At 45.6% G+C, this 57,671-nt stretch carries 60 protein-coding genes (1 of these 60 running past the window's edge); 53 read left to right on the forward strand and 7 right to left on the reverse strand.

The genetic code is table 11. From position 1 onward, the window contains the following. The first annotated feature begins 77 nt into the window (after nucleotides 1-77). Nucleotides 78-1,376, forward strand: a complete 1,299-nt coding sequence (locus Q5911_RS09035; protein WP_303182441.1) for an ABC transporter permease — start codon at nucleotides 78-80, stop codon at nucleotides 1,374-1,376. 14 nt (nucleotides 1,377-1,390) lie between these two features. Further along, a complete protein-coding gene (locus Q5911_RS09040; protein ID WP_303182442.1) occupies nucleotides 1,391-2,032 on the forward strand; it encodes an ATP-binding cassette domain-containing protein in 642 nt (213 codons plus the stop codon). Nucleotides 2,033-2,142: 110 nt separating this feature from the next. On the opposite strand, the gene Q5911_RS09045 is transcribed toward Q5911_RS09040, so the two are convergent. Together Q5911_RS09045 and Q5911_RS09050 are read right to left on the reverse strand one after the other, a co-directional pair. Continuing rightward, a complete protein-coding gene (locus Q5911_RS09045) occupies nucleotides 2,143-2,400 on the reverse strand; it encodes a hypothetical protein (RefSeq protein ID WP_303182443.1) in 258 nt (85 codons plus the stop codon). Beyond that, nucleotides 2,391-3,068 carry a hypothetical protein gene (locus Q5911_RS09050; protein WP_303182444.1) on the reverse strand — a complete coding sequence of 226 codons (678 nt, stop codon included), beginning with the start codon at nucleotides 3,066-3,068 and terminating at the stop codon, nucleotides 2,391-2,393. Before Q5911_RS09050 ends, Q5911_RS09045 begins: the two co-directional genes overlap by 10 nt. A gap of 182 nt (nucleotides 3,069-3,250) precedes the next feature. Here Q5911_RS09050 and Q5911_RS09055 point away from each other — a divergent pair, with 182 nt between their 5' ends. The 5 genes from Q5911_RS09055 to Q5911_RS09075 all read left to right on the forward strand — a co-directional run bounded on the left by Q5911_RS09055 (nucleotide 3,251) and on the right by Q5911_RS09075 (nucleotide 8,819). Continuing rightward, a complete protein-coding gene (locus Q5911_RS09055; protein WP_303182445.1) occupies nucleotides 3,251-4,291 on the forward strand; it encodes a hypothetical protein in 1,041 nt (346 codons plus the stop codon). Next, on the forward strand, nucleotides 4,236-4,664 hold the full coding sequence (locus tag Q5911_RS09060; RefSeq protein ID WP_303182446.1) for a hypothetical protein: 429 nt from the start codon (nucleotides 4,236-4,238) through the stop codon (nucleotides 4,662-4,664). The genes Q5911_RS09055 and Q5911_RS09060 overlap by 56 nt, the downstream gene beginning before the upstream one ends. A gap of 1,111 nt (nucleotides 4,665-5,775) precedes the next feature. Then, nucleotides 5,776-7,374: a hypothetical protein gene (locus tag Q5911_RS09065; protein WP_303182447.1), complete on the forward strand. Its 1,599-nt coding sequence runs from the start codon at nucleotides 5,776-5,778 to the stop codon at nucleotides 7,372-7,374. Between the two features lie 90 nt (nucleotides 7,375-7,464). Beyond that, nucleotides 7,465-7,923, forward strand: a complete 459-nt coding sequence (locus Q5911_RS09070) for a hypothetical protein (RefSeq protein WP_303182448.1) — start codon at nucleotides 7,465-7,467, stop codon at nucleotides 7,921-7,923. A gap of 212 nt (nucleotides 7,924-8,135) precedes the next feature. Next, on the forward strand, nucleotides 8,136-8,819 hold the full coding sequence (locus Q5911_RS09075) for a hypothetical protein (RefSeq protein WP_303182449.1): 684 nt from the start codon (nucleotides 8,136-8,138) through the stop codon (nucleotides 8,817-8,819). A 53-nt stretch (nucleotides 8,820-8,872) separates the two neighbouring features. Here the strand turns inward: Q5911_RS09075 and Q5911_RS09080 are convergent, their stop codons facing one another. Both Q5911_RS09080 and Q5911_RS09085 read right to left on the reverse strand, forming a co-directional pair. Continuing rightward, complete coding sequence (locus Q5911_RS09080; protein WP_303182450.1) at nucleotides 8,873-9,127, reverse strand: Txe/YoeB family addiction module toxin; 255 nt, start codon at nucleotides 9,125-9,127, stop codon at nucleotides 8,873-8,875. Further along, nucleotides 9,120-9,386, reverse strand: a complete 267-nt coding sequence (locus Q5911_RS09085; protein ID WP_303182451.1) for a type II toxin-antitoxin system Phd/YefM family antitoxin — start codon at nucleotides 9,384-9,386, stop codon at nucleotides 9,120-9,122. Before Q5911_RS09085 ends, Q5911_RS09080 begins: the two co-directional genes overlap by 8 nt. A gap of 216 nt (nucleotides 9,387-9,602) precedes the next feature. Here Q5911_RS09085 and Q5911_RS09090 point away from each other — a divergent pair, with 216 nt between their 5' ends. From Q5911_RS09090 to Q5911_RS09100, 3 genes are all read left to right on the forward strand, one after another. Further along, nucleotides 9,603-14,069, forward strand: a complete 4,467-nt coding sequence (locus Q5911_RS09090) for a VaFE repeat-containing surface-anchored protein (protein WP_303182452.1) — start codon at nucleotides 9,603-9,605, stop codon at nucleotides 14,067-14,069. Nucleotides 14,070-14,234: 165 nt separating this feature from the next. Then, nucleotides 14,235-15,668, forward strand: coding sequence for a sigma-70 family RNA polymerase sigma factor (locus Q5911_RS09095; RefSeq protein WP_303182453.1), 1,434 nt, complete (start codon nucleotides 14,235-14,237; stop codon nucleotides 15,666-15,668). Between the two features lie 368 nt (nucleotides 15,669-16,036). Next, entirely contained in the window at nucleotides 16,037-26,899 is a 10,863-nt protein-coding gene (locus Q5911_RS09100; RefSeq protein WP_303182454.1) for a VaFE repeat-containing surface-anchored protein, read from the forward strand. Nucleotides 26,900-27,176: 277 nt separating this feature from the next. Here the strand turns inward: Q5911_RS09100 and Q5911_RS09105 are convergent, their stop codons facing one another. Continuing rightward, complete coding sequence (locus Q5911_RS09105; protein WP_303182455.1) at nucleotides 27,177-27,311, reverse strand: hypothetical protein; 135 nt, start codon at nucleotides 27,309-27,311, stop codon at nucleotides 27,177-27,179. A gap of 34 nt (nucleotides 27,312-27,345) precedes the next feature. Between Q5911_RS09105 and Q5911_RS09110 the strand changes: the two genes are divergently transcribed. From Q5911_RS09110 to Q5911_RS09190, 17 genes are all read left to right on the forward strand, one after another. Continuing rightward, the gene (locus Q5911_RS09110; protein ID WP_303182456.1) at nucleotides 27,346-28,362 is read left to right on the forward strand and encodes a hypothetical protein; all 1,017 of its coding nucleotides are present in this window, start codon (nucleotides 27,346-27,348) and stop codon (nucleotides 28,360-28,362) included. 14 nt (nucleotides 28,363-28,376) lie between these two features. After that, nucleotides 28,377-29,423, forward strand: coding sequence for a hypothetical protein (locus Q5911_RS09115; protein WP_303182457.1), 1,047 nt, complete (start codon nucleotides 28,377-28,379; stop codon nucleotides 29,421-29,423). Nucleotides 29,424-29,448: 25 nt separating this feature from the next. After that, nucleotides 29,449-29,922 carry a hypothetical protein gene (locus tag Q5911_RS09120; protein ID WP_303182458.1) on the forward strand — a complete coding sequence of 158 codons (474 nt, stop codon included), beginning with the start codon at nucleotides 29,449-29,451 and terminating at the stop codon, nucleotides 29,920-29,922. Further along, nucleotides 29,919-30,656 carry a hypothetical protein gene (locus tag Q5911_RS09125; protein ID WP_303182459.1) on the forward strand — a complete coding sequence of 246 codons (738 nt, stop codon included), beginning with the start codon at nucleotides 29,919-29,921 and terminating at the stop codon, nucleotides 30,654-30,656. The genes Q5911_RS09120 and Q5911_RS09125 overlap by 4 nt, the downstream gene beginning before the upstream one ends. Nucleotides 30,657-30,746: 90 nt before the next feature. Continuing rightward, entirely contained in the window at nucleotides 30,747-30,926 is a 180-nt protein-coding gene (locus Q5911_RS09130; RefSeq protein WP_303182460.1) for a hypothetical protein, read from the forward strand. Between the two features lie 157 nt (nucleotides 30,927-31,083). Then, complete coding sequence (locus Q5911_RS09135) at nucleotides 31,084-31,503, forward strand: hypothetical protein (RefSeq protein ID WP_303182461.1); 420 nt, start codon at nucleotides 31,084-31,086, stop codon at nucleotides 31,501-31,503. Nucleotides 31,504-31,548: 45 nt separating this feature from the next. Next, complete coding sequence (locus tag Q5911_RS09140) at nucleotides 31,549-32,013, forward strand: hypothetical protein (RefSeq protein ID WP_303182462.1); 465 nt, start codon at nucleotides 31,549-31,551, stop codon at nucleotides 32,011-32,013. 12 nt (nucleotides 32,014-32,025) lie between these two features. Beyond that, a complete protein-coding gene (locus tag Q5911_RS09145) occupies nucleotides 32,026-32,202 on the forward strand; it encodes a hypothetical protein (RefSeq protein ID WP_303182463.1) in 177 nt (58 codons plus the stop codon). Continuing rightward, the gene (locus tag Q5911_RS09150) at nucleotides 32,199-32,615 is read left to right on the forward strand and encodes a ribonuclease Z (protein WP_303182464.1); all 417 of its coding nucleotides are present in this window, start codon (nucleotides 32,199-32,201) and stop codon (nucleotides 32,613-32,615) included. Before Q5911_RS09145 ends, Q5911_RS09150 begins: the two co-directional genes overlap by 4 nt. Next, the gene (locus Q5911_RS09155) at nucleotides 32,608-33,597 is read left to right on the forward strand and encodes a DNA/RNA non-specific endonuclease (protein ID WP_303182465.1); all 990 of its coding nucleotides are present in this window, start codon (nucleotides 32,608-32,610) and stop codon (nucleotides 33,595-33,597) included. The genes Q5911_RS09150 and Q5911_RS09155 overlap by 8 nt, the downstream gene beginning before the upstream one ends. Before the next feature lie 14 nt (nucleotides 33,598-33,611). Beyond that, on the forward strand, nucleotides 33,612-33,899 hold the full coding sequence (locus Q5911_RS09160) for a hypothetical protein (protein ID WP_303182466.1): 288 nt from the start codon (nucleotides 33,612-33,614) through the stop codon (nucleotides 33,897-33,899). A 27-nt stretch (nucleotides 33,900-33,926) separates the two neighbouring features. Next, nucleotides 33,927-34,151 (forward strand): hypothetical protein, encoded by a 225-nt coding sequence (locus tag Q5911_RS09165; protein ID WP_303182467.1) that lies wholly within the window; start codon nucleotides 33,927-33,929, stop codon nucleotides 34,149-34,151. A 40-nt stretch (nucleotides 34,152-34,191) separates the two neighbouring features. Beyond that, a complete protein-coding gene (locus Q5911_RS09170) occupies nucleotides 34,192-34,728 on the forward strand; it encodes a hypothetical protein (protein ID WP_303182468.1) in 537 nt (178 codons plus the stop codon). Then, complete coding sequence (locus Q5911_RS09175; RefSeq protein WP_303182469.1) at nucleotides 34,725-35,414, forward strand: hypothetical protein; 690 nt, start codon at nucleotides 34,725-34,727, stop codon at nucleotides 35,412-35,414. Before Q5911_RS09170 ends, Q5911_RS09175 begins: the two co-directional genes overlap by 4 nt. 1 nt (nucleotide 35,415) lies before the next feature. Next, on the forward strand, nucleotides 35,416-35,646 hold the full coding sequence (locus tag Q5911_RS09180) for a hypothetical protein (RefSeq protein WP_303182470.1): 231 nt from the start codon (nucleotides 35,416-35,418) through the stop codon (nucleotides 35,644-35,646). 1 nt (nucleotide 35,647) lies between these two features. Continuing rightward, the gene (locus Q5911_RS09185; RefSeq protein ID WP_303182471.1) at nucleotides 35,648-36,460 is read left to right on the forward strand and encodes a hypothetical protein; all 813 of its coding nucleotides are present in this window, start codon (nucleotides 35,648-35,650) and stop codon (nucleotides 36,458-36,460) included. Between the two features lie 135 nt (nucleotides 36,461-36,595). After that, a complete protein-coding gene (locus Q5911_RS09190) occupies nucleotides 36,596-37,309 on the forward strand; it encodes a hypothetical protein (RefSeq protein WP_303182472.1) in 714 nt (237 codons plus the stop codon). 385 nt (nucleotides 37,310-37,694) lie between these two features. On the opposite strand, the gene Q5911_RS09195 is transcribed toward Q5911_RS09190, so the two are convergent. Further along, complete coding sequence (locus Q5911_RS09195) at nucleotides 37,695-38,429, reverse strand: hypothetical protein (protein ID WP_303182473.1); 735 nt, start codon at nucleotides 38,427-38,429, stop codon at nucleotides 37,695-37,697. A gap of 838 nt (nucleotides 38,430-39,267) precedes the next feature. On the opposite strand from Q5911_RS09195, the gene Q5911_RS09200 reads away from it, so the two are divergent. After that, nucleotides 39,268-39,759, forward strand: a complete 492-nt coding sequence (locus tag Q5911_RS09200; RefSeq protein WP_303182474.1) for a DUF5626 family protein — start codon at nucleotides 39,268-39,270, stop codon at nucleotides 39,757-39,759. On the opposite strand, the gene Q5911_RS09205 is transcribed toward Q5911_RS09200, so the two are convergent. Beyond that, a complete protein-coding gene (locus Q5911_RS09205; RefSeq protein ID WP_303182475.1) occupies nucleotides 39,756-40,277 on the reverse strand; it encodes a helix-turn-helix transcriptional regulator in 522 nt (173 codons plus the stop codon). The two genes, Q5911_RS09200 and Q5911_RS09205, sit on opposite strands and share 4 nt — an antisense overlap. A gap of 365 nt (nucleotides 40,278-40,642) precedes the next feature. On the opposite strand from Q5911_RS09205, the gene Q5911_RS09210 reads away from it, so the two are divergent. The 25 genes from Q5911_RS09210 to Q5911_RS09330 all read left to right on the forward strand — a co-directional run. Further along, entirely contained in the window at nucleotides 40,643-41,200 is a 558-nt protein-coding gene (locus Q5911_RS09210; RefSeq protein WP_303182476.1) for a hypothetical protein, read from the forward strand. A 564-nt stretch (nucleotides 41,201-41,764) separates the two neighbouring features. Further along, entirely contained in the window at nucleotides 41,765-42,574 is an 810-nt protein-coding gene (locus Q5911_RS09215) for a hypothetical protein (protein ID WP_303182477.1), read from the forward strand. Nucleotides 42,575-43,058: 484 nt separating this feature from the next. Further along, on the forward strand, nucleotides 43,059-43,493 hold the full coding sequence (locus tag Q5911_RS09220) for a hypothetical protein (RefSeq protein WP_303182478.1): 435 nt from the start codon (nucleotides 43,059-43,061) through the stop codon (nucleotides 43,491-43,493). Between the two features lie 8 nt (nucleotides 43,494-43,501). Continuing rightward, nucleotides 43,502-43,870, forward strand: coding sequence for a hypothetical protein (locus Q5911_RS09225; protein WP_303182479.1), 369 nt, complete (start codon nucleotides 43,502-43,504; stop codon nucleotides 43,868-43,870). A gap of 19 nt (nucleotides 43,871-43,889) precedes the next feature. Further along, a complete protein-coding gene (locus tag Q5911_RS09230; RefSeq protein WP_303182480.1) occupies nucleotides 43,890-44,918 on the forward strand; it encodes a leucine-rich repeat domain-containing protein in 1,029 nt (342 codons plus the stop codon). Between the two features lie 43 nt (nucleotides 44,919-44,961). Beyond that, nucleotides 44,962-45,534, forward strand: coding sequence for a hypothetical protein (locus Q5911_RS09235; RefSeq protein ID WP_303182481.1), 573 nt, complete (start codon nucleotides 44,962-44,964; stop codon nucleotides 45,532-45,534). 197 nt (nucleotides 45,535-45,731) lie between these two features. Next, nucleotides 45,732-46,073 carry a hypothetical protein gene (locus Q5911_RS09240; RefSeq protein WP_303182482.1) on the forward strand — a complete coding sequence of 114 codons (342 nt, stop codon included), beginning with the start codon at nucleotides 45,732-45,734 and terminating at the stop codon, nucleotides 46,071-46,073. Nucleotides 46,074-46,314: 241 nt separating this feature from the next. Then, on the forward strand, nucleotides 46,315-47,112 hold the full coding sequence (locus Q5911_RS09245; protein WP_303182483.1) for a hypothetical protein: 798 nt from the start codon (nucleotides 46,315-46,317) through the stop codon (nucleotides 47,110-47,112). Nucleotides 47,113-47,127: 15 nt separating this feature from the next. Continuing rightward, nucleotides 47,128-48,018: a DUF7768 domain-containing protein gene (locus Q5911_RS09250; RefSeq protein WP_303182484.1), complete on the forward strand. Its 891-nt coding sequence runs from the start codon at nucleotides 47,128-47,130 to the stop codon at nucleotides 48,016-48,018. 24 nt (nucleotides 48,019-48,042) lie between these two features. After that, nucleotides 48,043-48,198, forward strand: coding sequence for a hypothetical protein (locus tag Q5911_RS09255; RefSeq protein WP_303182485.1), 156 nt, complete (start codon nucleotides 48,043-48,045; stop codon nucleotides 48,196-48,198). Continuing rightward, nucleotides 48,185-48,367 (forward strand): hypothetical protein, encoded by a 183-nt coding sequence (locus Q5911_RS09260; RefSeq protein WP_303182486.1) that lies wholly within the window; start codon nucleotides 48,185-48,187, stop codon nucleotides 48,365-48,367. Before Q5911_RS09255 ends, Q5911_RS09260 begins: the two co-directional genes overlap by 14 nt. Nucleotides 48,368-48,709: 342 nt before the next feature. After that, nucleotides 48,710-49,159, forward strand: a complete 450-nt coding sequence (locus tag Q5911_RS09265) for a hypothetical protein (RefSeq protein ID WP_303182487.1) — start codon at nucleotides 48,710-48,712, stop codon at nucleotides 49,157-49,159. Between the two features lie 170 nt (nucleotides 49,160-49,329). Then, the gene (locus tag Q5911_RS09270) at nucleotides 49,330-50,778 is read left to right on the forward strand and encodes a hypothetical protein (protein ID WP_303182488.1); all 1,449 of its coding nucleotides are present in this window, start codon (nucleotides 49,330-49,332) and stop codon (nucleotides 50,776-50,778) included. A 9-nt stretch (nucleotides 50,779-50,787) separates the two neighbouring features. Then, entirely contained in the window at nucleotides 50,788-51,093 is a 306-nt protein-coding gene (locus Q5911_RS09275) for a hypothetical protein (RefSeq protein WP_303182489.1), read from the forward strand. Nucleotides 51,094-51,114: 21 nt separating this feature from the next. Continuing rightward, nucleotides 51,115-51,303, forward strand: coding sequence for a hypothetical protein (locus tag Q5911_RS09280; protein ID WP_303182490.1), 189 nt, complete (start codon nucleotides 51,115-51,117; stop codon nucleotides 51,301-51,303). 91 nt (nucleotides 51,304-51,394) lie between these two features. Next, on the forward strand, nucleotides 51,395-51,916 hold the full coding sequence (locus Q5911_RS09285) for a hypothetical protein (protein ID WP_303182491.1): 522 nt from the start codon (nucleotides 51,395-51,397) through the stop codon (nucleotides 51,914-51,916). Between the two features lie 133 nt (nucleotides 51,917-52,049). Continuing rightward, on the forward strand, nucleotides 52,050-53,012 hold the full coding sequence (locus tag Q5911_RS09290) for a 3'-5' exoribonuclease YhaM family protein (RefSeq protein WP_303182492.1): 963 nt from the start codon (nucleotides 52,050-52,052) through the stop codon (nucleotides 53,010-53,012). Then, nucleotides 53,009-53,230: a hypothetical protein gene (locus tag Q5911_RS09295; RefSeq protein ID WP_303182493.1), complete on the forward strand. Its 222-nt coding sequence runs from the start codon at nucleotides 53,009-53,011 to the stop codon at nucleotides 53,228-53,230. The genes Q5911_RS09290 and Q5911_RS09295 overlap by 4 nt, the downstream gene beginning before the upstream one ends. A 48-nt stretch (nucleotides 53,231-53,278) precedes the next feature. Next, nucleotides 53,279-53,626 carry a hypothetical protein gene (locus Q5911_RS09300; RefSeq protein ID WP_303182494.1) on the forward strand — a complete coding sequence of 116 codons (348 nt, stop codon included), beginning with the start codon at nucleotides 53,279-53,281 and terminating at the stop codon, nucleotides 53,624-53,626. A 16-nt stretch (nucleotides 53,627-53,642) separates the two neighbouring features. Beyond that, nucleotides 53,643-54,935 carry a hypothetical protein gene (locus Q5911_RS09305; protein ID WP_303182495.1) on the forward strand — a complete coding sequence of 431 codons (1,293 nt, stop codon included), beginning with the start codon at nucleotides 53,643-53,645 and terminating at the stop codon, nucleotides 54,933-54,935. Between the two features lie 210 nt (nucleotides 54,936-55,145). Next, nucleotides 55,146-55,883 carry a phosphoadenosine phosphosulfate reductase gene (locus tag Q5911_RS09310; RefSeq protein WP_303182496.1) on the forward strand — a complete coding sequence of 246 codons (738 nt, stop codon included), beginning with the start codon at nucleotides 55,146-55,148 and terminating at the stop codon, nucleotides 55,881-55,883. 242 nt (nucleotides 55,884-56,125) lie between these two features. Further along, nucleotides 56,126-56,641: a sugar-phospahte nucleotidyltransferase gene (locus tag Q5911_RS09315; RefSeq protein ID WP_303182497.1), complete on the forward strand. Its 516-nt coding sequence runs from the start codon at nucleotides 56,126-56,128 to the stop codon at nucleotides 56,639-56,641. Between the two features lie 205 nt (nucleotides 56,642-56,846). Continuing rightward, complete coding sequence (locus Q5911_RS09320; RefSeq protein WP_303182498.1) at nucleotides 56,847-57,119, forward strand: hypothetical protein; 273 nt, start codon at nucleotides 56,847-56,849, stop codon at nucleotides 57,117-57,119. 9 nt (nucleotides 57,120-57,128) lie between these two features. Beyond that, the gene (locus tag Q5911_RS09325) at nucleotides 57,129-57,602 is read left to right on the forward strand and encodes a JAB domain-containing protein (protein WP_303182499.1); all 474 of its coding nucleotides are present in this window, start codon (nucleotides 57,129-57,131) and stop codon (nucleotides 57,600-57,602) included. A 13-nt stretch (nucleotides 57,603-57,615) separates the two neighbouring features. After that, a protein-coding gene (locus tag Q5911_RS09330; protein WP_303182500.1) for a hypothetical protein crosses the window boundary here: on the forward strand, nucleotides 57,616-57,671 show its start. Its footprint extends 556 nt past the window's final position; the window shows 56 of its 612 coding nt (coding positions 1-56); its start codon is at nucleotides 57,616-57,618; its stop codon lies beyond the right edge, outside the window.

The following is a 57,671-nucleotide window of genomic DNA, read 5'->3' on the forward strand; positions in this document are numbered from 1 at the left end:
CAAGGTAAAACGTAACTTTAACCAATAAAAAGCATGGTAGTTTTGGACACTACCGTTAGAAGTAGGGAGGACGGATTATGAAAAATGTTGGGAAAAGCAATAATAACAATCACAACATAGGCATAATGCAAAGAGCAACTCTATACTTAAAAAGGTTGAAGAAAAAATCCTTTTTACTATTCTTTATTATGTATTTACTAATGTTTTTATTTTTAGGTGGGATAGCAGTAAATAGCGGCATTCAAAAAAACATAGAAGAAATATATAAAGGGATGGAAGGATATTTCAGTGTTTATTCAGTTGATGCTGCATATAGGATAGATGATAACTATATTGAACAGATTATGGAAGATAATAATATCATAAGATTTAATGCCATAATTGAATTATATTTAAGTGTACCGAATACGTCATTGATCCCAGGAAGATTTTCGGGAACAGGAAATACCGAAGAATATATGAGCCGCTTTATAAGCAACACTCAGAGTAAAGACTATGAGGATTTCCAAAATAAAAACAGGGAACTCATAGAAGGGGAACATATAAAAGAAACAGACACTATGGTAGCACTCATATCTGATACACTGGCCACTCTTAATAATTATACTATAGGCGATACAATAACTGCAAATATAGTTGAAAGCAGACTTTCCTTATTTGATAGTGAAGCCGAAGGAAAAACGTATACCTTCACAATCAAAGGTATCTACAAAAGCAACCATAAGCAAGAAGTAAAGGCAGACACTGCTGAATGTAATATTGAAGATAATTATATCTTTATCGATAACAATACCGGTAAGGAGATTGCTTCCTATTTAGAGGGTAATAAGAGAAATACATATACAGGTGGGGTACAATTTTTCCTTGACTCTCCACAGAAAGTAAACCAAACTATTCAAAAACTTTCTGAGGAAGCTGCCTTCGAAAATAGAGAAGTTAACACCATGAACTATAGATACGAACAATCAGAAGAGCAACTACAGAGTATGGCGAGACTAATACGCATATATCTATGGATTTTAGGATTAGCTGGTATGTTAATATTGTTCGGAGTAATGCAGATCCATTTAAGGGATAGGAGATCAGAAATAGCTATTTTTATGTCATTAGGCGTAAAAAAAACGCACATTATTCTACAGCACTTTATAGAAAGTTTAATTTTGTATTCTTTATCCTGGATTGCAGCCTCAATTTCTATAATTATTTTGTGTATAGTAATAAACATCATTTTACCAAATATCCAGTTTTATCTGACTCCAGCAGGAGTATGGTTTTCTGGTGCAGTTGGACTGTTTATTATATTAATGGCAATGCTAACATCACACATTTGCATAGTACGATTTAGCCCTAAGCAGATTTTAAGCAAGGATTCTTAACGGAGGACACGAACATGAATAATGAAAAAATATTGGAACTCCAAAATGTAAGCTACTGGTATAATAGCTCAAAGCGTATCTTAGATAATATTAACTTAAATTTTTGTACAGGAAAAATATATGCTATTACCGGAGCCTCGGGATCAGGGAAGACCACATTAATGTCTTTGTTAGGTGGACTTGATATGCCCAGGGAAGGATCTATACTTTATAGGGGAAGCAATATAAATAAAATAGGATATGAAAAATACAGGAAAGAATGTGTGTCTTTTGTATTTCAAAATTATAACTTAATTAATTATATGACTTCGCTGGAAAATGTCATGCTTACAGCCAAATCTTCTCCATTACCTTTTTTACAAGAAGTAGGGATTTCAGAAGATGAAGCGAAAAGAAACGTATTAAAATTGTCAGGGGGGCAACAACAAAGAGTAGCAATCGCAAGAGCAATCGCTGCTGAAACTCCCATTATTTTGGCTGATGAGCCGACAGGAAACCTTGACGAAAAAACATCGAACGAAATAGTTCATTTATTGTGCGAACAAGCACATAAAAAGTCAAAATGCGTTATTGTAGTAACTCATTCAAATAGCATTGCAGCTACTGCCGACCAAACATATGAAATAATAGATGGGGCAATCAAATCTGTAGAATAATACGCGAAAAGCGAAACCAGGTTCCGCTTCAGACTGAAGACAAAGGTGGTACTGGAGCTAGGGCTCCAGCACCACCTTTGTCTTCAGTCTGAAAGAGCCGTATGGCTCTCTTACTCTGTTTCGTTATTTGTTTGGGTGAGGGATGCAAAGCTGTTCATGACGTTGGCAAGTGCTTTCGGGTCAAATTCATCCAGGAGTTTCTGAGTCATAACATGGGTGACTACCAGCAGAGTAAAGTAATAGGTCGGACGTCGGTGTTTGTCTGTCCACCTCTTCATATCCATAAAGAACTTGGACATGATCCGCTTGCACGCTCTTACTTCTCCTATAGGCAGTCTTAATTCCTCTCCATTGATCTTTATCCGCACGCTTTCTCCCTCCTTGCCTTTTTGGTGTCTTCGAATACGGTCTTGAAGCGATAGTACCGGTATAAGAGTTCTTCCTGCTGCTCAGTAGGTAATGAGTCGTGTAAGAAATCTATAGGATATTCATAGATTTCCCTGCATGCGTTATACAGCTTATGCTCATGGAGAAATTTGGAACATTTCGATTTATCTGAGAAATATGCATACAAGTCTTCAATTGACTCCAGCTGCAAGTCAGTGTTGATCGCGTACTGTAGGCAGATGCATGCGTTTATATCACCGTCCTTATTCAGGAAAAAGTTTTTGGGGTACTTAGAAAGTTTTCCTGCTAGAAGTTTTTGGTAGACACGAAGGACCAGATCCCTCTTTGATACACCAAGCTTGTCCGGATACATGAGTACGGGCAAATAAAAAAGGTCCTTCTCGGGATCAATTTCCGGAGGGAATTCTAGGCGCCTGATAATCCGAGTTAAATGGAGCTGATCAAGCAGTTCTTTTGTCGTAAAGTCCATAATCATAGAAGGCGTCCAGTGTAGCAGATCCTCGAACACATACTTCAGAAGATCGATGCAGTCCCTCTGGAGCGTCTGCCTATTGACGTAGGCACTGGAAAAGTCACGGCGGTTCCCAAGCATAATGTCTTCATACTCTACGATTAATCCAATTTTCAATTTTTACACCTCGCTGCTTCTTTTTTGATATTAGTAGAATGACAGAATTCGTGTGATTTGTATTTGATCCTGAAAATCCTACGACTTTAGTATGAGACAAGGGCTTCTTTTTTTGGATTTATTACGCAACAGTTATCAACGACAAAAAAAATCATTCTAATATACGAAAGGAGGAACTTATCATGAGGTACAATAAAATACTTTGCTTTTTAGGGATATCTTTGTGCCTTGCAACCTATCCATCCACAGTGCAGGCAGAGGAGACAATGAGTGAATTAGAGAACAAGAGCGATGAAGCCAAAAAAGAGGGACAGGAGGTGACTGTCAGAGATGACAGATCAGAGGAAAATACTTCCGAGAAGGATGTAGTTTCGAAAGAGGAGCCCTTAAATCTCCTTGGAGCTGACTTGGATATCTTATTTTCAAACATGCGAGACAAACTGGAGTCCGGCGAAACTTTCACATTTTCTGAGCTCCTCAGCGAGAGCGGAGGAAAAGAGCTTTCGGAAGACCCTGCTTTTGAAATCTCGGCTATGGAAGGACGATCTGACGATATATTAGATATGGGACTCCTTAACATGCAGTACGCTTGTCTCGCGGCTGATATGGAAGAACAATATATTGGTGCGGATCTGTCTGGCATGGGACAAGGGTGTATGTCTCTATTTAATGAAGAGTACGGGAATATTGTGCAGGATGTTCAATTGAAAGAGCCGACTATCCCGGAGGGGTTCTCTGTAAGCTCTATGCTTTCAGCCGGCCAGGACGCGATAAACCAGGCGTACAGTTCTGTTATGTCGGGAAGTGCTTTTTCAACAGCAAAGACCAATATCAGCATTGGAGATATTTTCGAGAAAGCAAACAGCGGGCTTAGTACGCCGTCACTGGCTTCCAGTGAGGATCTCAGAAACCTGTTATCTGTTTATTCGGATGGAAACAAATCAACGATTAATTCCGAATATTCGGACCGCCAGACTTGGCTTAATGAGAAAAGAGCTGATGTCAGGCATGACCTTGAAGCCAAGAACGACAGATCCTTCCTGGAATTTGCGGATGCTGCTGAATCTTATCTCTTAGGTGATAAGTATGAGAAAGAAGAGGATAAATCTGCACAGGAAAAATCACAGGAGAAAGCGGAAGAAATGATGGACAATATGGATGTAGGGTATGGTTCATCAAATAGCTCCTGGTACAGCAATTTTAGAAACCGTGGTGAAGAATAAGGTGAATGGCGGGCATTCTTGCCCGCCATTTTGTGGAAAATTCAGAAATGAGATTGTTTTCTTACATAATATAAAAAAGAAGAGGAGGTACTGGATAATGAAAACATTCTTGATGAGCTATGATGATTATGACAAATACAACGAAGTCTTTGACACTATGCCGGACAAAGCAAACGATTATGCACCAAATTTAGGGGAATTGAGAAGTGAGATCGAGCCGGAGCTCCAAAAGTACATATTTTTCCTCATGTGGGTTGACAGGACTGGCTATCAGACTGAAGAAAATGAAAAGTCACGCAAATACATCCGCCGTTTGTTGAGACAAAATATGGAACTTTCTGATCAGCCGTTGCAAAAGAATGCTGCAAAGTGAAGAAAATGAGAGTAAAATATGCGGAAATCAGCGGAAAATCAGCAGAATATGGGAAAAATACTTGACAAAAAAATTATGTTGTATTAACATATGTATAACTTGAGTGGGATTATTTTATGAACACCTTGTTTTCCGCAGGCTCGTTGGCGGAATAGGCCGGAAAGTCCGGTACGGCGGGCAGATTTTTCGGCTTGATGAAGAGGAGAAGAGACATCGGAAGGAAGCTCTTCTCTTTTTTTATTTTTTAAAAAACCCTGGAAAATAAGTCCCCAGGCACCTTCATTGCAAATCAGGGTTGCCTGGGTTATCTACGATGGGATGATTCACCTCCTTATGTTATTCTATATGCTGTCTTTTATCTTGTCAATCTATTTCACATAATTCAAACGAACAATTAATCATATAATATGTGATGTTATGATGTCTTTTGTCGCTCGCTGTACGTCTTTTAAAAGACGTCGCTCTTTAGGGGGATATATGGTGTATTAAGGCCAAAATACCCGTATTTCATCAAAACACGTATGTATCAGCTCAATAATATGTCTTTTGTGTCATCGAGAATATATCTAGCGTCACTCAGCGTGCAAAAAGGGTATAATTTGCGTCACATCGGTTTTGACGTTTTTGGTGGTGATCGTGACGTCTTTTAAAGTGGAAGAGGGTTAGGGACGAAGGAAGCTTATACGACATAATCAAAGCAATTCTGACAAATATTTTGGCTCTCTGATTAAAACGGGTTATGGATGATTTTGACTATCTATACGGACGGGCTCTACATATATATCAGATATTTTTCCCCTTATAGTGGATAACATTCCATAATATAGAGGATAAATATCCCTTAAGCACTCATATATTATCCTAATTGCTGGATATTTCTGCAGAACATAAATGAATAAATAATCTTTTCAAGCTAACATTTCTTTTTTTCATCCTGTCTATATAGTAGAACCCAAGAAAACAAGGCTTCTGTGGAGTTCCAAAAAAGATAGTGCAAAAAATGGTCCCCAGAAAAATTCCGATCACTCTATTGGTGAAACTGTAATTCAGAGAATTTTGGGAGGATCAAAGCAAAGCCCATGGTAGGGCAAGAAAAAGGAGGAAATCAATTATGAAGAGACGTACCATGATCAAAACATTAGCAGTCGTGATAACTGCTTCCCTGCTGGCAGTACCGGTAACAGGGTGTACACAGAAGGATGATGCCTCTGTAAAGACAGAGTCCGCCAAGGTAACTTCTCACAAACTAACAGAGAAAGACCTTGAAGGAGTGATCACAGGTCTGGAGGATCACTATATCTTGGAAAAGGCCAAAGACATTGACTACCTGCACGGAGTTGAGTACAATAAGGACATCATCAAGGGAGTGAAGGCTGACAGTAAAAAGGTGAACCTGGGGAAGAAGGGAACCTATACGACAACTTACACTGTCAGCGTCGATGTAGAGGCCCTGAAAGAATACCAGGAGGAGCAGGCAAAGGAAAAAGCAAAAGAGGAGACTGGTGCAGACAAAGATACGACCGATAAGAAAACGGCAACCCAGGATGACTCCAAAGACACCAGCAATAAGGACAACACCAAGAGTGACTCAGAAATAGACACGACAAAAGACGACAACAAGAATGTAGAGACCGAGAAAGGCAACGCCTCTAAAGAAGAACAGAAAGATGACACCAAGGACCAGACCGAGGACGCCACAAAGGACGACTCCAAGGATACATCCAAGGAGGAGCAGAAAGACGAGGCTAAAGACGACACTACGGATCAGTCCGGAAGCAGCACTGCGACAGACCAGGACACATCCGAGGAAGATACAAGCAACAAGAAGGATGACGACAAGAAGGACACTGCGGAACAGGACAAGAAAGACCCGGAAACATCCCAGGGTGACAGCCAGAAAGAGGAGTCCAAAGATGAAACGGAGGATAGCAAGGAGGATACCGGAAAATACGAGACTGGCACAGACCAGGATGCAACAAGAGATGACCAGACGGATACAGATGGCAAGACAGAGGATGATAAAGAGGCTGCTTCTGATGACCAGAAAAATGACGGCATTGAGGATGTAGAGATCGACAAGGAGATTGAGGTTGTAGACAAGGAAACAGCAGAAGACCTGGCAGATAAGGGCGAAGTGGTCTGGACTGACGGAAATGAAACGGTCCCCAAGACGGACGGCACGGAAGTAGAAGACAAGACTGAGACACCTGACAGCGCCAAAGGCGAGGAAGACAAAGTGGCATCGGCCGGAGACGAAAGCAACAAGGGCAATTCTGGAAATAGCGGTAGTTCCGACTCTTCCAGCAAGCCCAACGGCAATACAGGTTCCACACAGCCTTCTGGCGGCAGCACGGGTGGCTCCGGGTCTTCCGGCGGACAGACAACCCAGCCTTCCCAGCCTCAGCAGCCCGCCCATACCCACAACTGGGTAGCGCATTATTCTCAGGTGGACAATGGACACTATGAGACGACTAATACATGGGTGGCGGATGCACCAGTTTATGAGTGGAGGACTATTTGCAATAAATGTGGAGCAGATTGTACAGACAATCCTGTACTCCACAGTGCCCAGTGTGGAGGGGGTTATTCAAACGTCCAGGTTCAGACAAATGTAGGCGCTGGACACTATGAGCAGAGCCAGCACTGGGTGTCAAACATCCAGAACGTCCACGACTATGACTACTGCACTGGCTGCGGTGCGACACGGTAGATCATAGGTTCAGAGTGGAGGAGGGGGCCGCAAGGCTCCCCTCTGCCACATTCAAAAGACGTAAATTAGATTTTGGAAGGGGGAAACGTCGTGATAAAAAAGAATTTAATAAAGATCAACCTTGTGTTAACAACTATCTGTATGGTGGCCTTGGTCATTTCAGGTTGCCTTTCTCTGAAGACATACAATGCACTAAGTAGGGATATTAAGGAGAAAGAGGACAATTCCTCTAGGATTGCCGTAGACAGGTCGGAAGAAGATGCTCTTGAGATCGTCGAGAATATGGTCGTCATTAACGGAAAACTTGTTGATCTGCGGAAAGAGCAGGTCGTGAGGCTGCGGGATGACGTAGAGGAGACGGAAGGGCTAAAAAAAGGAGAATACTATCTTGTGACTGGAGCGCGCTCAGAAGTACAGGGCGTGACAAAGAAAGTGTCAGACATAACAGTAGAAGTCGAGAAAGACTCTCAAATAGTAGTTGTTCAGTTTCCAGCTGACTATTTTGTGGATGTCAGCAAGCCAAGTGCAACCAAGATCGCTCAATACTAAGAAAGTGCTAAGGAAAGGAATCGCCGAGAGCGGTTCTTTTTTAGGCTTTGCCCATATTATTATCCGTCACAAATAGCACACTCTAATTAAGACTAATGAGTGACGGAGGGAGGAAAGGAATGTTCGAATAAAAAGAGAAGGATCGAAATTAAAGTCAACATGCAGATGACAAATTTTACAGAAAGCATTTCATTGATCTAGGGAGGATAAGAATGGAAATAGTTAAAGATTTAAAATTGTATAATAACGCCTATATTGGTATGGAGAAGGACTTAGAAAAACTCTTGTTGGAGCGCGGGGTTAAAGTTGAGAGGGATGGAACGGTTTTTCGTCTTCATGACTGCTCTGGAGCGGAATTCCAGCGGTTGCAACGTGAGGCGGTGTGCCAGCATGAAAAGCGTTTGCTGTATGAACAGACATGGATCAGCATTCCCTACATCCCTCTGTATGATACGCTGCATCCCAAAAGGATGGATGAGCACATAGAAAGGTTAAAGAAAGAAGGGATGTATTCCTTCTGTCTGCCACATATGGACCACGAATTAGTCAGTCAAATCTATTTGCTCAACAGCGATTTGCGGTTTGGTTGCAATCTGTATACGGACATCAACCCTGTGGTATATGCTGCGGAAAAGATCAAGCAGCCGCAAGTCCTAAAGATAGGAAAGACTGATTGCGAGAGTTTCAGAAGGCTCTGCCGGGAAATGGAAGAAAAGGATCATTTCTATCATTTGCCAGACGGAACTCTCATAGGGTATCTGTCAGAGTCGGAAAGGCCATACGGTTTCTCCATCGGGAAACGGTCAAAAGGTCCATACCAGTGCCGGCATATGATCCGGTACTATATGTATAACGAAACAGGGGCATCCCTGTACGCTGTTGATCTGTTAAAATAATCTAAAAGGCACTACCAAAACAGGTGGTGCCTTTTTGCTGATTATAACTGTGCCTAATAGTGGTATCTGCATGACAGGATCTGAATCGTATCATCCTCTATCTTATAGATCAGCCTGTCTTTCTCGTTAATCCTCCGGCTCCAGAAACCAGACAGATTTCCCCGTAAGGGCTCCGGTTTGCCTATGCCAGTATTCCCGTTCCTGTCAATGTCTTCCAGCAAGCTGTTGATTTTTTTAAGTGTTTTTCGGTCTTCGGTCTCCCAATACACATAATCTGACCATCCATTGTCTGTAAAAACCTTATTCATTATCAGCCACCTCACTAAGAGTGTGAGCAGAATAGTTGCCTTTTTCTAATTGTGATTTGGATTCCATCAACCAATCGTAATTAGCTCTGCTTCCAGTCACATAAAGGTTCTCCATTAGATTGTTGTAAGCTTCCTCAGACATCATGACAACATTTTTGTTATTTTTCCGTGTAATGATCATGGTCTCACAATCATCCGTAATCTTATCCATGCAGGACTTCATGTTTTCTCTCAGATGTGTATAGTTCGTCGCGAGCATAATGAGCACCTCCTAGCGTACAATATTCTGTACTTTAATTGTATCTACATACTCGAACTCTGTCAAGGAGCATATGATATTTATTTTATTTGGACAACATCAAGGACTTCTTAACCCTGCATAAGATCGTGCTGTCCTAAAATCTCAACCTTTTTAATCAATCTATTACTGAGCAGAAAAACTCACAAATCTTTAGAAAGGATGAGGTATGAGATTATGGTGAAGAAACGAAATCTCAAGAAAGCACTGGCTGCGGTACTCGCGATGACGATGTGCCTGTCCTGTGGTATCACGGGTGTTGCCGCGGACAGTGGGCCCAAAGAGGAGACAATTTACTCTGTCACGCTGGAAGACAGCGAATATGGAACGCTGTCATTCAGAGACAATGATGACAGGGTCATGGACTTCTCTGAGGGAGACAAGGTGGAATTGACCGTGGCCGCCAATGAGGGGTATGTCCCGAATGGCATCACGATCACGGATGAAGACGGACAGGCAGTTGACGAGATCATGGGTACGGATGATACCGAGTTCTCCTTTAACATGCCCGCGGCAAATCTGAAGGTCACGCCTGCGTTTGCTGAAAAAACATCTGATAACAAGATTGCTGACCAGGAGGTTTCAGATGAGAATGCTCCACAGTTTGATATGAGTATGTTTTCAGAAAAGGAGCTGGAGAAGCTGACGGAGCAGGCGGAAGAAAATATCGGGACATACGAATCCTCCTCTACGGATTTCAGCCCGATCCAGACCTTCTCTCTTTCCAACGGGCAGCCCGACAAGACAGCGTATATCGTGGAAGGAGAGCAGATCAACTACGGAGGCTGGTTCACGCATCGGTTTACCGCTGATGGCCAGACGGCGTATTGTGCCGAGCCGAATGTTAACTCCCCGGGAACCGGGACTCTGACAGCCTATGAGATCGACAACAACCCGCTTCTCAGGACAGCGATCCTGTGTGCGCCTGGCGGCCCCCTGGACGGGAAAATAGACGGGTTCCCGCATGGAAGCATTTATTATGACGAAAATCCTTCCGTTGTTGATGGAAACCGGTACCAGAACGCACATGCAGCCATTGCCTATATCTATACGGGCGACCTGACCGGCCTGTCCAGTTCCTATTCGCAGGGCATCAGGAATATGGTCCAGCTTGTACAGAACGTGGCTAATAATACCGGGAATGGTTATGGATCCGGTTATGGCGTGGATGACTTAAGCAAATATACTTGCTATATTGCCATTAATGGGCTGCAGGACATCGTATGGTGTGAGGAATCACCGACTGGCTTTGCCCAGCTCCAGAAATCCTCTGCAAACACATCCATCACGGATGGAAACGGATGTTACACGCTGGAGGGCGCACAGTATGGCGTGTATAGTGACAGTGCATGCGCCAATCAGGTCGCTACACTTACTACGGATGCCGCTGGCAACTCCAATACTGTAGAGCTTGATGCTGGCACGTATTATGTAAAGGAAACAAAGGCCCCCACCGGATATGCGACTGATGGCAATACCTATACGATCAATGTTCAGTCCAACCAGACATCAGTGCTGAAGGTATCTGACCAGCCTACCAATGACCCGGCGGCCATTGAGATCATCAAGATCGATCAGGAGACAGGCGACATGACCACGCAGGGGGCGGCATCACTTGCAGGAGCCCAGTTCACGATCAATTTCTATGCTGGGTACTATGATAAGGATACACTTCCCGAGGAGCCGACAAGAACGTGGGTAATCGAGACTAAGGCAGCTACCTATAATGATGGGTCGATCCATTACATTACAGGCCTAGCTAACGAGTATAAAGTCTCTGGTGACGAGTTCTATTATGTAGGGAACAACAATCCAGTATTACCATTAGGAACTGTCACAATCGAAGAGACTAAAGCCCCCAACGGGTACAATCTTGATGGAGCATATCTACAGGCTGATGGAAGTGAAGAAATAATCGAGGGCGTATATGTAGCCCAGATACGTCAGCAGGGAGACATGGCAAGGCTTCAGGGAGGCAACGAATACTCCATGAGTGACCGCGTGATCCGTGGCGACTTTGAGTTTACGAAGAAGGATGAAGAGAATAAAGAGGCTATGGCCAATATCCCGTTCGAGATCACCTCTAATACTACCGGTGAAACGCATAAGATCATGACGGATGAAAACGGCTATTACAGCTCCGCATCCTCCTTTAACCCGCATACCCAGGATACCAACGGCGGCAAGGCAACAAGCGGCCTGTGGTTTGGTCTCAACGCTGACGGTGAGAATGTTGAGGTAAATGATGAGTATGGGGCTCTTCCGTATGACACCTATACCATAGAAGAGCTGGAGTGTGAGGCTAACGCGGATAAGAACCTCTTTAAGGGAACATTGACAGTATCCCGTGAAGGCTTCACGATTGACATGGGTACCATTGAGAACCCGGACCTGTTCATCCAGACAACAGCCAAGGATGAAGAGTCCGGTAACCATTACTCTTTGGCAGATGAGGAAGTCACGATCATCGATGAAGTTTCCTACGTGGGTCTTGACCGCGGCGAGGAATACAGACTGGTCGGAACGATCATGAACAAGGGAACCAACTCCGCTGTCCTTGACAAGGATGGAAACCCGATCACATCAGAGATCACCTTTACCCCCAAGACGGCAGAGGGAACGGAAGAGGTGGAATTCACATTTGACGCGACAGACCTTGCTGGAACTGATGTTGTCGTATTTGAGGATCTGTACCTTGGATCCGAACTGGTAACATCACACCGTGATATCAATGACGATGGACAAACGATCCACTTCCCCGAGATCGGGACAAAAGCGATCGACAGCGAGACAGAGACAAATGTGACAAAAGCTGACAAAGAAATTGTCCTGAAGGATACCGTGGAGTATCATAACCTTCCGATTGGTAAAAAGTTTGTCCTTGAGGGTACGCTCATGGACAAGGAAACAGGCGAACCTATAAAAGATGCGAACGGCGATCTAGTAACGGCTGAGACGACCTTTACCCCGGAAACCAGTGACGGCATAGTAGAGGTAGAATTCAAATTCGATGGAAGCAACCTGGCAGGACAGACGATCGTCGTATTCGAAGAGCTGTCACGAGGTGATAAGACCTATGCCGTGCATACGGATATCAACAGCGAGGAGCAGACATCCTATATCCCGAAGATCGGGACCATGGCGCTCGATGATGAGACCGGCATCCAAAATTCTTATGCGGATGGCCAGATCACGATCGTTGACACGGTAGAATATGAGAACCTGATCCCTGGCAAGACCTACATCATGACTGGAGAACTGATCGACAAAGCGACTGGTGAAGTGGTTGAAGCACGCATCGGTACGATCCAGGATGCAGTCACGGAAATCCCTGATGGAGCTCAGGCTGTCACGATCCCGGCGGGTGAAAGCGTATACATCGCTGAAGGTAACGACTCAGTAGCACCTGGTTTTTACGTGAAGGGCGATGATGGATATACCGCCGTTGGTTCCGAGGATGTGACTGAGATTCCGGAAGAGCTCATCAGCTGGAGTGGTTCCTATGCGAAAGACATGGAAGGCTATATCCTGGATGGAGAGCTCCATGTAAACGAAGCTCCGAAGGCAGAGATGTCCGAGGATAAAGAGAAGGTAACGGCCAAGACTACATTCGTTCCGGAAGAGGCAAATGGTACCGTAGAAGTAACATTCATCTTTGACGGCACAGGCATGGAAGGCAAGACATTTGTGGTCTATGAGGACCTGCTCATGGATATTGGCAAGGAAGAACCTGTAAGCGTAGCAGAGCATAAGGATATTGACGATGAAGGCCAGACCATTTATGTTCCTGAGATCGGCACTAAGGCAGAAGACTCAGAGACCGGAACCCACGACTCAATGGCAGACAAGGAAGTCACGATCGTGGATCATGTATCTTACGAGAACCTGATCCCCGGGAAAGAGTATGAAGTATCCGGCGTTCTGATGGATAAGGAAACCGGCGAGGCTCTTCTCATTGACGGCAAGGAAGTAACGGCTGAAACAACCTTCATCCCTGAAAAGCCCAGCGGCACAGTAGATATCACTTTCACTTTTGATGGTTCCGTGCTGGCAGGGAAGACGATCGTTGCGTCTGAGACCGTGACATATGAAGGCCGGACCGTAGCAGTCCACGCTGATATTGAGGATAAGGACCAGACGATCTACTTCCCCGAGATTGGAACGAGAGCATCCGATAAGGCGGATGGTGATAAACAGGTAACGGCTCAGAAAAATGTGACTATCACTGACGAAGTAACATTCAAGAACCTGACCCCGGGCACTACCTATAAAGTAGTCGGTACCCTGATGGATAAATCCACAGGCAAAGCACTCCTTATCAACGGCAAGGAAGTGACGGCTGAGAAGGAGTTCACTCCTGATAAGGCGACAGGAACCGTATCACTTGACTTCACATTTGACGGTACGGGACTTGGCGGCAAGGACCTGGTAGTATTCGAGAAGATCTACACGACTGATACGAATATCGAGGTCGCAAACCATGAAGACATCGATGATGAAGGCCAGACAGTGACCATGGTAACTCCGCCAAAGGGTACGGTACAGACTGGTGACAACCGCACGATGTATGCTTTCGCAGGCATAGGCATTGTACTCCTGGTTGCAGCTGGTGGTGCATTCGGGTACAGCAGAAAGAAAAAATAGTAACACACAGAAAACTCGGCGAGAAATTAGGAGGTGGCATTAAGCTGCCTCCTTTTTCACTAACAAATTAACTATAAACATAGTATTTTCGTAACACGAAATGTATAATATGAGTAGTTAGCTAAAACACGAGCAGAACAGACTTTCAAGGGGGAGGTTTCACTTATGGGCAATGGTATTACAAAAGAGATCATTCAAAATTCCATATCCGGCGACCAGGAAGCCTTCCGGATAATATATGAATACTCCCTGCCTCACCTGAAAGCAGTGGCCGTGAAGTATCTGAAAAATCCTCATGACGCGGATGATGCTCTCCAGGAAACTTATATCAGGATCTATGAAAAGCTTGATAGCCTGGAATCATCCGAAAACTTCCTGGCCTGGTCTAAGCAGGTCTGCAGGACGGTCTGTCTAAATATGCTGGCCGCCCAAAAACATCAGATCGACGGGGAGACAGTAGAAGAGACAGGGACCGAAGGACTTCTTGATCTGACCGTACCGGAGCATAAGCCTGAATTCAACCCGGAAGCCGCCATGGATGGAAAGGAATGCAAACGCCTCATAGACGAGATGATCGGGGAGCTCCCTGACACGCAGCGCCTTTGCATCCTCTTGTGGCGAGACCAGATGACATCCAAGGAAATCGGCGAGGTCCTTCATATTTCTGACACTGCTGTGCGGTTTGGTGTCCACAAAGCAAAAGAGAAGATCAAAGTGAAGGTCCTTGCACTGGAAAAACAGGGAACGAAGCTCTATGGCCTTGCGCCGATACCTTTCTTCCTGTATATACTGGATCTTTACGACGATCTATTTGCTCCAGAGCTTGCAGAGCCGGAGATAGCCCTCTTGTTTCAGCAAGTTTCTGCCGGATTACCTGGATGTACAGAGATGACTACAGCCGGAAATACACTAACAGAGAGCGTGTCCAAGGTTGCGGATGCAGCAAAAAACGCGACCCAGGAGGATGTTGTTGCTAAAGGTCTTACCTGGAATGGCCTTAAGTCAGTGATACTCCATACAGCAGCAGGCAGAACGGCTTTGGCGGCCAGTGTCTGTGTGGTGGTCGGAATAGGAGGAACAGGGATCTATCTGGCAAATCCTGTGCCGGGTACGGAAATGGCCATGCACGTATCTGGAGTCGAGGTTGTAGATTGCCTAAAAGATACAGAAATGAATTTAGCCATTGAAGGAAATCCGGAGACCGCCCTGCCGGAGGGAACAGTGGATCAGCCTGAGCAGGCAGCGCTATCTCAGCAGCCTGAACAGCCCCCCAGATCCAGAGATCTGGCCCCGCAACAGGCAGCTCAAGATACACAGCCCTCACAAGGGACAGCGCCGCAGCCTGCCCATGTCCATAACTGGGTGCCTCATTACAGTCCAGGGACTCCTCAATGGATCGCCGATACTCCAGTATATGAGTGGAGAACTATTTGCAATAAATGTGGAGCAGATTGTACAGACGATCCTGTACTCCATAGTGCTCAGTGTGGAGGGGGTTATTCAAACGTCCAGGTTCAGACAAACGTAGGCGCAGGCCACTATGAAACCCCGCAGATCCATGATTATGACTACTGCACTAGCTGCGGTGCAACGAGATAGAGGAGACAAAAGAAAGGCGCAGATCCATTATACAGGACCTGCGCCACAATTTAGCCTTATTAGCATTTTAATCTTATCTGGCTGAAAGAAATATAGGGGCATTGCATATTTGCGATGTATCCTTATCCATTTATTGATACCAGTTTATCCTTATACAATTCCTTTTTTATCACACATTCAGTCGATCTTATCCCTTATGTCAGATAATAGCATCTCATAATTAAGACAAAACCTCCTGATCACTAAGTACCCATTCTAACGAAAATCTCCATTCTTCCTTGATTTCCACGCTGAAAAACTGCAATCCTTTCTAGCAATCTATTACTGAGTAAGTTAACTCAAATCTTTAGAAAGGAAAATAGGAGATTATGAAGAAGAAACGAAATCTCAAGAAGGCACTAGCCGCTGTGCTTGCCATGACCATGTGTTTGTCAGGTATGACGGGCATGACCGGAATGGCAGCGGGCCCGGATACTGACGGACAGTCAGACACTGTGTACACTGTCACGATCGATGACAGCGAACATGGCACTTTGGCATTTGCCGGTTCCGAAGAGAAAACAAGGGCATTTGCTGAAGGTGAGAGCGTAAGCCTGAACGCCACTGCAAAGGACGGTTATGTCCCGGACGGGATCGTCCTAACGGATGATGGCGGCCAGGTCGTAGATGAACTGACAGGAACGGAAGATACCGAATATTCCTTCACAATGCCCGCAGCCAATCTGCATGTTTCAGGAAGCTTCAAAGAAGATCCGGCATCAGAAGATACTGAGGTCGAGAAGAAGACCGAGGGAACTGCAGATGTGAATGACGCGGATGTGGAAGATGAGAGCGCAGTCCCCGCATTTCCCTCGGACATACCGGTCCCGGATGGCCCGGTCATCTATGGGAAAGACAGTAAATTAGAAGAAACAGATAGGATGGCGATCATGGAAGGCGGCATCATGCCGTTTTCAACAGTGGGGTCCATCTGTACGATCACGCCAGGAGCTTCCCATAGCTATGGCAGCTGGTTTACAAGGGAATTCAGAGTACAGACAGAGACAGGAACTTACAACGGTTTCTGCGTCCAGCCGGAAAAACCGGCACCAAGCGGGCAGTATACCGTGTCAAAGCTGGATAATGACCTGATCAAGGCCCTTCTTATGATTGCACCTGGATATCCCTTCCATGATCCATATGGAGTCATCTTATATGAAGGGGATAATAACGGTTATGCTTACGCACATGCGGCATTGAGCTATGCCTATGGTGGAAGCCTGCAAGGCTTGAGTCCCAGCATGCAGACAGGTGTAAAGCGCATGGTCGATCAGTATGGCCAGGCGATCGTGGATGGCTCCTGGGCCTTGGACGCACACGCAGCCATGGACGAGTATCAAGTATATATCGCCTATAATGACCTGCAGCATATCGTATGGTTGGAGCATGAACCAAAGGGATGGGCACAGCTCCAGAAATCTTCGGCAGATACTGGGCTGACGGACGGAAACCCGTGCTATTCCCTGGCAGGAGCCCAGTACGGAGTCTATAAAGACGCAGGATGTTCCCAGCAGGTTGCAACATTTACGACTGGAGCGGATGGCAATTCCAACACCATCGAGGTGGATGCCGGTACTTATTATGTAAAAGAAACCGTAGCCCCTCCCGGGTATGCCAAAGACAATAACGTGTATACCGTCACGGTCAACGCGAGCCAGACTTCCTATGTCCGGGTATCTGACACGCCTGTGAATGACCCTAATGTGATCGAGCTGATCAAGATAGATAAGGAGACAGGCGACCAGGTGACCCAGGGCGCAGCATCACTGGCAGGCGCTCAGTTCACCATTAACTATTACGCAGGGTACTATGAGGAAGATAACCTTCCGGATGATCCCACCAGGAGCTGGGTGATCGAGACGAAACCAGTCACCACCAGCGATGGAACGACCCGTTATATCACAGGTCTGACAAAGGATTATCTGGTCGAAGGTGACGATTTCTATTTTACAGGTAATAATCCAAACCCGACCCTGCCCCTTGGTACGATCACGGTCCAAGAAACTATGGCTCCAGATGGCTATCTGCTGGATGAAGCCTATCTGCAGGCACAGGGCAGCGAGGAGAAGATCGAAGGCATCTACGTTTCCCAGATCCGTCAGCAAGACAGCTTGGCCATGTTGACTGGGGGCAACACATATATGTATTCTGAGCAGGTCCGGAGAGGAGATTTCTCTATGACCAAGCTGGACGAGGAAACCCAGGAACCCATGGAAGGCATTCCTTTCAGGATCACCTCTAACACGACTGGCGAGTCCCATGAGTTTATGACAGACGCAAATGGTCATTATTCCTCCGAGTCTGACTATGCTCCACACTCGGAGGATACGAATAGTGGCAAGGCCGACAGTGGTATCTGGTTTGGGTTAAACGGCGATCGTGAAAATGTAGCGGTAGACGACGAAAAAGGCGCTCTTCCGTATGATACGTACACGATCGAAGAGCTGAGATGTGAGGCAAATGGAGGGAAGACGCTGTACCGAGGGCAGCTTGTGATCACCAAGGACGGTTTCACGGTCGATCTGGGGAATATCGAAAATGCTGACTGCACGATCTCTACCCAGGCCCGGGACGATGCCACGGACAGCCAGTATGCGCAAGCGGATGATGACGTGACCATCGTGGATGAAGTGTCCTACACAGGCCTTAAAAAGACCGAAGAATACACACTCGTTACAACGCTCATGGATAAATCCACTCATAAGGCTGTTGTTGACGAGGATGGGCAGGCAGTGACCGCTTCGAAAGAGTTCACCCCGAAAACCGCAGAGGGAAAGACTGAGATCGAGATCCATTTTGACGCGACGGGCTATGCAGGAAAAGATGTTGTTGTCTTCCAGGAGCTCAGGCTTGGCGACAAGGTGATCGCGGAGCATAAGGACTATAACAGCATCGAACAGACGATCCATTTCCCGTCCATGAGCACCCAGGCCGTTGACAACGAGACAAACAGCAGCGTGGCGGTCGCGGGAGAAGACATCCGTCTGGTGGATACCGTGACCTATACTAATCTGGAGCCGGGAAGGAAATACCAGGTGACAGGAACCCTGATGGATCCGGAAACTAAACGTGCAGCCCTGGATGACCATGGCAGCCGGATCACGGCGGAAGCAGAGTTCACAGCCAAGGATGAGGATGGCACTGTAGAGGTCGTCTTCAATCTGGATGGCAAGAGCCTGGCGGGGAAAACCTATGTCGTATTCGAGCAAATCGAAAAGGATAATAAGGTCATTGCTTCCCATGAGGATTACACGGACGAGGACCAGACCCTGTATTTCCCTTCTATTGGCACCACAGCGAAGGACAAAGATACAAATATCAATGTGTCCAACCCGGATGGTGAGATCACGATCGTTGATACCGTGGTATACCAGAACCTGGACCCGTATACGGAGTATACCTTGAAAGGACAGCTCATGGACCAGGAGAGCGGCGAGGCACTCCTTGACGATGCAGGAAAAAAGATCACGGCTGAAACTACCTTTGCACCGACTGATACAGCCGGTGAGGCGGAGGTGACCTTTACATTCAGCGGGGAAGGTCTGGCTGGTAAGAATGGCGTTGTTTTTGAGGCCCTGTATTTTGAGGATACCAAGATCGCGTTCCATGAGGATCTGGAAGACGAAGGGCAGATGGTATTCTTCCCATCCGTGGATACTCATGCTGCAGATTCGGACTCCGAGCTAGGCATGTCACTGGCGGACGGCAAAGTAACCATTGTGGATACTCTTTCCTATGAGAACCTGCCCGCAGGCGAGTATATTGTGAAAGGTCGGATCATGGACGCCGACACAGGAGAAGAACTCCTAGTGAATACAAAAGAAGTGACTGCTCAGGAAAAGCTCGATAATCGTCGGACGAGCGGGGAAGTGGAAATGACATTTGAGTTTGACGGCACCGGCCTTGCAGGTCGTAACCTGGTCGTGTTCGAGAGGATCGAGACGGCGGATGGGAAAGTGGTCGCCCAACATGAGGATCTATCCGATAAAGACCAGATGATCAAATTTCCAGCTATATCCACGAGTGTGTCGGACAGCAAAACGGGCGTTAATGTATCCAAGGCAGGCGATACGATCACAGTGACCGATACGGTCACCTATCAAAATGTAATGGACGGTGTAGAGTATACCCTCCACGCACAGCTCTATGATAAAGAAACAGGCGAACCGGCGATCGATGGCAGCGGTCGGGAGATCACCGAAGAGATCGCCTTTACGCCAAACCAAGGCCAGGGGATCGAAAAAGTGACCCTGACATTTGACGGCGAGGGACTGGATGGAAAAACCTTTGTCGTGTATGAGACACTGATGATCCGCGCATCCTGGTTCCGGAATGCACCTGTAGCAGAGCACCACGATCTGGATGATGAGCTCCAGACAGTCTATATCCCGGCTCTTAGCACAAGTGCGAAGGACCAGGATTCAGGAATGAACGCGGCGCTTGCCGATGGGGAAGTTACCATCGTCGATACAGTCTCCTATGAAAACCTGAAAGCAGGCACCCAGTATACCGTCAAGGGCCAGCTCATGGATAAGGATACGGGCAAGGCACTCCTCGATGATGATGGAGAGAAGATCACAGCTGAGACCTCATTTATCGCTGAAGATACGGCGGGCACAGCCCAGGTAACCTTTACCTTCCCGGCAGAGACCCTGGAAGGCCAGACAGCGGTCGCCTTCGAGGAACTGTACCTCAATGGGAAGCTGATCGGGCAACATAAGGACATTGACGATGAAGGCCAGACCGTGTACATGCCAAAAGTGCGGACCTCCATTACAGACCTGCAGACTGAGGAAAATATCACCAAGGCAGATGGGAACATCGAGATCCGTGATACAGTCAGCTATGAGAACGTAGAAAAGGGACAGTCCTATGAAATCCAGGGACGCCTCGTTGATAAGGCTACCGGCGAGACCATCAAGGATGATGAAGGCAAGGATGTAACAGCGTCCACGACCTTTAAAGCTGCAGGAACAAAAGGAACTGCAGAAGTTACTTTCAAGTTTGCAGCCAAAGGCATTGAGGGCAAGACCCTGGTAGCTTTTGAGGACCTTCTTTTGGAAGGTAAGGTGATCGGGCGTCACGCGGACCTAGAGGATACGGCCCAGACCACCATATCGCCGAAGGTACGCACGACCGCCCTTGACAGCGATACCCAGTTCCACGTATCTGACGCAGATGGAAGCATCACCGTGATCGATTCTGTCAATATAGAAAATGTCATCAAAGACCGCCGGTATACGGTGGAAGGCATCTTGATGGACCGGGAGACAGGAGAACCAGCCCTCGATGCGGATGGCAATGAGATCAAAGCAAGCGAAACCTTCGTGGCGGACAAAGAGAAGGGCTCCGTGGACCTGACCTTTACCTTTAATGGAGAAGGCCTGGAAGGTAAAACATTCGTGGCCTACGAGGAATTATTCCTGCACCGGATGCTGATCTTGCGAGAGTCTGTGGGCGAACATAAAGACATCAACGATGAGGCACAGTCTATCCATATCCCCAAGATCGCGACAAGCGCAGTCGACTCCGAAACAAAAGACCATATTTCCAAAGCCGATGGGGAAGTGACTGTAACTGATACACTTTCCTATGAAAACCTGGTTCCCGGCGTACAGTATGAGGCCAGAGGCTTCCTTGTGGACCAGGAGACTGGTGAGGCGGTAGTGGATGACAATGCAGCCGGCATCGAAGGGCGCAGCTTCTTCACGCCGGACAGCTCTGACGGCACGGTGGATGTAACCTTTACCTTCCCCGGGAAAACCCTGGAGGGCCGTACAGTCGTTGTATATGAAGACCTGTACTATAATGGGGAGCATATTGCGGAACACCATGACCTTACAGATACGGATCAGACGATCCATCTGCCAAAGGTACGTACCACAGCGTTAGATAAGGATACAGGCGACCATATCTCCAAGGCGGATGAAGAGGTCACGGTCACTGACACTGTAACCTACGAGACCCTGATCCCCGGATATGAATATGTGGTCAGGGGACAACTCCTGAATCGCGATACGTCCGAAGTGCAAAAGGATGCGGACGGGAAACCCATTGAGTCTGAGACTACCTTCATCGCTGAGCATGCGGACGGTACCGTAGATGTTACGTTCGTGTTCAATGGCGAGGGTATGGACCCGACAACACTGGTCTGCTTTGAAGATGTCCTGCTAAACGGCGTGTCCGTAGCGGAGCACAGTGACCTGGCAGATGAAGGGCAGACTGTACGGATCCCGCACCTGGCAACCCGGATCACCGACAGCGAGACATCGGTAAATATGTCCAAGGCAGATGACAGCGTAACAGCTACGGATACCGTGACACTGACCAATCTGCTGACTGACAGAAATTATGTGATCAAAGGAGCTCTGATCGATAAGGAGACCGGCGAGGTCATCACAGACGCAAACGGGGACCTGGTCGTATCCGAGACTACTTTTAATGCGGATCTTGAAAATGACACAAAAGAAGTCGTCTTCAAGTTCAATGGTACAGGCATGGAAGGAAAGACGCTTGTCGCTTACGAAGAGCTCTTTATCCTGAATGAGGAGGGCAAGGAGACAAGCGTAGCGGAGCACAGGGACCTGACAGATGAACTCCAGAACCTGCACCTTCCGAAGATCATGACAACAGCACTAGATACGGAAACAAAGGATCATATCGGTCTTGCGGATGACATGATCGAGATCGTCGATACGGTCAAGTATGAGAATGTGATCCCAGGATACACCTATCTGATGGGTGCGACTGTCAGGGATGCCCAGACAGGTGAGGAAGTACCCAATGAGATCGGCACTACCACAACATGGACAAAACAGTTTAAGGCAGAAACAAGCAGCGGCACAGTAGAAATGCGGTTCGAGATCCCAGCCAAGGCCCTGGAGGGAAAGACTGTAGTCGTATATGAAAACCTGTCCTTCAATGGAAAATCCGTCGCTGAGCATAAGGACTTGACAGATGAACTCCAGTCCGTGCATATCCCTATGGTACGGACAACCGCACTGGATACAGACACATCCGACCATGTAGCTATGGCGGACGGAGCGGTCACCATCGTGGATACGGTTAATTACAAAAACGTACTGCCGGGCAAAGAGTACGAGGTCAAAGGCGTCCTTTACAACCAGGAGACCGGCGAGAAGCTAGTAGATGCAGATGGCAGCGAGGTTACTGCTGAGACCACATTTATGGCTGATGCGGCTGACGGCAGCGAGGAGCTCGTCTTTACCTTCAACGGAGAGGGCCTGGAACCGGTAACGGCTGTTGCCTTCGAGGAGATTTATTATAAGGATGTCCTGATCGGGCGGCATACTGAGCTCTCGGATGAGGAGCAGAGTGTGCATCTTCCCTTCGTGGACACGCAGATCACTGATAACGAGACAGAAGTGAACATGTCCAAAGCAGATGGGGAAGTGACTGTGACTGATACAGTCACCGTAGAAAACCTCGTGACAGACAGGACCTACCTCTTAAAGGGATACCTTATGGACCCGGAAACAGGAGAGATAGCCCTGGATGCCGATGGAAATAAGATCACGGCTGAGAACTACTTTGTCGGTGAAAAAGCCGATGCCCAGCATAAGGTGATCTTTACCTTCAATGGTGCTGGCATGGATGGCCGAAACCTGGTCGCTTATGAGGAACTGTACCTTCACAAGGATGACGGCACCAACGTGCTGGTGGGAGAACACAAAGCCATGGACGACGCAGAGCAGACACTGCACCTGCCGAAGGTACAGACAATAGCTCTTGATTCGGAAACAAATGACCATCTCGCGAAAGCAGATGAAGAGATCGTGATCACCGACACTGTAAGGTATGAAAATGTACTTCCAGATCTTGGGTATATAGTGAAAGGGCAGCTTATCGTAGCTGAGACAGGAGATCCTGTCGTCGATGCGGAAGGAAATGCCATTACAGCGGAGACGAGTTTTACAGCCGGAGGGACAGATGGTGAGACAGCGCTTACTTTTACTGTACCGGATGGCGGAAGATATGAAGGTCTTACATTTGTCTGCTTGGAAGAGCTGTTCTATAACGGAGTGAGCGTGGCGGAACATAAAGATGCTTCCGACGAGGCGCAGAGCGTGCATATCCCTAAGATCAGAACACAGATCATAGACAGTGAGACTGGCTATAATGTAGCCTACGCTGACATACTTGTGAAGCTTACTGATGAAGTATCCTATGAAAACCTGATACCTGGATACACCTATGTGCTGTCCGGCGTCCTGGTGGACAAGGAGACAGGCGAGACGCTAAAAGACGAAGCGGGCAGGGAAGTGAAGGCTACCAAGCAGTTCACTGCCGAAGAAGCGGACGGGGTTATGAACCTGGTCTTTACCTTCGATGCTTCTAGTCTGGAAGGAAAAGACTTCGTTGCCTTCGAGGAACTGTACTATAAAGATGTCAGCATTGGGGAGCACAAAGATCTGGATGATGAAAAGCAGACGATCCATTTTCCAAAGATCGGGACACAGGCCCTGGATGATGACACGAAGGAACACATTTCTTACGCGGATGGCGAGATCCATCTGACTGATACCGTGGCGTACACGAACCTTTCAAAGGACCATGAATATGTCATGAAAGGTCAGCTGATGGATCAGAAAACCGGAGAGCCAATGAAGGATGATAGTGGAAATGAGATCGTGGGCGAGGCACGGTTTACAGCAAAGAAAGAGTCCGGAAAGCAGGAGGTTACCTTCACTTTTGCCGGCGACAGACTGGAAGACACTACGGGTGTCGTGTTTGAGAAATTGTATGTTGTTACAGCGGACGGCAGGGAAGAGCTCGTGGCAGACCACCAGGATCTGGATGACAAAGAACAGACAATCCACTTCCCGGAGATCACAACAACAGCCCTTGACTCCAAGACGGGAGATCACATTGGTCGCGGGGATGACAACATCACCATTCAGGATGAGATCTTCTATAAGAACCTGATACCCGGCCTTACTTATACGGCCCAGGGCATCCTGATGGATCAGGAGACAGGAAAGCCGGCCCTTGATGATAAGGGTGAAGAGATCCGCTCTGAAGCCACCTTTACGGCTAAGGAACAGGATGGCTCCGTGGTCATGGAGTTCACCTTCAATGGTACGGGCCTTCAGGACCATACACTGGTCGCCTTTGAAAAACTCTATTACGGTGAGGCACTGGTTGCCGACCATGAGGACATTGAAGCACCTGAACAGTCTGTCCAGATCCCTTGGATCGGCACGACAGCACTGGATTCCGAGACAGGTGAACATGTCGGCTATGCAGATGGCTCCATAACAGTCCGTGATACAGTCGCATACAAGAACCTGCTTCCGGGCCAGGAGTATGAAGTCGAGGGCCGGCTCTATGACAGGGACACAGAAACCTGTATTGCAACGGCCACTGAGACTTTCACAGCAGAAGACGCAGACGGTACCGTGACGATCGACCTCACTGCAGAGGCAGGCAGCCTGGCTGGACACAGTCTGGTCGTGACGGAGGAAGTCTTCTTTGCGGGCGTGAGCGTAGCGGTGCATAAGGACCTGGACGACGAAAGCCAGACCGTGCAGCTCCCGGCTGTTGCTACAAGCGCTAAAGATGATGAGAGTGGCGCACAGCTCTCCTATGCAGACGACAAGATCGTTATCACTGACACTGTGAAATATGAGAATGTGGTTCCTGGTCTTACGTACCGGGTAGAAGGCTTGCTCATGGACCGGGATACTGGAAATCCTCTCCTGGATGCTGATGGAAACGAAGTCCATGCACAGGCCGAGTTCACACCGGAAAAGGCAGATGGCAGTGTGGATGTAAGCTTTGCATTTGACGGTCACAGCCTTGGCGGGCATACCGTAGTCGTATTTGAAAAGCTGTATCTTGGTGAGGCGCTGGTCGCCGACCATCAGGATATATCCGATGACGGCCAGTCCATATGGATACCAAAGATCGGAACGCAGGCAGTCGATGCCCAGACTGACAAACAGATCTCGCTTGCCGATGATAAAGTCAGCATCGTGGATACTGTGACATATGAGAACCTGATACCGGGACTTACATATACTGTGAAGGGTGTCCTGATGGACCAGTCAACAGGAGAGTCGGCCAAAGACGCTGAAGGTAACGTCCTTAATGCTGAAGCCACATTTACTGCGGAGACAGCAGATGGCAGTGTGGATGTAGAATTTACATTCGACGGCTCTAAACTTGGCGGCATCACCCTGGTAGCATTTGAGCAGCTATACTATGAGAATACACTGATAGCGTCCCATGAGGACATCGGGGATGAAGCGCAGAGCATCCAGCTGCCTAAGATCAGTACCATGGCACTGACACCGGAAGGCGGGAAAAATATCCTGGCCAGTGAAAAGGCTGTGATCGAAGATACGATCACCTACGAAAACCTGGAGCCTGGCATCAAGTACATTGCGACAGGGACTCTGGTCTACCAAGAGGACGGCGAAAAAGTCCTGATAGGGAAAGGACCAGTTATCGCGCGGGCAGAGTTTACGCCCAAAGAAGCGGATGGTAAGGTCAAGGTCGAGTTTACGTTTGACGCATCCTCTCTTGCCGGCGAGACCGTGGTCGTATACGAGACCGTGAAGCTGGAAGAGACAGGCGAACCGGTAGCCGTCCATAAGGACCTTGAAGATACGGACCAGACCTTGTACTTCCCGGCTGTACGCACGCACGCTTCTTTTGACGGGAAACCGGAAGCGACAGCGGATAGATCCATGACAGTGACAGATGAAGTATCTTTTGCAAATCTGATCCCGGGACGTATCTACCGTGTGGAAGGCGTGCTGATGGATAAGGAGACCGGCGAGGCACTGCTCGTTGACGGGCAAGAGGTACGTGCCGAGGCAGAGTTCGAAGCCAAGGAGCCGGACGGCACCGCGGAGGTGATATTTACCTTCGATGGTGGAGCCTTAGGCGGCAAGGATCTGGTCGTGTTCGAGAAGCTCTATGATGTGGAACTTGATACGGAGATCGCGCGCCACGAAGATTTTGAGGACGAGGACCAGACCGTGACCGTGCTTGAGAAGCCTCCGGTACCGGTACAGCCGCAGCAGGACGACACCCCGGAACCATCAGGTAAGGGCAAAGTCCAGACCGGTGACGATCACATGATATACATCCTCATCGGTGCAGGTGTTGTACTTCTTATCGCGGCTGGAGGAACGGCACTTGCCATCAAACGGAAGAAGAAATAATATCCGCCGCTATATAGGGGAGGTTGATCCTCCCCTTTTTGTATGACGAGTCAGCTTTCCACATACTAATTATTAGAAAAGAACGCGGAGGAGGGATCAAATTGCATCCATATATCTATGAACCATTACACAGTTCACCTTATACTGTTTTTTTCATCTTAATAAATATGTCCGTGATCATACCGATATTAGCCGTGACATACGGACTCGCTGCTGCCGGCTGTTATCGGATCATGAGAGAGCACCAGGGAAAAACCTGGAAAGGCCTTATCCCTATCTATAATATGTTCTCTGTCTGCGGGATCGTCTGGGAGACCTGGTCATATCTGGTACCCTTATGTGCGGGCATTGTCGGGGTGATCACTTTCTTTTTTGTGCCAGGAGCGGACATGTTGATCCCATGTCTGTCCATAGCTGTTATCCTGGTTTACAGGATTTGTTTTAGTTTGCTGACCTGCAGGTATTTCCAGGTCTCAAAGGGATGGATAGCCGTGGGCGTATCCTGCATGTCTCTGTTCTTATTCACCCTGTCATGTATAGGGAGGCAGGAAAAAAAAGCGTCTGACAGGTTCCAGACCATGGCGAGGACTGCCGGGGCCCTGTCCGCCCCCACAGGACAGCCTGTTGATAACCCGATGTTAGCAGGATCAGCCAATGACAGCCATAACGAGCAAGAAGGGGACAAGTTCTGGCAAAACACACCCACCAAGATGCAAGCAAATGTGAATGTTCTGGCTTTGGAAGAAGAATTGTCTGAAAATCTACAGGAATACATGGCGGAAGGAAATGAGATAGGGACGGAGTCATCGGTTGAGACCGCTAAAAAGACTAATCCCGTTTCCCGAAGTACGGATGATCACACGGTGAGCGAAGATCTGGTGAGGTCACCGGGCCGGACCCGGGAGAGGGGAGAAGTAAAGGAGGATCCTGATGAAGGGTTATCTGAAAATGAATGTCAGGAGCAAGAGGGCTCTTCTGCCCTGGCCCTGGCTGGCGTTATCCATGATACGGACGATCAGGAGGATAATAACACTACTAAAGGCGGGATAGATGCAGCATCGGTCGCAAGCCACTCAGTGGTTTCCACGGTTCCTGATACAGCAGTGCCTTGCGTGATACCGGAAAGTTATGCCTCAGATCATATGGAGCTTGCAACTGTGCCAGATATGCCAGCGCCTGAAGCCAGAAGTATCTCAGATAAAACAGAAAAGAAACTACAGGCGTCTGGCGGATCTGAGGCGGATGGTATGATCCCTATGAAGCAGTGGATCATCACGATCCTTTTGTCCATGATCCCGGTAGGCGGCATCGTTTTCCTTGTCTACTGGTCCGCAGGGAAAGGGCAGTATCCATTCAGAGTCCCATTTGCCAGGGCGTTCATTGTCTGCGTCATTAGCGTGGCATTGGTGGTCAGCGTAATATGCGCGGGCGTGTACTATTCCTATTTTCATAGCATTTTGTAGGGGAGAATTGACGAATGAAAAAAAAGAAAATGATGATCGCGCTGTTGGCAGCACTTTCCGCTCTCACGCTGACGAGCTGCCTGAAGCAGCCGGACTATGATTACAATTACAATGATGGAACCCTTAAGTTGTCATATGACGAGTCGCTCTGGAAAGAGGGGAAAACCAGGACCGACAACGGCTCCGGGACACTGACTCTGGACAGCCTGGACGGGGAGAGTCGGATCACGCTTTATTACGGGCAGGACCTGATAGAGGATCGTGAAACATTTATCAAAGAACAAAAGGCGGCAGACTTAAGAGACGGATATGAGCCAGCGTGGGACCGCCAGGAAACTGAGATCATTAACGGGAAGGAACGACATGTATACCAGTACAGTCTGGACTGGGACCATACCAAGCGATATGTATTCATCGACAACTCTTACGGTTCTATCGTGATCGGAGAGTTCCTGCACGATGACACGGAAGGATATAAGCAGATCGACCGCAGTGCGGTCCTTGTTGACCTACCGGAGCAAGATAACAAAAAGGATGGCAGCTATGAGTACCTGTCAAGTGCAAGGATCATTTCTGGCGTATCAGAGGAGAAAGTGGCCGTCCTCCCAGGTATGGAAACCCAGGACGGGCAGGGGCATCTTTCCGGGGAGGCAGACGGGATCACGCTGGATATCAGCTTATATGATAACAGGTCCGGGACGCCGCTGTACGTAGATGATCTGGTCAATAAGTATATGGATCTAAACCAGGTGATCTATGAAGGGAACGAGGAATATAAGAACATCAGGGCATCCGAGATCACGCGGGAGGACGGTATTGTTTTCAAGACACTAACTTATACCTATGGCGATGAGGAAAAGGCAGGCTTCATGATCGTGAAGGCGGAAACTATATCCCCGAATGAAATCCTGTTTGTTGTAGTGGGAGAGAATTCCGCTTTCCGGACAAAAGATACGGAGAAAATATTATCAGAGTTAATGGAAGTATACGGGATGGGAGAAGAATATGAGAAAGAGAAAACAGATATCCAGATCACTGATCCGGATGGACGGATGGCGTGATCCATCACCAGGAGAGGGGCGTATTATGGAAGGAGAAATGAAAGAATACTATGAGGCACTGATGCAGCATTATAAGGTTATGATGCTACTGGTACTTGCGGTAACAGTAGCCTTTTCCGGAATGCTCCTATTCGTGACTCCCCCTTTACCGTTCTTGCTCACGGTGCTTATATTTGTCACGGCAATCTCGATTACACGTATATATTGCCGGGAGAAGAGGAGCTTACAAAGTATGCTGTCGGATCTAAAAGAAGGCCGTTACCAGATCCTGGACGCCTATTGCCTTGATACGGAATACGGTGAAGATACCAGTAAGGCAAGGATCAAGATCATGTCCAGGGATGGCCAGGAATGCCCTGATTGGCTGGAAGCTCCGCGTGCGATTGCAAAAAGCTTTGACTCGCTCCAAAAGCGCATGGGAGGGAATGTCGATTACCGGATCATGGTCATGAAGCTGAATTCAGGGATGGATTATCATATAGTGAAGGAGGAGTGGTGAGATTAGGAACTGTCAGGATAATGCTATCAGACTTTTACAGGTGTGACTGCGCCCCCAGGACAATGAAGAGGCTTTCGGGTCTCTTTTTTGTTGTGCAAAAAATCACCCTTTTTCTGGTTTTCTACATACTACCTGTAAAGGAGGTGATAGTTACGATGAGAAAGGATAATTATCGTGATCTTCAAAAATATAGGGAAACCCGCAAGAAACAGCGAAAAAGGTATTATAATAAGACTTCTTATCTATATGAAGGCAGGAGATGGACTCCGGAGGAGGACGATATGGTCATGGCTCATATATCCTCGGATACTGTCCTGTCCGAACGTCTCCATAGATCAGTACAGGCAATTCAGAGAAGGAGATGGATGCTCAAAAAGAAAAAGATGGCATGTGAAACAGTTTGTTATGCAAATAACCGGCTATGGACTTCAGAGGAAGACGATATGATTGCCGCTCATACAGTCCCGGATGCTGTATTGTCGGATCAGATCCAAAGATCGATCCGTGCGATCCAATTAAGACGTTGGAGCCTAAAAAAAGCAGGTAGGGAAATAAAGGATGGCCGCAGACATTGGACGGAAACAGAGGATGCGCTTGTATTTGCCCACGATATTACTGATACACAACTTTCAGAGAAAATCCATCGATCAACAAATGCTATAAGACAGAGGAGGAGCTTACTCAAAAAGAAAGCTGGAGAGAAGAATATTCACCAAGGCAGACAATTAACATGACTTGAGCAAGCAATGCCCCTCCTCGACAGGGAGGGGATTGAGATTATCGAAAACGGCGGGATAAACTGACATTTAAGGAAGGAGACCAATATGAGCCATGAAAAAGTGATAAGGCGAAATAAATTAAGGGATGAACTGAAGAAACAGGGAGTATACACGGACTGGGATCAAGCGCGGAAAAGAGTTGTCCTGTATAAGCCAGGGAGTCCTGGAGTGCTGCCCGTTGAAGTTGGGTATCTATCCAAGGATGATGAGGCGATTTTTTATTAGTGATCATTTCCGTTGGAATTAGATTGGCTACGCACATTGTTGAGAGAGTCGGATTAAAATGACGTTTGACGTGACATATACACGAAACAGAGCAGACGGGGATATGAGAAAGCGTATGATGCAATGGGAACTCGACTAAGCAGGGGGGTGAGGATATATGGAAAATACGAACTGCACTAAGGTAAAATTCAAAGGAATAAGTACAGCTACCGGTCAGTGGGTGACCGGGGATTTCCTCCGAGAAATGGAGCCTAACGGGAAATCACATTACTATATTCAAAAATACTATAGCTCTACAGTAATCACGAAACATGAGATTTTACCGGAGACACTCTGCAGATACACTGAATTTTCTAATTTTAAGGAAGAGGAAATCTGGGAATATGATATCCTCGAATATGTAGGACCGGCCGAATGTGACGAAATACAGCGTGGTATCGTCTATATGGTCGATGGAGAATGGGTGTGCCAGATTGGAAGGCAGGAACCCATGCCGCTCTGGGAATGTATGGAAGATATGGTAAGGATTGGATCATATTTTGACAAAAACATAGATTATACTGAGGACCGCCTGTAGGAGGATTGTAGCGAAGAACACAAAGCAGGAAAGGAGGAGTAATCCATGGCATATGCAGTAAATACTTCCATCAGTATTGCAAAGACAAAAGCCGACATTGAGGAACTAATACTGAAAGCTGGTGCATCACAGTTTGTTTCTGGATATCGGGATAACCTTGCAGTAATAGGCTTTTCTCTTTCGGACAGGCAGATCCGGTTTGTGCTGCCTCTTCCGGAAAAGAACAGTCCGGAATTTCAGCTTACTCCTGGCAGGAAGCAGAAGAGAAGCAAGGAGCAGGCTTATGCCGCCTGGGAACAGGCCTGCCGGAGCAGATGGCGTTCTCTTTTCCTTGTGATCAAAGCCAAACTGGAAGCGGTGGACAGTGGTATCAGTACGATTGAGCGGGAGTTCTTCTACGATATTGTGCTGCCAAACGGAAAGACCGTAGGGGAACTAACGGCTCCCCAGATAGAAGACGCTTATACGACAGGGAAAATGCCAACATTGCTACCTATGCTGGACTCTTAATGGAGTGAGAAAATGCTTGTTCCGGTTTATAGAAAACTGAAGAATGGCAGGGGATATGAGGAAAGCTTGGACACGGACGATCTATCAGATGAAGACTTTGCTGAATTTTGTAAGCTCTGGTACTCTGATAATAAAAATGATAAAATGAAGGCAAAATTACTGTTGGCAGAGAGAAGGGAAGTATATTGATCGCTATTTTTATGCTTGACGACAGAAAAGGGATGATGTTCAACCACAGACGGCAGAGCCGGGACAGCCAGGTAACACATAAGATCCTGGAGCTGGCGGGGAACGGAACTCTCCGGATGTCTCCTTATACATATGAACTGTTCGAGGATGTACAAACGAATGTCCATGTCATTGTATCGGACAGATTTTTAGATAAGGCACGAGAAAATGACTTCTGCATCATTGAGGAGGGGAAAGTCCCATGTGCGGATCAGATCAGTAAGGTAATTGTCTTCTGGTGGAACCGAATATATCCGGGTGATGTCTTTTTAGACATAGACCTGGAAAACAAGTATTGGTTCCTTGAAAGCTGGGAAGAGTTTCCAGGGTCATCCCATGAGAAGATCACGATGGAGGTGTATAAGCATGAATAAGTTTAAATCAATGTTATTGGCCTTAATCCTGTCCGGAGTCATGTCCTTTTCCGGCTGTACTCAGGATACTGTCACAACAGAGCCGGAGCTACTAACGCAGGACCAGACAGATACTTCGCAGGCAGCCACTCCAGACTCGGTAGATCAAAGTACGTCTATATCGCTTACAGATATCCCTGCGTATGCAGGAGAACCGTATGTAATCATTAATGATAATCAGCCGGATTTCTCGGAGGAGGACATGGCGACCGACTCCTTTGAGACCTACAGTGACTTGGACTCTTTGGGCAGGTGCGGCGTGGCCTACGCCAATATCGGGCAGGATCTGATGCCTTCGGAAGACAGGGGCAATATCAGCGACGTAAAGCCATCCGGCTGGCAGTCTGTAGAGTATGACGGGATCGACGGTGGCTATCTGTACAACCGCTGCCATCTGATCGGATATCAGCTCACAGCAGAGAACGCCAATGAGAAGAACCTGATCACCGGGACCAGGTATCTGAATGTGGAGGGGATGCTACCTTTTGAGAATTTGGTGGCTGACTATATCCAGGAGACAGGGAACCATGTCCTTTACAGGGTAACACCAATATTCAATGGAGACGATCTGGTGGCCAGCGGAGTCCAGATGGAAGCGAAATCAGTGGAGGACGACGGGGCTGGTATCCTGTTCAATGTCTTCTGCTATAACGTGCAGCCCGGGATCACGATCGACTACGCCACCGGAAACAGCCAGCTTACTGGGGATACCAGCGGGGCCGGCGCGAAGTCACAGACAGGGACCATCGGAACAGGGGGCTCTGAGGACACGCAGCAGGCAAGCGAGAGTACATATATCCTGAACACGAATACAATGAAATTCCATCGCCCGGACTGCTCCAGCGTGAGCCAGATGAGTGAGAGCAATAAGGGAGAATTCACCGGGACGAGAGATGAACTGATCGCTCAGGGGTATGAGCCCTGCAAGAACTGTAATCCATAACAGGAGGAAATGGTGTGGAAGCAAAAGAAAAGCTATTGAGGAAGTGTGGTTTTCTCCAGAACACTTATGAGGAAGGCCAGTTCTGGGAATTGGTCGTGGACGATGATGATGAAAGGAAGCGGCGGATCTGTGAGGCTTTTGGCACTGACAAAGAACTGGGGGTGTCCGGGGATGACATTGACACTTTGATCCTTCAGTGCGACGCTACTCTGGGGAATTGCGTGTTTTATTATGACCTAAATCTATTTTATATGAGCCCATACGAGTTTTTCCAGTGTCTGGAAACCTTCCAGAGATCATAAGGAACTAAAAGTAAGGAGGAATACTATATGGTTGCAAGAGGGCCTTTATATCTACAGAAAATGAATGATGCACAACTCATCGAACAAATGGAAATGGTTGAGGGTGCCAGGATATCTGGAAAGATATCAGAGCAGTTAAGAAATATCTGGGATGCCTGGTATGCTACCTCCGATCAGGCAGAGCTGGCAACGCTTTTCCGGGATACATGTTTAGAGGCTGCATATCGGTTTTGTCAAATAGTGCAAAAATAATAATATATCGATTATCATATAAGTAAAATGAAGGAGTATTATGTTTTCAAAACGAGATTTGGAAAATGTCATAGCTATCTGTGAGCAGGACGAGGGTGCCCCTGCTCAGGCAGGCCGGCTTAAGAAGCGATGTGAGAGAGCGCTTGCGTATCGGGACTGCGAGATCCACATCACTGAGGAAGACAAGAGGTTTTTGTCTCAGTATTATGATGAGGATATGGACCCGGAAGCAAAGGAGACCCTGACCAAAGTTTTGGGCGGCGTCAATGAGGACCTTCTGGGGAAAAAGGTATGGATCTCGAAGCTGGCCCTCTCAAAAGGCATATATGAGATGGAGGTCGTCCGCGTATCTGAGGACGGTAAGACCGTGTACGGCCATATCTGGGACGAGTCATATCGAGGCGAGGGCCGGGAGTGGCACCGGACAAAAGAGGAGGCCATGGAGAGGGCAAAAGTCCTTAAAGAAAAGAAGATTGCATCGCTGAGAAAACAGATCGAAAAGATTTCTGCGCTGGATTTCGAGGACACACCGGATAAGACGACTGCGACAGAAACCAGAAAAGGAGATTTGGCATGATGTACGAATTGACAATGACAAAAAACCAAACCGCTATCGTGCGCAATGCAGCGGGTGAATACGGAGATCTACGGATCAACAAATGGAACGCGTTCGTGAATGATGTAGGGCGTTCCACTGATAAACACATTCAAAAGCAGGCTTTGAATGAATTTGATCAGGCTATGCGTACAGCATGGGGAGAGTCAGCTCCGACCAGCACGGATGAAATGGTCAGTGCGGCTGCCTTAGCTTTTTATTTAAGACACCAGCTGCCAGAACTAGATGAAGAGGACTCATTTGCATTGGAGCTTGACCAGGAACATGCGGAGCTTGTGAAAGTCATTTTGGAGGAATACTTCCGGCTGCGGCTTAATCAGTGGTTCGACTATGCTACAGAAGTGTCCTGTAATGGCTATGTCTATGACAAGGAGGACCCGGACAATGATAATAAGTTTTCTGCTTATATAAAACGGAGGGATGCCTCCAAAGAAAAATTTGAAAAAGCCATGCAGATGCTCGTGCCAAGATACGGGCGGCAGACAGAAGACATGCTGATCGCTCAGGACATCTGGCAGGTCATCCGGTACAGGCTGTATCTGGACAAGGGAGGGGACCCAAACGGGGCTGTCGTGGACGCTCGTCCGCCTATGCAGATTTCGCAGGAGCCTCTCCCGAAGTTTATACGCAAAAAAGAAGGAGTATAGGATGGCAGATAGGGATGGAAATCGTCAGCTCACGCTGGCAGAGAAATGGGCAATCGATGCCATGGCATATAATTCTGGCACAAAGGTAAAGACTGGAAAACAACCCTGCAATGGGTGTATGTACCAAATAAAGGGAGATGCGCTGCATTGCGGAATATATACTAAGGAGCGGAAACCCAAACCTGTCCTGTTCGGGCATGAGAAGTGTCCTAAATACAGGGAGGAAAAATAGTATGAGTAAACGTGGACTATCCGGCTTGAGAAAAGTAGTTATTATATTTCTCCTATTAGCCAGTATATTATCCGCCGTGGGATGCAGAGTAGAAAGAGACGCCGTAGAGGAGCCTGTCCAGTTAACACAAAGGCAGGAGGAACTGCTGGTAGCAATGGGGCTCCCGACAGAGTATGGCAGGCTCACGGACACGCAAAAAAATGCGATCTCATCTATTGAGGACTGCCTCACGTATCTGGAGAACAAATATCAGGAAGAATTCCGCTATCTGTCTTATGCGGAAGCGGGAGCTCTGGAAGGGGAACATCTGGAGGCATATCCTACGTCGGGAACACCAGCGGCTGTCGTAACTGTGTACCGGAAATACGAGGACGGAGAGTATCATTACGAAGATGATTACGGAAAGATAGGAGCAAAACCACTGTATGAGAGTAGGGTAAATGAATATACCACTCAATCCTTCCCAGATAGTGGAGTAAAGGTCTTCAGTGATATCAGAAATTCTGGGCAGGGTACAGATAGGCAAAGTGTGACGAAGGAAAATGTGCTCCAAAAAGTCTCGGCAGTCACGTACATCTTTATCTCCGATACTGTATGTACCAATGAGCAGTTCCAGGATTTTACAGAGGACTGTGCGAACTGGATGGAAAGCCAGTGCCAGGGCGTGGCCGCACAGTTCTGTCTGAGGCTCACTGATGTGGCACGGTGGGAGAAGCTCAATACATATAACTATGAGGACAAACTCAGGGAGGATATATTTACGGATGAGGCCGAATGTGGGATATCCGCCGACGGAAAGATTACGATTTATTAACAGGAGAAACTGATCTGGTCGGAGGGACATAAAGAAGTTTGCCTGGATTCCGCATAGTGGCATGACACGTAGTGTTTCGGGGATCAAATCCCTGCCAGGCAGTTATTGATCCAGCAAAGAAAGGGAGCGATGTGTATGAGAAAGGTAAAAAGAATAATCTTGCTAACGATGGCGATCGCTCTTCTTGCGGCTGGATGCAGTGGCATGACAGAAGAAAAGAGTGGAAGCTTTCAGAATAGAGGAAACGCAGACCCAAAAGACCTTTTAACTGTCGATGAGATGATACGCATAACAGGAATTTCGGAAGTGGATTATGGTGATGTGGACCTGCGACAATTTATCGAGGACTTTGAGATAACGGAAGATAACGTAGAGTCATTAAATGTAAAACTGCTGCTCGAAGAATACAGCAATACGGAGACGGACGATGTGACCGATATATTTTCTGACACGGCGCAGGAGCAGACTGAGCATTTCACGGATGACGTGACGGCGATCGCTTTTTATGAAAATATGAATACCACTACTGAGTGCGTATACTATGATCTGGTTTCGGAGGAAAGATACCGGGCATCTAATTGTTTTCTTTTCTCGGACCTGGGCCAGGCGGAAGCGGAGCCCTACCCCGATGGAGAACTCCTTATAGATAAGATGGATGAGCTTGGAGTATTTTCATGGGAAAACAGCAGTTCTTCCGAAGTAATGGATGATGCGCAGGGTATGGAGCTAGCGGTAAAATATGAGGACGGCACAATATTTCATATATCAGCAACGGGTATTCTGTCGGAAGTAATGCCTGACACGTATGCAGAAATAAAAAAATTGTTGTTAAAAAGTAATTTTAATTAGCCTGCAATTTTTATACAGGTAAGACTGTTATCCGGGTACTGTATTCAAATAGCTCTGAAGTCGGTTACGAACTCCCAATGGAGCATATCCGCTGTGTATCACAGTTCTTGGCCGGAGAGTACCAGATCAGTTCCTAGTTCTACAATACTTGGGAAAAGACCGCACGTCTTTTACCAAAAGATATCGATGAAATAAAAAAGTTGCCTGGCGATTGGGCGCTTGTCCAGTTTGTTTTGGAGTAATAAAAAAATCAATCGAAGCAAAAAAAAAGAAAGAAGGTGTATCCTCAACAATGAGTGGCACCTTCTTTCTTCTTATTTCTTACCTATTATTAATTGATCTATTCAGCTATTATACTATTCATAAGGTTTATAACCATTAAATATTACAGGTCATTATTCAAAGTAAATGTATATGTTCCTGTTCCTCGACGAATGTTTAAAGTGTAACCGCACCCAATATATGATGCAGCAGCGGTGGTCACATATGAATTAAAACCTGTATAATACGAAAAGGTTGTTCCAGAGGGATATTTCGTACCATTTAAGTTAACCGGGACATTCACACCTATTCCAGACATTCCATAGGCAACTGTTTGCGAAACAACAGAAACTCCTACAATTTTAGTGTAGCCTCCTGTAACTTGGGTTAAGCAATACATGGTAACTCCACTATGATCTTTGGTAGTATAATATAATGTAGAATATGCTTTCACTGCATAAGCTCCATCAGAACCTTCTTCATATTTGTGTCCTCCGGCTCTAAATGGACTAATTACACTTGCATATGATAAAGCGTGCAATTTTGAATTCGACTCAGTATCTATTGCTATTACCTCGTCTTGAATTTTATAGGTACTAACCTGCATAGTATCGTCAGTGCCTGCCGCTTCAAGCACTTGCTGATCATATATCGGAGCTTCATTGTCAATAGCTTCATCCAATAAAGATTGATAAGAAGTTTCAATATATGTTGAATTATTTGCTATTGCACTCTGCTCCGTCTGTGAAAGGATTGCCTTTTCATCTGGAGTTTCAGCAAATACAAAAGATGCATTTAATATGCTGAGTAGAAATGCAAAACATAATGTTGAAGATAATATCTTTCTTATCTTTTTCATTCTAATTCCTCTTCACATTTAGTGTCGTAATTTTGTTGATTATATCTATAATTATACTTGATAATATAGATACAATAGAAAAATAAAAACCTATAGAATAAAATGTAGTAAAATACCTGTATACCAAATCAAAGTTTTCGAAATATGTAAATGGATATAATGCTAATACACTACACAATAATAGCTTTGAAATAATTGGATAGATTATTGTGTTACATTTTAAGGATAAAATCTGTATTATTATAACAAGTAGCCAGATTAGACCTATCCTCAAGCCTCTGTCTAAAAGAACGTCTATGCCATTTGCGTCAGTCAACCCATATGAGTCAGGACTAACATTTATGTGAGAAAACCATTTAATAGGAACAAATAATAAAGGCAAAACCAGAAGAATAAATGAAATCCTTTTTTTATTCATATATTCATAAGTTCTCCTTTCTGTTAGTTTTTTATTATGCAAACACATAATACAACGGTATCCCCTCCAATTTATAATTTTTATTTATAAAATCATTACTTGATTTGTAAATCTAAATTATCAAACAATTCGAAGGGGGTCAATGGATTTTGCAGAAAGCAATCAATAATTGCATAATGCAACAGGCCATTGCCGCTTACACTAATGAAAAGTATGGGCTATAAAGATAGAAAAAAGCAATGGTTGAGTATCATTTGCATGTGAGAATGTACAAAATAAAATGCTTTAGAGAAGTAAACGCAACATTTCATTTACAAATGCAAAAGGTCATTGCTTTTTCAAAAAGCGGTAGAAGAGTACAATACAAACAGTAAGATACGTATCTACATATTAATTGTTCTAAGTAGAGAGGTGAAGATAATGTTGAAAAATATAAAAAAAGGAATTGCCACATTCGGAGTTTTGTGTATATTGATGTGTGGCACGATCTATCTGCCGGTGAACGCAGCAGACACGACAACGCATCAGGGAAAAGGGGATGTTTCATATGATATGGAAGTGGGAGGAACACAGGAGTTCGATGTGATCACAGAAGACGGACAGGAAGCACATGTGACTATTACGGAAATACCAAGTATGTCAAGAGTCGCGAATGGTACATATCGTGTAAAGTATGACCTGACAGGATGCTGGATTGCCGGTTTCAATGTTAAGGTTTCAAACAACTCGTTTGTAAGTGTGAGCAGTCCTTTCCATACTATAAGGCTTGGGTATATAAGCAGCCCTAAGCTTACACTGAATAGCAGTAAAATGGCTACTTATTCCTTCAATTATCATACAGGAGTAGCTGCATCCTATACCGGAGTTCGAGCGACTATATCTGGAACTACATTAAACGCTGATATACTTTAAATGAACAAAATACATTTCTTTAGCTCAGCCACCATATCAATGGTGGCTGAACCATTCTGAATAAAATTTACGTTAATAAAATTCCAAGTGTTCCATACACTAAATATGAGGGCTATAATAAAGAAAATGATCAATATAGCTGACTTGCCCATCTTAAATTTAAGACATAAGTAAAAAGCAAACGAACATGCAGCAATGCCAAAAATCGGAAATATACATGCAATGGCAAGAAATGCTACAACAATAAAATATCCTATATATTTTCTTTCGACAGGATATTTGTTTTCAACAGAAATCTCTTTTTGTGGTTGGTCGGCAGAGTCTTCTTCATTCAGCAGTTTCTCAAGCTTAACATTATACAGTCGGGAAATCTTCCCGATCATTTCTATATCAGGTACAGTAATACCTCGTTCCCAACTTGAAATAGCCTGGCGGGTTACACCAAGCTTGTCAGCAGCTTCGTCCTGCGTCAAGCCGCAGTCGTTCCTATACTTCTTTAATGCCGCGCCTAATTCCATAAAGCTATCCACCTCCATAGCCGCCATTAGTATTGTAATAATTATTGAAAGATTTATCAATAGTATTATTTTATTGATGTATTATTTTATTGAGTGTTATTGAGGCACCCCAAGTAAATTATTATATGTCTTTTACAAAAAGAGCAAAAATTAATTGCTTTTTGCAACAGATTATTGATTTATTTTTCAGACTATTTGATTAAAAATAGAAGTATAAAACACAGGAAGTATAAAATCATGGAGGAGGTGGTTCCGATGTATCTGTATGTCAATATTTAACAATTTGCGCAAAAATGGTTTGATAACTTTAACATAGTAATATATAGCAAAAAGAAAAAGTATTTGCAATGAGAGGAGGTAAGACTATGAAAAAAAGAATAGGAAGCCTGATCCTAATAATGATCATGGTGCTGCAGATGGGAGTAACGGTATTTGCAAATGATGAAAATGCATTGCCGGAAGGAGTAACTAAAACAGAAATAAATCCTTCGGATATTCCGGAAGGAATTGTTCCTATGGAGTTTTCCACACAGGAAGAAGCAGATGCCTATGTTAGGGAAGCTTTTAAAGAAATCCCGTCAACACCTCCCGCGGTAACACGTGCAACCAATGGTGATGCATTTATAGATAGCCATGCATTTGGAGCTGGAGGGGTTATATCACTGAGATTAAGTTATACAACTTCCGGAAATGGTAATACTGGTACTATTACTCGCCATGAGCCGTATACTATTGTATCTGGTATGAATTTCTCCTACGATTGGCAGGAGTCTAGCAGAGGAAGTTCTATCCAGCCTGGAGGAAAAGATGTATATGCTTATGCCAACGGTACTTTACAGCTATACGCTCACACTTCTGTGGGCGATTGGAATATCTATGCCATTCCTGTAAACTTAAGTGGAATTGCATACATAATTCGATAACACCTAATATAAGCGGAGAACATCAATGAATGAAATACTGAATATTGTTATGCCTTACCTTGTTCAGATATATAATATTTTATTTGCACTCTTAACTATTATAACACTTGTACTGATTGATATTAAGTTGATCAAGGATATATGGGGGCATAAAAAAGATTAATGATTGTATTTGTGGTTGGAAGATAGACATGGTCAATACATGAATAGGTATTAGTGACTAGAACGCAAACCAGTGACTCAGCTTTTCTGTATTCACATAATCGCAGTTCGGCATCACCGGCCCTCCAGGAGGAAAAACAACATCTCAAAATAAGTAAAAAGACAAAGGCTGTCCGGATGGGCAGCTTTTTGTTATACCTTGAAATCGACACTCTATCAGCAGATACCATAGGCCTGAAGAGAGGAGGTAATAATTACTAGGGATTATGGATCAATAAATAAATGAGGAGGAAAAACTAGGTTAATCAACATAGCAAACACGATCGAGAGGCTGAACGCCTTTGAGGAGGATGCAAGCCCAGAGGTACTGGCCCAAGTAAGGGATCTTCTGCAGGAGGTCCGTTGGCACCTGGAGTGGAGAACACGAGCTTGTCCATGTGTGTCCAGGAAGCGGCATTTAAGCTGGGTGAAGCGGGGTATGAAAATCCATCCCAGGAACTGCTGGAAGAGGCTACGAAGGCGTTGTACTTCAGCGAAACCTTCATCAACGAAGATGCAGCGTGTGACCTTGTAGAGATGGTTATAGAGGACCGAGGATTGCGACTGGAAGATATCCTCGAAGACGGTGAAGTCCTGGTGGAATACGGGACAACAGTCATCCCGCAGGCCCACTGCATCATGGCTAAGGAAAGCGATGATCTCATGAACGCTTTGGCAGAAACGATAGACAGGATCCTCTTGATCGGCGATGAAGGGGATGTCAGTGAGATCATGGGAGCACGCCGCGCGAACGATGCTGAGATGGACGCACTTGCCGAGAATGACGAGGAGTTCATCGAAATCGATGACGGCTACATCCTGCCGGGATACATGGCCGGCATGAAAAAGCTGGAAGCTCGGCGGATCAAGAGCCTTGCGGACCTGCTCTTCCTGGACGACCGGATCGTGGAGTTCCGTACAACCGCCTATCCGTTTCCCTTACACTGTATCATAGGGGAGAAGAAAGCGGTGACCGTGGGGAACATCAAGGCAGCTCTGAGTGTCACGCTTGGGCGAATGCTCGGCAGCGGCGCGACGGAGGCGGATGTCAGGCATTTCCTTGGGGCGTTCATCCCAAAGGATGAAAAGCACAAGTTTATGATGACACATGACAGTTACTATGATGTGGGGCTTGGCTACATCCTGCCAGGTGAGATCCTGCTCAGTGAATGAAAATCCGTGACAAGGGTAACTACATTGAAGACTTTTTCTGGAATGTGGATCTGGACTTATCCGACAAAATCGTGATATCAAACATGTCACTTGGCTTTTTCAATGAGTGGGGCAAAGGGATCACTGACAAGGAAATTGCACAGATGCTTTCAGTGTGCAGATGGTTATATATCAGCACGACACCAGAGCTCATGGAGTTCCTGGAGCCCAATTTAAAACGGTTCAATACTTTAACGAAGGTATATTTCCCAAGGTGTTTTTGGGGAAAGAATAAGGAAGGGTTTGATCCGTCTGGCTCGTGTCATACTTATCAGCAGGGAATCTTTACCATCTTGGAAATCAAATATGATCCCTTTTAGGCCGGTCTATCACCGGCCTTTTGTTATGTCTGGAAATACTCACTCTACTGGTAGATGCAGATACCGAAGGAAGGAGGAAAGAAGATCATATGGTTATTTGCAAATATAAGTAGGAGGAATTTGATATGAAATTTAAAGTACAGGGGACAACAACTGTTGATGTGTATGTGGAGGTAGAAGCACGAAACAGGGAGGAAGCGCTCGCTGCGGCATTCACGTCTCTAAACTGTCTGACGGCGTTCTGCGGGAATGGCGGAACGGATCGGCTGATCGGGATTTCATCCGATGTACAGGCATCCATAAAGGCAGAAGAGACGATCAGGTACGACACTGTTGAGGAAACGAAAGGAAACGATATTCCAGATCAGAAAACCTTTTGGGGGGTTACTACATCCATCGATGACCGAGGCCATGTGGTATCACATATCACAAGCAAGGTGCATGCAGAAACTATGCCAGTAAGTACATTTACAAGCACAAAAAGGCGCGATGTATATGTTGACTGGTTTACGAGCGAGGAGGAAGCAGGACAATTTGTTAATGATTCAAAGAGAGGGTAGGAAGCAGTATGACACTAAAAGATTTTAAACCGGGCCAGATGGCTTACATCTTATATATGAAAAAGGGATATAACGCAGAGCCGATACTTTTCGTAAGAAAAGTGGTAAAGGTCGGGCGTAAATACATCACAGATGACAGAGGGTGCCGATTTTACGAGTCGGATGTTATTTTATCGGCAGACCGCCGCACACATGTCTTCTTAGAAGACTGTGAGTTCGGTGAAAAGGGATTTCTGTTTACAAGTAAAAAGGAGGCAGATGATTGGATCGAGCTGCACGAACTAGAAAAGTGGCTGATAACGATCCGTTGCTGTAACCATCCGTATACGATCGAGCAGCTTCGTAAGGTTAAAGAAATACTAGAACCTGATACGTAAAAGAATGAGGGAACGTGAAGTGAGTGTTGTAAAATTTAATCTGTCAAAGGAGTACAGCGAGGAGTTTGACCAGCTTCGGAAGAACAGGGTGAAGCAGACCTTCTATTCGTTAGATGGCCTGGATGAAAAGAACGTCGTGCAGGGCAACCTTGATCTTAGAGGAACTGGGATTACGGAGCTGCCAGAAAACCTGACTGTTGGCGGATTTCTCGACCTTAGTGAGACAAAAATCACAGAATTGCCAAATGGCTTGACAGTAGGTGGATTTCTTGATCTAAGAGACATACCAATCACGGAGTTGCCAGAGGACCTGGCCGTTGGTGGTTCGATTGACCTCAAAGGAACAGGGATCACAAAGTTACCAAATAGCCTGATTGTAGGCGGCTCGCTCGACCTCAGAAGAACAGGGATTACAGAACTGCCGGATAATCTGACCGTGGGTGATGATCTCTACCTTACCGGTACAGGGATTACGAAGCTGCCAGATAATCTGACCGTAGGTGGAACGCTTGACTTCATGAGAACATCCATCACGGAGTTGCCAGAGAGCCTGACCGTAGGGGGGTTCATTAATGGATTAGACACTTCGGATCAGATAATTTCTCGTCTTATCGAAGGAGATTATATCCCGGGGAAATACATCTTTGCAGACAGGATACTCACTCATGTGAAGGCGAAAAAGAGGTTTCGGAACTATGACTTCTATGTCGGGAAAATCCCTGGCCGTAATGTCATAACAGATGGCGTATATTACGCCCATTGCCGCAACATACGAGACGGTATTCGAGATCTGCAATTTAAGCGCGCAAAAGACCGTGGTGTCAGACAATACCGGGGGATAGGGCTTGATGATGTTATCCCTACTGATGAGTTGGTCACAATGTATCGAGCAATCACCGGAGCCTGCCAGCAGGGAACAGAAGAGTTCCTGTCGTCGCTCGGGGAGTTAAAAACGGAATATACCATCCGCGAGGCCATTGAGCTCACAAAAGGCCAGTATGGCGCAATTACCTTCCGGGCATTTTTTGTTGGAAATGATGAATACTAAACGAGGAGCTACACACTTGAGTAAACTAAGGAGGAAGCATACAATGGATAGGAAGACACTCGAAAATATCATACAGATCAGTATCGAATTTGGAACAGTGATCAAAAGTAAAGCGCTGACCCTGCCAGGAGATTTTGCGGCAACGGCCCATCTTACCGATCACATCTTGGAATGGTCAGAAGAATTCGAACGGGGTCATGAGGAGAACGGTGAATACTTGTGTGACATCGCCGCATTTGCCCACAAAAAATTTTGTGAATGTGGTTGGTCAGAGTCTCCTAAAACGAAGATCCTGTATCTTTACCGGGACGCGAGCAACTATAAAGTACAGAATTCCTGTATTATCAACGGCCTGCTATCCATGCGTCAGATAGAACAAATAAGAAACTGCTGCCAGGACAGGGAATACTTTATCCCGGCGGAAGTCGGGCTTCCTGAAGAAGGGTTTTCTACTTACATGGAGGACGATCACCCCTTCTTTGAACTGGTAGATTTTGAGGAGGTTTTTAAAGGTGCCGAAGTACAGGTAACACCTGACGAGATCGTTCGGGCTTTTGAAGAATGCAAAGATAAGTGGGATGAGCTTGGAGTTATGAAAGAAATTGCGGAAGAATAGTAGGACCAAGCAAATAACACGTTGAGTCTAAAGGAAGGAGCGATCCTTCCTTTTTGTTTCCCAAAATTGTTGTGAAAAATTCTTACGGATCTGTAAGTTGATCAAATGACATTTTTCACCAAATTTTTTATTTATTGTTGCCTCCAAAATGCATTCTACCTTTATACCAAATATACAGAAGAACGGAGGAAACTATAATGGATTGGAGAAGAAAAATAGAAAAAGCAGGAAGAGAAGACGGCTGGACCACTTGTTTCGATATTGATGGAGTGATCCTTGAACGTAAAGCTCCATCTGGGACCATCTTTACAGTGAACCTTAATGCCGATTCTCTTACAGGAATGATCCAAGAACTGGATCTGTTTGTTCAGGATTTTGATGTATCAGAGGCAACATATCAGGCTCTGGATGAGACTGGACATGGTAAGGATGGAGCGCCGTATGAGCTCATCGACGTATGGACGGATATTTTTGACTGTAGACAGAAGTCATGTAAACTTCTCGGTCGTCTAATTGATCTTCAGATAGGTTTGCAATAAAAGAACTGGATCTTTGCATGGAAAGATAAACTGCATCTGCTCTCGTTGTATGAAGGAAGAAACAAGGGCGTTTTATCCTAGCAAAATAGAATAGTAGCAAGTTTAAGCAACCAGAATAACACACTGGTTGCTTATCTATTGTTGCTCATATAATCCACTCTATCTCCAGAACAAATCTGCAGACGAAAGGAGAATAAGGTCTATATCTGTGTGTTCAATGATTACAAGGAGGATTTGAAATATGGAAACTATTTACAATCGTGGAAAACGTAAGCTGCGGATTGATGACAGCAGCCTTCTTACATTTTCTCAGAGCATTGTCGACCTGATCGAAGTACCTTCCTATATGGACAGGTCGCAGGAAGAAGTCGCATATGTAAAACGTGAAGCAAGATGCATCCTGGCCGATATCTATCTCGAAATGGACGGAGAAACGCTCATGAAAAGGGCAACAAAAGAGATTGGCGAGATCCTATATTATTGCGAGAACACGGAACAGGAGGCACCCAAGATCCACTTTTTTGACGTGACATGCCCTCACGGAACGACCACAGCTTCCGTGTTCAGCGAATTCGTCATCTGGTGTATTGATGCTTTCTATTGGAATAAGATACGCCCTGCAAAGAAAACCAAAAAGATTCCTGTGATGCAGGAGGAGTGGGACACGGATACCAAGGGACTGGTGCCCGACGGGAGGCTTCTTTTAGTCAAGACTAAAGATGGGGTCAAATTAGCGAAGTATACAATTCACCATGGGACCGTCGGATTCTATCACAAAAAGCAGCCACTGTCTGTGTTCGGATGGCATGCAATCGATCCGGCAGACTATACCATTGAGATGTGTCCGGAATGTGGTGAGGAAGTAGTCATATTTTCGGAAGGGATCACGGATTGTTCCACTTGCGGCTACCCGGTGGTTCCTTGTTCTGTATGCGAGGGACGGCCCTGTGACCACTGCCCTTATGAACAAGACATAAAAAGATCAAATAACCGTAGGATCCTGAAGATGGAAGCAAAGATTGCATACAGTATCTTATAACGGAGGAGAAAAAGTATGATCACAATAAACGGATATGAGTTGAACGATAGGAGTCTGGCAGATTTTGCAAGAAGCCTGATGGGGTACATTACAATCCCTGATGACCTCGAAGAGGGTAGCAGCGAAGAAATTAACACGATTTTAAAGGAGGTAGAGTATATCCTCGACGGTTTTGGCGAGGAAGGTCTTAAAGCCGCCCAAAAACTGTTAGACATTGCATTACCGGAGGTTGGATATATTTGGCACTACCTGGCACTGAACGGCGATGAATTGCCGACTACAAAGTTCGTCGGAAGCAACAGGGAGTTGCTTACATGTTTTAGGACATTACTGCTCGCCTATATGGAAATCCTCTATTACGAGGATCAACTCTATACCCCTGAAGCATCACTTGAAAAAACTGAAGCTTCGCTTGGTGATACTATCTATGATCTGGAACGGCTTATCATGGAAAACCCTGGTCAGATTTCCTATATCTGCTCTCCCCTTCGCGGGGAGACTCTCAAGGAAACGCATCATAATATGATGGCTGCCAGGTGGTACATGGTCCGGGCATGGAAGGAGACAGGCTACCCAGCGGTAGCGCCACATGGGTATATCCCGGTCGTCCTCGATGATGCGGTTCAGGAGGAACGGGACGCCGGACTTGATGCCGGCAAGAAATTACTCTACAGATGCAAGAGGGTGCTAGTCTGCGGAGACCGGATAAGTGAAGGCATGGAGGGCGAGATAAAGGAAGCGGCCCGGTTGGGCATCCCGATCTGGACTTTTAGTGGCAAGATGTTTCTTCAGGTAGCGGAAGCAATCTGTAAGGATCCAGACCTGGGAGCTCGGATTGAAAAATATATACACTATGAAGGTCTCGCATCCCCGGTCGAAAAAATCCTTTGCAATAAAGTAATATGATCAGATAGTTCAAGGAGGGACAATATGAAAAACGATCTAAATTTTAAATATGACGAAGATGGAAAATTGATCATTGATTCTGCTTGGCATGACCCGCATTTCCCGACAGGATATGTATTACTCATTGAGAATAATGCTTATTTATTGCCGATGGGAAGATATGATAATGGCGAAGTTTGAGGATGTTAAGGGTGCAGTTTATGGGAGGAAATATGCAAAGACGTATACCTGTGTACAGGTTAAGGTAGATGGGGATCAAGCAATATCATTAGAGGGAAAACTTATCGCAATGGGGATAGAAGCTGGAAATATTGCACCGGGACGTGTGAACATAAAGGTTGATAAATGAGTGGTGAAAAGCTAATTCAAAACAGCAGCATTTACTGAGGAAGGGTTCTGCCCTTCCTCCTCATGTATAAACAATAAGCAATGTTTCGCATTTGTATATATGATGGCTGTGACAAGGCTTCAGACACAATAATTCACAACGATCCAGAAGAATATGTTATTCTCACAGGAGCAGAATACAAAAATTGGTACTAAATGATATGGACACAGGTCCCGGCAAAATGCCGGGACTTTTGTTTTTTTCAATATTCTTCACTCTACTATCAGATGGACATCGGCGAAGAAGGGAGTGAACAACGTACATAGCTGATGGACATAAATAGTATTATAGGAGGATTTATTTATGTGTAAGGTAAGATTTGAAGACAACCAGGTGACAAGAGGAAAGTTTCGTTACCCTATCGGAGACGAGGTGTTTGTAAAATTCCGTTCCGGGGACAAGAATTACTGGACTCACGGAAAAATCGTGGCTATCTATCCGTCTAATCTTGAAAATTTGCCTCTCTTACGGGCATTTCCGTTTATGGATCTGGGCTTGGAGGATGCCGAACTGCGTCTTGTGGAAGGAAACATGATCTATATCATGCACAGGGAGCCCGAAGGTTATGACGATAGCACATTAGAAAAAATTCGTTCCGGGGAACTGGTATGTGCGGATGACCCCAGTGACTGGAAATATACAGATGCAGCAAAAGCTCTTTCTCTTCCTGATGAAGGAGACGAAGAGAATGAGGATGATGACTTTGAGGATGAAGACGATGACTTCGACGATGAGGATGAAGACGACTGGTAATCATAGCCAGCCGTACCGTCAGCTATGATAAAAGGGTGCGTATTATACGCGCCTTTTTATTTTGGAAAGCAGGCCACACTCTATCCTCAGAACAAATCTTACCGAAGAAAGGAGATTAAAAATATTCTATATCGGTGTGTTCAAATTAAATTTAAGGAGGATTTGTAACTATGCAGCTTTTTATTCGATGGAATGAAGGCAGTAAACAGGTAGATGTCCCACCATGCGAGTCGGACGTGTTCATGGAGGTGGGCAAGATCCTGCCGGATCTTTCAATCCCGAATATACTCAGTGTGTTCTGCACATATGGTGATGCTGAATATGCGATCAAAAAGAGAGGAACCTTCATGAAAAACGGGGTGAAACTGCCGTCCATGTATGTTTCCGAAAACTATTGCAATATCAACGGACTAAAGCCCGGAAGTTATCCTGAAACATATCTGACCTGTATTAATGAAGAATCCAACAACTACAAGTTTTATCACCTGAAGCCAAGAGGCGGGGTGATCGACGTGACATATGGCAGGATCGGTTCCCGGCGGGGAGAGGCCTTCGGTGTGAAAGATATCCAGATGCCTTATGACAGCCGCCTGTTCTGGATCCGGTACTACGAAAAACTATCCAAAGGATATACCGACCAGTCCGATATATATCTTAGTACAGAGCCTGATAACAAAGCGGACTATGTGGAAACGAGGCGATCTGTGTCTTCCACAAAGACATCGCCTTCTGAAGAGCTCTATCTGACCCTTCTCGGATATGCAAGGCATGTCGTCCAGGAATCACTTGTGGATGAGCGCGTTACGTTTGGACAGGTAAAGAAAAGTCAGGAATTATATCAGGAATTATTGCGTCAGGATACAGTGGATAGGTTCAATGATGTATTAAAAAGGCTGATGACGGTCAGCCCCAGGCGCGTCCGCAAGGTCTCCATGCTCCTTGCGGCCAGCACGACAGACTTCGAAGATATCCTCTTGCGGGAGGAAGATCTGCTCCACGCTATGGAGGCTATCGTGTCACACGGGACAATCCCGCAGGGGAAAGGGAAGGGTTCCTTCAAGGCAATGGGCGTCACGGTCCGCCTGGCTACCAAGCATCAACAGGAGGAGGTGCTCAAACGGCTTGACCCGGACCTCCAGCAGAAAGCAAAAGCTGTATATCGGGTACTCATACCCGAACAGGAGAAAAAATATAATGCATATAAGCAGTCGCATGGTATCAAAAGGGTGAAACGGCTCTGGCATGGGTCTAGGAACGAGAACTGGCTCTCGATCATAAAGAACGGACTCCTTCTGCACCCGAATGCCGTGATATCTGGGAAGATGTTTGGGAACGGCATATATTTTGCGAAGTCCGCAAAAAAGAGTTGGGGCTATACATCCTATTACGGTAGCTTTTGGGCTTCCGGCAACTCCGGGACTGCATTTATGGGCATGTATGAGACGGCTTATGGACGACCGGAAGACGTGTATTCATCCCGGCAATATGATAAGCAGATGTTAGATGCTATGGGAAAGAACTGTGTCCACGCGCACGCCGGGCAGTCTCTTCTCAATGATGAGATCATTTTTTATGACGAGGCGGCAATGCTGCTAAAATACATCGTTCAATTTGAATAGGAGGGAGCTATGTACGCATTATTTGTATTAGATTTTGACGGGACCTATTACCTGGAATATGCAGACTCAATCGGAGTCGCACCGCTGGTCTATCTGATCAAAGCGCAAGATACAGAGCTTGCCGCTTCGCTTGCGCAAAGGGCTCATGACGCCTTCCATGATGAAGAGGAAGCGGACCTGTGTATAGGCGACTGGTTTGAGCTGTTCATGGCTGAAAGGAAGGCGTTTTGCAAGGTGGTAGGCAATCTGGAAATCCCATTTGGTGAAAGAGATTGTGACTATCTGTCAGATAAAATCAAAATTGCAGTGGTATAAGGCACCACAAAGGAGTATTTTATGAATAATAAAGTGAAATGGTTGGTTACGTACTGGGAGGCATATTCCAGCGGCTATATTGTAGAAGCGGACGAGGACCTTACCAAGGAAGAAGTGGAAGAAATGGTGAAGCAGGATATTTTCGACGGGCGTAGAAATGGCCCTGACAATTGTTATGACTCTGGCTGCAAGGCAGAACGCCTTGCCTGACACACCAGATTAGAGAATAGGCTCGGAGGGATCCGGGCCTTTTGTTCTTCATAAGATAGCACACACTATTGGAAAGGAAGGAGGTGATCTTATGCGACGTAAAGCAATGGTAACGATAACCCTCATGCTCATGATGTATATGATTTCTGCCTGCGGACTGAAATCCGGTCTTGAGGAGTATAAGCTACCAGATTCCACAGAGAATACTCCGGTCAATGAAGCGACCATAAGTGTGATTAAGAGAGCTGCGGAAAAAGCACATACAGCGCCCGCCTTGTCCGACGACTTTGTGGATAAGTACCTGGATATTGATAGCATGCTAGAACTTGAAAAACGGGTAGAAACAGGATTGGCCGCAGCCAATGATGTGGCTGACCTGACAGAAGCGGAGTTCCAGGCATGGTCCGATATCATTGAAAGCAAACAATTGAATATGTATACCACATCCGATATAGAACAACGGAAGTCGGAAATATATGAAGTTCTCAATGGTTTTGCAGCTAAAGCAGATCAGAGTTTTGAGGAATATATGAAAAAGGCATACGGAATGGATCCAGCGGAGGCAGAAGCGTTTGCTAAAAAGCAGGCACAGAAATTTGTAGACGAACAATAATATGGAAAGGCACCATTATGGTGCTTTTTATTGTGCCTACAAACTTCCACTCTATCCACAGAACTAAATCAGAGAGGATAGGAGGAGTTGAAAAATCTTATAGTTCGAATATTTATTCAGGAGGATCACTAATATGAAGATCAGTGAACTAAAGCTCGACCAAAAACAGGAGATCGTACTTCTACTGGAGCGGATCGAGGAACGTGAAACAAAGAGTGGAGGTGCATTCTGCAAATTCACACTCACGGATGGAGAGAAGGAGATTTCGGCCAACCTGTGGAACACAAAGAAAGAAGAGGTCCGTGTCCCCGAGAAATCACTCATTATAGCGGAAATATATGTCAAACTGTACCAGGATCAGCTTTCATACGAGGTCTACAAATATGGTCCGGCATCAGCGGAATCCAGGATTGAGGACTATGTTCTTTCTGCCCCTATGGATCCGGTTAGGATGTTTGAGGACCTTAAGGTATTGATGAGAAAGCAAGTCCCTAAGAATTTCCAGTCACCATGCAGTGATCTGCTCGACTTGACCATGAGCCTTCTGGACGATAATAGACAGAAGATCTTGTACTGGTCCGCAGCAAAGACAATGCATCATAACTGTCGGGCCGGATGGTTATACCATACTTACCGCATGGCTTATGCCGCGGTAATGCTCATGAAGATCTATCCTGTAGACCGGGAGTTGCTTCTGGCGGGGACTATCCTTCATGACATCGGCAAATTGGAGGAACTGGAAACAGACAACCTCGGCATTGCTGAATACACCATTGAGGGAAGCCTATTTGGCCACAGTCTTCTTGGCATTGAAATGATCGACCGCAAGATCGTGGAGGAAGAGACTGAAGGGATCAAATATGATCCGGAGAAGGTGAAGCTCTTAAAGCACCTTGTCGCGTCACACCATGGCGAGCAGGAATATGGTGCCATAAGCGGACCTGCAGTACCGGAGGCTATGCTCCTCCATGAGCTGGATATGATTGACAGCAGGATGTATATGTTTGAACAGGCACTAAATGATCTACAGCCAGGCGAGATGTCTGATAAGATCTTTGGACTTGGAGGCAGGGTATACAAGGAGGTAACGGAATGAAGCAGGAAGAATTATCAGTAAACACTCCCCATGGCATATTGAAAGCTACAGTTATGCCAGACGAGGAATATCCTGGGATATTGACGGAACTGATCGGACCAGATGGCAGTCCGGGAGTTTCAGTCGAATATAACCCTGAGGAGGATGCAATAATCGTTCGGGTGTTTGGAAAAGATGACCCGGATGGCGATCCTGTTTTTATCACTCATATAAATTAAGATCAGATCTGTTTGTAAGTATAAGCAGAAAAAGGATAGGAGGACCCCATGAATTTTGATGAAGCATTAAAAATTCCAAGAGATATGGAACACAGGGAGAAATATCAGCTGATTATCAATGCACTTGGATCAGAAAATGTAAAACAATGCATCCCCTTTACTGAGGAAGAACTGAAGGAAGCCTATAAATCAGACAAGTTCTTTAATAATCTGTCTCTCAGGAGATGGCATCTCGCTGCCGGTTTTGACACTGGACGCTACGGAGAAAAATGTATCCTCATCGGAAGTCGGCTCACAAATCTGTACTGGGAAAAATGCCGAGTAGATGCATATTCGTGTAGCACAGGAGTATCTCTTTTAAAAGAGTGCGCGAGAATGATAGTGGAGGGCGTATAAGAGGAGGATCAGAACAATGAATATGAGAAAGGTGTGCCCCTGCGGGGGAGCAGAGTTTAAGGCAACTCGTATCTTTCAGGCTGACGTGATATGTGATGGGACAGGCAAACCAATCAATCATATTGGTTTTTATGAAGATCACACAACAGGTCCTTATACCTGTAAAAAATGTGGCGCACAGTATGAGTCATTGGAGGACTTGGTTACAATCAACCAGTATATTACGGTTGGATTTCCAGGGAAAACACCTACCAAACTGAGCGTAGCTTCTGATGGAAGTATCCTGAAAAATGTAAAAGAAGCCATCGTCGGTTTCTATAAGGCCCTGGGAAATGATCTGTCCAAAACGGAAGGCATCCACCCGGTTTGTGTAGATAACGGTGAGGAAACGGTCCTGTACGGTTTACTGTGCGTGGAACCGGACCGTGTTTCGATCAAACTCGGCAGTATGGAGGAAGGGATGTCGTCTGAATGGCAGCCCGTTCCGCTGGATGAGTCTGAAGAGTCTGGCATACACAATCAGTACCAATGCAAGGAAGTCCTCCTCTCCATGGAGGCGTTGGCCCACCGCGAACTCCTTTGCGGGGTGAAGGTGGTCGAGGATTGTAAAAAAGATCAATTTATTTGCATCATAAAGCCCGGAGGATATATCTTTTATTGTCCCAGTGTAGTAAGGGCAAAAACCCTCGCCGAGGCGGGTTCGTTTATAGCGGTAGATATCCCGAACGACGCCGATTATACCTTCATGTTCACTAAAGAAGAATTTGAGGAGGCAGTCATAACGTACAAGGGTACAGGAAGGTTTGCTTCGGATTTATGGTCCAATTACGACCTCCACAAACGCTATTATGCCATGAAGGATCATTTAGATAATAATCCTTCCTATGGTGAATGGCTGGAGGGCTATTTGAATGCCGGAATTCTTGCTCCTATCGAAGGGGAGGATGTAGAAGCTGTTGACCGGGAGGTGTATTCGTCAAAGCGGGCTATCGATCGGGAAAGGATACTGACTTTGATGGCACCTGAACCCAAAAAAGTGAAACTGTCCATGCAGGCACTAGCCAAACTTACCCTCACATACGGAGGGTTCTTTGTCTATGATAAAGCTTCTGACAGATATTCTTTTAAATATCTGTCAGAAGAAGAGGATCCGGAGAAATGGTTCAGCTCGGTCACATGGGCCAAAGTCATCGAAGAAGAAACGGATAAGGTCAGATTACTCCTTGAAAATACCAGGGGCGATTATCTGATAGACTTGCTCCTTACTCCGAAGGAGTTCGAGGAGTCCCTCCACCGTTTTATCTATTAGAAGAAAAGTGTAGGAGAAATAATCAATAAAATGAAAATATTTGTCAGAAAGGAGTAGCACCTATCCTAGTGAAACTAGGTTTGGCAGAGATTAGTATGGTGAATCTGTCAGTAAAATGTAATGGAGTGGCTGTGCCTAGATAAGCACTTAATAATGCATCCAAGCCGATTATTAGATTAACCACATCACTAGATAGTGTGAGTGGTTGGTGTGAAAGAAAAACTTAAAGTTTGCTGGCTATCAGCAGGAGTATCCTCGTTTGTGGCAGGGTATCTGTCGGAAGGAGTGGATAAATATATCTATATTGATATTGAAAATCAACATCCAGATGGCATGAGATTTATTAAAGATTGTGAGAAAGCATTGGGGCAACCGGTTCAGATTTTGAAATCTCCATATGGAAACGTCGAAAATGTAATTAAACAGTTTAGATACATCAATGGAGCTTACGGGGCGAAATGTACGCAGATACTTAAAAAACGTGTGCGAAAAGAATGGGAAGATGCTCATGAAACTTATGACATTACATACGTCTGGGGATTTGATATTGACGAAAAAAACAGAGCCGAAAGGCTGAATGAGTCAATGGTAGAATTTAATCATGAGTATCCTTTAATAGATCGATGCCTGACAAAGCAAGATGCACATGCGATCTTGGACAGGCTAGGGATTAAAAGGCCGGTTATGTACGATATGGGCTATCACAATAACAACTGCATCGGTTGTGTAAAAGGCGGCATGGGTTACTGGAACAAAATTAGGAAAGATTTTCCCGATGTGTTTGACCGAATGGCGAAACTAGAAAGAGAAGTCGGACATTCCTGTATCAATGGAGTATATTTGGACGAACTCGACCCGAACAGAGGTCGGATGGAAGATGAGATCATGCAAGACTGCGGGATTATGTGCTATCTCGAAACAATTAATATTAGTAGCAAAAAACTATAAGAAATGGCCTGGGACCTTCCCGGGCCTTTTGTTTTTAATAAAAGTTTAGCGATTGTAATTATATGGGATAAGTAGAGTTTCTCCCTTCTTATGTGGCTCGTGATTTATTTTTCTGTCTTTTTTTCATTCTATTACCAAATTTGTTACTCAGAAACTGGACATACGATTTTGGGAAAAGAGAAAACAGCTAGTGATATATCCCAAAACTATGGTGAAATTTTAAAAAGGTGAAAACAAAGAAGATGAATCAATTTCAATTTAGCTTCCAGAAGCAGGATGAGTATTGGACACCACGATATGCTGTGGTTCCGATTATTGATTATCTAAAGCCTGACAGCAGGATATGGTGTCCATTTGACTCGGAAAAAAGCCAATATGTTAACACATTTGTTGATCATGGATTTCACGTGGTGTACGGGCATATTGATGATGGCCATGACTTTTTTACCGAGAAAGTTCCAGACTGTGACTATATTATCAGCAACCCACCGTACAGTCTAAAACTTCCTGTGTTTAAGCGGCTGTACGAAATCGGGAAGCCATTTGCGATGCTCATTAATTTCCAGGGACTTTTTGACAGTAATGAGAGGTTCGATCTATTCAAAAAGCATGAAGTTCAGATAATGTTTCTGCGGCCACGAGTCAACTATATTGTGAATGGGATCGAGCAGAAAGGCGCCCCGTTCCAGAGCGTGTATATATGCGATAGAATTCTCGATCAGCAGATCGTCTTTAAGAGAATATCGAGACAAGATTAATAAAAGTTAAAGTAGAACAACAGATATCTAAGGAAGGGCTCCCTTCCTTTTTCTATTAATTTTGTAAGTTTTCATTCTATACGCAGAACAATTAATACAGGAGAAAGGAGGAAAACATAATATCTGTATGTTCTAAATTGAAATAGGAGGATCTTTGCACTAATAGACGGAGCATATTTCACAGTTAATAAAGGAGGCATAATTTATGAAATCAGAACAGAAATCAATATCTGTGGTATACTATGTGACCAAAGAAGCGTTTATACCATATGAGGATCTGGAAAAACTCCTGATCTTTGCTTATGGGCTCAATGGAGAGCTTTTTTATAAAAAACGCATATCATTTGAAGAAGCAGAGGAGATTATTCAGCGCTATTTTAGCGATGGCTCATATATCCCGGGAGAATGGCTGCTGGAGACTGCCATCAAAGCGGGGATAAATCATCCGGGATATGCGCCGATGGATATTACGATTTAGGAGGCATTCATGAGAGTCACAAACTATACTGTTAAAACGGACGATGAGAAGCGTCTCATACTGGTTAAGGAAAACGCTACTAATTATTCAGCACTATCCATGCTGACACAGCCAAATGAAGTTGTATGTTTCATGAATGACCTATATGATATGCAACATCTTGCAGAAGAATACATGTACATGATAGCAACCACGACGAAAGGCAGACCGCTCGGTGTCTTCGAAGTATCACACGGGACAGCGACCGCAACCTTTGTCTCTCCACGAGAGATCATGATCCGACTCCTTCTGGTCGGGGCGGTAGCTTTCCTTCTGGTCCATAATCATCCTTCCGGATGTGTCACTCCATCGGAGAATGACATTCTATTTACAAAAAGGATCAATGAGGCTGGCCGGATTTTAAACCTGACACTGAGTGACCACTTGATCATCGGTGATAACGGAGCATTCTGTTCCATGCGTCAGGATGGTCTTTTAATTTAGAGGAGGATCCACTATGGTAACAATTATCCATAACATACTCGTTTACCTTCCGGACCTATCCAAAGGAAA

The sequence above is a fragment of the Lachnoclostridium phocaeense genome, assembly GCF_959599685.1.
Taxonomy (GTDB): domain Bacteria; phylum Bacillota; class Clostridia; order Lachnospirales; family Lachnospiraceae; genus Claveliimonas; species Claveliimonas monacensis.

Bases quoted from the DNA above. Each gene is read 5' to 3' on its own strand.
- Q5911_RS09265 (WP_303182487.1), top strand. From the start codon at position 48,710: ATGTGTAAGGTAAGATTTGAAGACAACCAGGTGACAAGAGGAAAGTTT.
- Q5911_RS09280 (WP_303182490.1), top strand. From the start codon at position 51,115: ATGAATAATAAAGTGAAATGGTTGGTTACGTACTGGGAGGCATATTCC.
- Q5911_RS09240 (WP_303182482.1), top strand. From the start codon at position 45,732: ATGGATTGGAGAAGAAAAATAGAAAAAGCAGGAAGAGAAGACGGCTGG.
- Q5911_RS09055 (WP_303182445.1), top strand. From the start codon at position 3,251: ATGAGGTACAATAAAATACTTTGCTTTTTAGGGATATCTTTGTGCCTT.
- Q5911_RS09320 (WP_303182498.1), top strand. From the start codon at position 56,847: ATGAAATCAGAACAGAAATCAATATCTGTGGTATACTATGTGACCAAA.
- Q5911_RS09250 (WP_303182484.1), top strand. From the start codon at position 47,128: ATGATCACAATAAACGGATATGAGTTGAACGATAGGAGTCTGGCAGAT.
- Q5911_RS09170 (WP_303182468.1), top strand. From the start codon at position 34,192: ATGTTTTCAAAACGAGATTTGGAAAATGTCATAGCTATCTGTGAGCAG.
- Q5911_RS09035 (WP_303182441.1), top strand. From the start codon at position 78: ATGAAAAATGTTGGGAAAAGCAATAATAACAATCACAACATAGGCATA.
- Q5911_RS09135 (WP_303182461.1), top strand. From the start codon at position 31,084: ATGGAAAATACGAACTGCACTAAGGTAAAATTCAAAGGAATAAGTACA.
- Q5911_RS09080 (WP_303182450.1), bottom strand. From the start codon at position 9,127: ATGAATAAGGTTTTTACAGACAATGGATGGTCAGATTATGTGTATTGG.
- Q5911_RS09180 (WP_303182470.1), top strand. From the start codon at position 35,416: ATGGCAGATAGGGATGGAAATCGTCAGCTCACGCTGGCAGAGAAATGG.
- Q5911_RS09060 (WP_303182446.1), top strand. From the start codon at position 4,236: ATGGTTCATCAAATAGCTCCTGGTACAGCAATTTTAGAAACCGTGGTG.
- Q5911_RS09085 (WP_303182451.1), bottom strand. From the start codon at position 9,386: ATGCTCGCGACGAACTATACACATCTGAGAGAAAACATGAAGTCCTGC.
- Q5911_RS09165 (WP_303182467.1), top strand. From the start codon at position 33,927: ATGGTTGCAAGAGGGCCTTTATATCTACAGAAAATGAATGATGCACAA.
- Q5911_RS09155 (WP_303182465.1), top strand. From the start codon at position 32,608: ATGAATAAGTTTAAATCAATGTTATTGGCCTTAATCCTGTCCGGAGTC.
- Q5911_RS09290 (WP_303182492.1), top strand. From the start codon at position 52,050: ATGAAGATCAGTGAACTAAAGCTCGACCAAAAACAGGAGATCGTACTT.
- Q5911_RS09090 (WP_303182452.1), top strand. From the start codon at position 9,603: ATGGTGAAGAAACGAAATCTCAAGAAAGCACTGGCTGCGGTACTCGCG.
- Q5911_RS09205 (WP_303182475.1), bottom strand. From the start codon at position 40,277: ATGGAATTAGGCGCGGCATTAAAGAAGTATAGGAACGACTGCGGCTTG.
- Q5911_RS09065 (WP_303182447.1), top strand. From the start codon at position 5,776: ATGAAGAGACGTACCATGATCAAAACATTAGCAGTCGTGATAACTGCT.
- Q5911_RS09130 (WP_303182460.1), top strand. From the start codon at position 30,747: ATGAGCCATGAAAAAGTGATAAGGCGAAATAAATTAAGGGATGAACTG.
- Q5911_RS09315 (WP_303182497.1), top strand. From the start codon at position 56,126: ATGAATCAATTTCAATTTAGCTTCCAGAAGCAGGATGAGTATTGGACA.
- Q5911_RS09300 (WP_303182494.1), top strand. From the start codon at position 53,279: ATGAATTTTGATGAAGCATTAAAAATTCCAAGAGATATGGAACACAGG.
- Q5911_RS09270 (WP_303182488.1), top strand. From the start codon at position 49,330: ATGCAGCTTTTTATTCGATGGAATGAAGGCAGTAAACAGGTAGATGTC.
- Q5911_RS09040 (WP_303182442.1), top strand. From the start codon at position 1,391: ATGAATAATGAAAAAATATTGGAACTCCAAAATGTAAGCTACTGGTAT.
- Q5911_RS09190 (WP_303182472.1), top strand. From the start codon at position 36,596: ATGAGAAAGGTAAAAAGAATAATCTTGCTAACGATGGCGATCGCTCTT.
- Q5911_RS09095 (WP_303182453.1), top strand. From the start codon at position 14,235: ATGGGCAATGGTATTACAAAAGAGATCATTCAAAATTCCATATCCGGC.
- Q5911_RS09210 (WP_303182476.1), top strand. From the start codon at position 40,643: ATGAAAAAAAGAATAGGAAGCCTGATCCTAATAATGATCATGGTGCTG.
- Q5911_RS09235 (WP_303182481.1), top strand. From the start codon at position 44,962: ATGGATAGGAAGACACTCGAAAATATCATACAGATCAGTATCGAATTT.
- Q5911_RS09245 (WP_303182483.1), top strand. From the start codon at position 46,315: ATGGAAACTATTTACAATCGTGGAAAACGTAAGCTGCGGATTGATGAC.
- Q5911_RS09075 (WP_303182449.1), top strand. From the start codon at position 8,136: ATGGAAATAGTTAAAGATTTAAAATTGTATAATAACGCCTATATTGGT.
- Q5911_RS09260 (WP_303182486.1), top strand. From the start codon at position 48,185: ATGGCGAAGTTTGAGGATGTTAAGGGTGCAGTTTATGGGAGGAAATAT.
- Q5911_RS09115 (WP_303182457.1), top strand. From the start codon at position 28,377: ATGAAAAAAAAGAAAATGATGATCGCGCTGTTGGCAGCACTTTCCGCT.
- Q5911_RS09105 (WP_303182455.1), bottom strand. From the start codon at position 27,311: ATGGACAGACATGGGATCAACATGTCCGCTCCTGGCACAAAAAAGAAA.
- Q5911_RS09195 (WP_303182473.1), bottom strand. From the start codon at position 38,429: ATGAAAAAGATAAGAAAGATATTATCTTCAACATTATGTTTTGCATTT.
- Q5911_RS09175 (WP_303182469.1), top strand. From the start codon at position 34,725: ATGATGTACGAATTGACAATGACAAAAAACCAAACCGCTATCGTGCGC.
- Q5911_RS09120 (WP_303182458.1), top strand. From the start codon at position 29,449: ATGGAAGGAGAAATGAAAGAATACTATGAGGCACTGATGCAGCATTAT.
- Q5911_RS09140 (WP_303182462.1), top strand. From the start codon at position 31,549: ATGGCATATGCAGTAAATACTTCCATCAGTATTGCAAAGACAAAAGCC.
- Q5911_RS09295 (WP_303182493.1), top strand. From the start codon at position 53,009: ATGAAGCAGGAAGAATTATCAGTAAACACTCCCCATGGCATATTGAAA.
- Q5911_RS09200 (WP_303182474.1), top strand. From the start codon at position 39,268: ATGTTGAAAAATATAAAAAAAGGAATTGCCACATTCGGAGTTTTGTGT.
- Q5911_RS09275 (WP_303182489.1), top strand. From the start codon at position 50,788: ATGTACGCATTATTTGTATTAGATTTTGACGGGACCTATTACCTGGAA.
- Q5911_RS09285 (WP_303182491.1), top strand. From the start codon at position 51,395: ATGCGACGTAAAGCAATGGTAACGATAACCCTCATGCTCATGATGTAT.
- Q5911_RS09305 (WP_303182495.1), top strand. From the start codon at position 53,643: ATGAATATGAGAAAGGTGTGCCCCTGCGGGGGAGCAGAGTTTAAGGCA.
- Q5911_RS09185 (WP_303182471.1), top strand. From the start codon at position 35,648: ATGAGTAAACGTGGACTATCCGGCTTGAGAAAAGTAGTTATTATATTT.
- Q5911_RS09220 (WP_303182478.1), top strand. From the start codon at position 43,059: ATGAAATTTAAAGTACAGGGGACAACAACTGTTGATGTGTATGTGGAG.
- Q5911_RS09100 (WP_303182454.1), top strand. From the start codon at position 16,037: ATGAAGAAGAAACGAAATCTCAAGAAGGCACTAGCCGCTGTGCTTGCC.
- Q5911_RS09325 (WP_303182499.1), top strand. From the start codon at position 57,129: ATGAGAGTCACAAACTATACTGTTAAAACGGACGATGAGAAGCGTCTC.
- Q5911_RS09255 (WP_303182485.1), top strand. From the start codon at position 48,043: ATGAAAAACGATCTAAATTTTAAATATGACGAAGATGGAAAATTGATC.
- Q5911_RS09145 (WP_303182463.1), top strand. From the start codon at position 32,026: ATGCTTGTTCCGGTTTATAGAAAACTGAAGAATGGCAGGGGATATGAG.
- Q5911_RS09225 (WP_303182479.1), top strand. From the start codon at position 43,502: ATGACACTAAAAGATTTTAAACCGGGCCAGATGGCTTACATCTTATAT.